Annotated in this window: 55 protein-coding genes, 1 tRNA gene and 1 pseudogene; 33 read left to right on the top strand and 24 right to left on the bottom strand. The window is 62.3% G+C overall.

All coding sequences use genetic code 11. The features are described from left to right. Window positions 1–159 precede the first annotated feature (159 nt). A complete protein-coding gene (locus tag BM045_RS16735) occupies window positions 160–351 on the bottom strand; it encodes a hypothetical protein (RefSeq protein ID WP_092185315.1) in 192 nt (63 codons plus the stop codon). Window positions 352–478: 127 nt separating this feature from the next. After that, entirely contained in the window at window positions 479–1,447 is a 969-nt protein-coding gene (locus BM045_RS16730; protein WP_092185314.1) for an NAD-dependent epimerase/dehydratase family protein, read from the bottom strand. 101 nt (window positions 1,448–1,548) lie between these two features. Between BM045_RS16730 and BM045_RS16725 the strand changes: the two genes are divergently transcribed. From BM045_RS16725 to BM045_RS16710, 4 genes are all read left to right on the top strand, one after another. Further along, window positions 1,549–2,442, top strand: coding sequence for a LysR family transcriptional regulator (locus tag BM045_RS16725; protein ID WP_092185309.1), 894 nt, complete (start codon window positions 1,549–1,551; stop codon window positions 2,440–2,442). A gap of 398 nt (window positions 2,443–2,840) precedes the next feature. Beyond that, the gene (locus tag BM045_RS16720) at window positions 2,841–3,293 is read left to right on the top strand and encodes a MarR family winged helix-turn-helix transcriptional regulator (RefSeq protein ID WP_092185308.1); all 453 of its coding nucleotides are present in this window, start codon (window positions 2,841–2,843) and stop codon (window positions 3,291–3,293) included. Continuing rightward, the gene (locus BM045_RS16715) at window positions 3,293–4,423 is read left to right on the top strand and encodes an HlyD family secretion protein (protein ID WP_092185307.1); all 1,131 of its coding nucleotides are present in this window, start codon (window positions 3,293–3,295) and stop codon (window positions 4,421–4,423) included. Before BM045_RS16720 ends, BM045_RS16715 begins: the two co-directional genes overlap by 1 nt. A 66-nt stretch (window positions 4,424–4,489) precedes the next feature. Beyond that, window positions 4,490–6,058, top strand: coding sequence for a DHA2 family efflux MFS transporter permease subunit (locus BM045_RS16710; protein ID WP_092185306.1), 1,569 nt, complete (start codon window positions 4,490–4,492; stop codon window positions 6,056–6,058). A 52-nt stretch (window positions 6,059–6,110) separates the two neighbouring features. Here the strand turns inward: BM045_RS16710 and hemA are convergent, their stop codons facing one another. Continuing rightward, entirely contained in the window at window positions 6,111–7,391 is a 1,281-nt protein-coding gene (gene hemA, locus BM045_RS16705; protein ID WP_092185305.1) for a 5-aminolevulinate synthase, read from the bottom strand. A 401-nt stretch (window positions 7,392–7,792) separates the two neighbouring features. Between hemA and BM045_RS16700 the strand changes: the two genes are divergently transcribed. Then, the gene (locus BM045_RS16700; RefSeq protein WP_092185304.1) at window positions 7,793–8,458 is read left to right on the top strand and encodes a YiaD family glycine zipper/OmpA-like lipoprotein; all 666 of its coding nucleotides are present in this window, start codon (window positions 7,793–7,795) and stop codon (window positions 8,456–8,458) included. Window positions 8,459–8,709: 251 nt separating this feature from the next. On the opposite strand, the gene BM045_RS16695 is transcribed toward BM045_RS16700, so the two are convergent. Both BM045_RS16695 and BM045_RS16690 read right to left on the bottom strand, forming a co-directional pair. Beyond that, window positions 8,710–9,042, bottom strand: a complete 333-nt coding sequence (locus BM045_RS16695; RefSeq protein ID WP_092185303.1) for a hypothetical protein — start codon at window positions 9,040–9,042, stop codon at window positions 8,710–8,712. Then, window positions 9,042–9,290, bottom strand: a complete 249-nt coding sequence (locus tag BM045_RS16690) for a hypothetical protein (protein ID WP_092185296.1) — start codon at window positions 9,288–9,290, stop codon at window positions 9,042–9,044. The genes BM045_RS16695 and BM045_RS16690 overlap by 1 nt, the downstream gene beginning before the upstream one ends. Before the next feature lie 168 nt (window positions 9,291–9,458). On the opposite strand from BM045_RS16690, the gene BM045_RS16685 reads away from it, so the two are divergent. After that, window positions 9,459–9,848 (top strand): PRC-barrel domain-containing protein, encoded by a 390-nt coding sequence (locus BM045_RS16685; protein WP_092185295.1) that lies wholly within the window; start codon window positions 9,459–9,461, stop codon window positions 9,846–9,848. A gap of 62 nt (window positions 9,849–9,910) precedes the next feature. On the opposite strand, the gene BM045_RS16680 is transcribed toward BM045_RS16685, so the two are convergent. The 7 genes from BM045_RS16680 to BM045_RS16650 all read right to left on the bottom strand — a co-directional run bounded on the left by BM045_RS16680 (window position 9,911) and on the right by BM045_RS16650 (window position 18,288). Then, entirely contained in the window at window positions 9,911–11,830 is a 1,920-nt protein-coding gene (locus BM045_RS16680) for a glycoside hydrolase family 127 protein (RefSeq protein WP_092185294.1), read from the bottom strand. A gap of 22 nt (window positions 11,831–11,852) precedes the next feature. Continuing rightward, window positions 11,853–12,896: a LacI family DNA-binding transcriptional regulator gene (locus BM045_RS16675; protein WP_092185293.1), complete on the bottom strand. Its 1,044-nt coding sequence runs from the start codon at window positions 12,894–12,896 to the stop codon at window positions 11,853–11,855. 12 nt (window positions 12,897–12,908) lie between these two features. After that, on the bottom strand, window positions 12,909–13,769 hold the full coding sequence (locus BM045_RS16670; protein WP_092185292.1) for a carbohydrate ABC transporter permease: 861 nt from the start codon (window positions 13,767–13,769) through the stop codon (window positions 12,909–12,911). Further along, complete coding sequence (locus BM045_RS16665; protein WP_092185291.1) at window positions 13,766–14,641, bottom strand: carbohydrate ABC transporter permease; 876 nt, start codon at window positions 14,639–14,641, stop codon at window positions 13,766–13,768. Before BM045_RS16665 ends, BM045_RS16670 begins: the two co-directional genes overlap by 4 nt. A gap of 191 nt (window positions 14,642–14,832) precedes the next feature. After that, window positions 14,833–16,086: an ABC transporter substrate-binding protein gene (locus tag BM045_RS16660; RefSeq protein WP_092185290.1), complete on the bottom strand. Its 1,254-nt coding sequence runs from the start codon at window positions 16,084–16,086 to the stop codon at window positions 14,833–14,835. Window positions 16,087–16,306: 220 nt separating this feature from the next. Beyond that, complete coding sequence (locus BM045_RS16655) at window positions 16,307–17,566, bottom strand: HAMP domain-containing sensor histidine kinase (protein ID WP_092185279.1); 1,260 nt, start codon at window positions 17,564–17,566, stop codon at window positions 16,307–16,309. Continuing rightward, complete coding sequence (locus BM045_RS16650) at window positions 17,563–18,288, bottom strand: response regulator (RefSeq protein ID WP_092185275.1); 726 nt, start codon at window positions 18,286–18,288, stop codon at window positions 17,563–17,565. Before BM045_RS16650 ends, BM045_RS16655 begins: the two co-directional genes overlap by 4 nt. A 194-nt stretch (window positions 18,289–18,482) precedes the next feature. Between BM045_RS16650 and BM045_RS16645 the strand changes: the two genes are divergently transcribed. The 16 genes and pseudogenes from BM045_RS16645 to BM045_RS16575 all read left to right on the top strand — a co-directional run bounded on the left by BM045_RS16645 (window position 18,483) and on the right by BM045_RS16575 (window position 34,184). Beyond that, a complete protein-coding gene (locus tag BM045_RS16645) occupies window positions 18,483–19,859 on the top strand; it encodes an efflux transporter outer membrane subunit (protein WP_092185264.1) in 1,377 nt (458 codons plus the stop codon). Continuing rightward, window positions 19,856–21,067, top strand: coding sequence for an efflux RND transporter periplasmic adaptor subunit (locus BM045_RS16640; protein WP_092185263.1), 1,212 nt, complete (start codon window positions 19,856–19,858; stop codon window positions 21,065–21,067). Before BM045_RS16645 ends, BM045_RS16640 begins: the two co-directional genes overlap by 4 nt. A gap of 50 nt (window positions 21,068–21,117) precedes the next feature. After that, window positions 21,118–24,213, top strand: a complete 3,096-nt coding sequence (locus tag BM045_RS16635) for an efflux RND transporter permease subunit (RefSeq protein WP_092185537.1) — start codon at window positions 21,118–21,120, stop codon at window positions 24,211–24,213. Between the two features lie 205 nt (window positions 24,214–24,418). After that, window positions 24,419–25,078 carry an RNA polymerase sigma factor gene (locus BM045_RS16630; RefSeq protein ID WP_092185262.1) on the top strand — a complete coding sequence of 220 codons (660 nt, stop codon included), beginning with the start codon at window positions 24,419–24,421 and terminating at the stop codon, window positions 25,076–25,078. 131 nt (window positions 25,079–25,209) lie between these two features. Then, window positions 25,210–25,755: pseudogene (locus BM045_RS19380) on the top strand (flagellin); the annotation flags it as partial. A gap of 123 nt (window positions 25,756–25,878) precedes the next feature. Then, window positions 25,879–26,379, top strand: a complete 501-nt coding sequence (locus BM045_RS19375; RefSeq protein WP_348271259.1) for a flagellin — start codon at window positions 25,879–25,881, stop codon at window positions 26,377–26,379. Window positions 26,380–26,432: 53 nt separating this feature from the next. Beyond that, window positions 26,433–28,133 (top strand): flagellar filament capping protein FliD, encoded by a 1,701-nt coding sequence (gene fliD / locus BM045_RS16620; RefSeq protein ID WP_092185259.1) that lies wholly within the window; start codon window positions 26,433–26,435, stop codon window positions 28,131–28,133. Next, a complete protein-coding gene (locus BM045_RS16615; RefSeq protein ID WP_092185254.1) occupies window positions 28,130–28,564 on the top strand; it encodes a flagellar export chaperone FliS in 435 nt (144 codons plus the stop codon). Before fliD ends, BM045_RS16615 begins: the two co-directional genes overlap by 4 nt. Window positions 28,565–28,600: 36 nt before the next feature. Continuing rightward, entirely contained in the window at window positions 28,601–29,059 is a 459-nt protein-coding gene (locus tag BM045_RS16610) for a hypothetical protein (protein ID WP_092185253.1), read from the top strand. Between the two features lie 27 nt (window positions 29,060–29,086). Next, entirely contained in the window at window positions 29,087–29,566 is a 480-nt protein-coding gene (locus BM045_RS16605) for a periplasmic heavy metal sensor (RefSeq protein WP_092185251.1), read from the top strand. A 133-nt stretch (window positions 29,567–29,699) separates the two neighbouring features. Further along, window positions 29,700–29,975: a flagellar hook capping FlgD N-terminal domain-containing protein gene (locus BM045_RS16600; protein ID WP_092185250.1), complete on the top strand. Its 276-nt coding sequence runs from the start codon at window positions 29,700–29,702 to the stop codon at window positions 29,973–29,975. An 8-nt stretch (window positions 29,976–29,983) separates the two neighbouring features. Next, the gene (gene flgE / locus BM045_RS16595; RefSeq protein WP_092185249.1) at window positions 29,984–31,246 is read left to right on the top strand and encodes a flagellar hook protein FlgE; all 1,263 of its coding nucleotides are present in this window, start codon (window positions 29,984–29,986) and stop codon (window positions 31,244–31,246) included. Continuing rightward, on the top strand, window positions 31,243–31,488 hold the full coding sequence (locus BM045_RS16590; RefSeq protein WP_092185248.1) for a hypothetical protein: 246 nt from the start codon (window positions 31,243–31,245) through the stop codon (window positions 31,486–31,488). Before flgE ends, BM045_RS16590 begins: the two co-directional genes overlap by 4 nt. A gap of 4 nt (window positions 31,489–31,492) precedes the next feature. Further along, window positions 31,493–31,927: a hypothetical protein gene (locus tag BM045_RS16585; RefSeq protein WP_092185247.1), complete on the top strand. Its 435-nt coding sequence runs from the start codon at window positions 31,493–31,495 to the stop codon at window positions 31,925–31,927. A gap of 2 nt (window positions 31,928–31,929) precedes the next feature. Beyond that, entirely contained in the window at window positions 31,930–33,282 is a 1,353-nt protein-coding gene (gene flgK, locus BM045_RS16580) for a flagellar hook-associated protein FlgK (protein WP_092185246.1), read from the top strand. Next, window positions 33,279–34,184 carry a flagellin gene (locus BM045_RS16575; RefSeq protein WP_092185245.1) on the top strand — a complete coding sequence of 302 codons (906 nt, stop codon included), beginning with the start codon at window positions 33,279–33,281 and terminating at the stop codon, window positions 34,182–34,184. The genes flgK and BM045_RS16575 overlap by 4 nt, the downstream gene beginning before the upstream one ends. Before the next feature lie 267 nt (window positions 34,185–34,451). On the opposite strand, the gene BM045_RS16570 is transcribed toward BM045_RS16575, so the two are convergent. The 7 genes from BM045_RS16570 to BM045_RS16540 form a co-directional block, all read right to left on the bottom strand. After that, a complete protein-coding gene (locus BM045_RS16570) occupies window positions 34,452–37,577 on the bottom strand; it encodes a type I restriction endonuclease subunit R (RefSeq protein ID WP_092185243.1) in 3,126 nt (1,041 codons plus the stop codon). After that, on the bottom strand, window positions 37,574–38,473 hold the full coding sequence (locus BM045_RS16565; protein ID WP_092185242.1) for a GIY-YIG nuclease family protein: 900 nt from the start codon (window positions 38,471–38,473) through the stop codon (window positions 37,574–37,576). Before BM045_RS16565 ends, BM045_RS16570 begins: the two co-directional genes overlap by 4 nt. Next, the gene (locus BM045_RS16560; RefSeq protein ID WP_092185241.1) at window positions 38,470–39,798 is read right to left on the bottom strand and encodes a restriction endonuclease subunit S; all 1,329 of its coding nucleotides are present in this window, start codon (window positions 39,796–39,798) and stop codon (window positions 38,470–38,472) included. Before BM045_RS16560 ends, BM045_RS16565 begins: the two co-directional genes overlap by 4 nt. Then, complete coding sequence (locus BM045_RS18775; protein WP_139198824.1) at window positions 39,795–40,169, bottom strand: hypothetical protein; 375 nt, start codon at window positions 40,167–40,169, stop codon at window positions 39,795–39,797. The genes BM045_RS16560 and BM045_RS18775 overlap by 4 nt, the downstream gene beginning before the upstream one ends. Then, a complete protein-coding gene (locus BM045_RS16550; RefSeq protein WP_092185239.1) occupies window positions 40,166–42,001 on the bottom strand; it encodes a type I restriction-modification system subunit M in 1,836 nt (611 codons plus the stop codon). Before BM045_RS16550 ends, BM045_RS18775 begins: the two co-directional genes overlap by 4 nt. Before the next feature lie 132 nt (window positions 42,002–42,133). Next, window positions 42,134–42,715 carry a hypothetical protein gene (locus BM045_RS16545; protein ID WP_092185238.1) on the bottom strand — a complete coding sequence of 194 codons (582 nt, stop codon included), beginning with the start codon at window positions 42,713–42,715 and terminating at the stop codon, window positions 42,134–42,136. 150 nt (window positions 42,716–42,865) lie between these two features. After that, complete coding sequence (locus BM045_RS16540; protein ID WP_092185535.1) at window positions 42,866–43,468, bottom strand: recombinase family protein; 603 nt, start codon at window positions 43,466–43,468, stop codon at window positions 42,866–42,868. 134 nt (window positions 43,469–43,602) lie between these two features. Between BM045_RS16540 and BM045_RS16535 the strand changes: the two genes are divergently transcribed. After that, window positions 43,603–44,352 carry a hypothetical protein gene (locus tag BM045_RS16535; RefSeq protein WP_092185237.1) on the top strand — a complete coding sequence of 250 codons (750 nt, stop codon included), beginning with the start codon at window positions 43,603–43,605 and terminating at the stop codon, window positions 44,350–44,352. A gap of 205 nt (window positions 44,353–44,557) precedes the next feature. Here the strand turns inward: BM045_RS16535 and BM045_RS16530 are convergent, their stop codons facing one another. From BM045_RS16530 to BM045_RS16515, 4 genes are all read right to left on the bottom strand, one after another. Further along, entirely contained in the window at window positions 44,558–45,187 is a 630-nt protein-coding gene (locus tag BM045_RS16530; protein ID WP_092185235.1) for a hypothetical protein, read from the bottom strand. Between the two features lie 82 nt (window positions 45,188–45,269). After that, window positions 45,270–45,785 carry a ribonuclease HI gene (rnhA, locus tag BM045_RS16525; protein ID WP_170848554.1) on the bottom strand — a complete coding sequence of 172 codons (516 nt, stop codon included), beginning with the start codon at window positions 45,783–45,785 and terminating at the stop codon, window positions 45,270–45,272. A 380-nt stretch (window positions 45,786–46,165) separates the two neighbouring features. Next, window positions 46,166–47,890: a site-specific integrase gene (locus tag BM045_RS16520; protein WP_210185036.1), complete on the bottom strand. Its 1,725-nt coding sequence runs from the start codon at window positions 47,888–47,890 to the stop codon at window positions 46,166–46,168. A gap of 80 nt (window positions 47,891–47,970) precedes the next feature. Further along, window positions 47,971–48,045 (bottom strand) — tRNA-Thr (locus tag BM045_RS16515). A gap of 137 nt (window positions 48,046–48,182) precedes the next feature. Between BM045_RS16515 and BM045_RS18985 the strand changes: the two genes are divergently transcribed. The 10 genes from BM045_RS18985 (at window position 48,183) to BM045_RS16470 (ending at window position 55,026) form a co-directional block, all read left to right on the top strand. Further along, entirely contained in the window at window positions 48,183–48,347 is a 165-nt protein-coding gene (locus tag BM045_RS18985) for a hypothetical protein (protein ID WP_170848553.1), read from the top strand. Between the two features lie 156 nt (window positions 48,348–48,503). Then, a complete protein-coding gene (murA, locus tag BM045_RS16510) occupies window positions 48,504–49,796 on the top strand; it encodes a UDP-N-acetylglucosamine 1-carboxyvinyltransferase (protein ID WP_092185234.1) in 1,293 nt (430 codons plus the stop codon). A gap of 385 nt (window positions 49,797–50,181) precedes the next feature. Continuing rightward, on the top strand, window positions 50,182–50,616 hold the full coding sequence (locus tag BM045_RS16505; protein ID WP_092185233.1) for a DUF2948 family protein: 435 nt from the start codon (window positions 50,182–50,184) through the stop codon (window positions 50,614–50,616). 9 nt (window positions 50,617–50,625) lie between these two features. Further along, window positions 50,626–51,921: a histidinol dehydrogenase gene (hisD, locus tag BM045_RS16500; RefSeq protein WP_092185232.1), complete on the top strand. Its 1,296-nt coding sequence runs from the start codon at window positions 50,626–50,628 to the stop codon at window positions 51,919–51,921. After that, entirely contained in the window at window positions 51,918–52,889 is a 972-nt protein-coding gene (locus BM045_RS19370) for a UPF0262 family protein (RefSeq protein WP_092185231.1), read from the top strand. The genes hisD and BM045_RS19370 overlap by 4 nt, the downstream gene beginning before the upstream one ends. 75 nt (window positions 52,890–52,964) lie before the next feature. Further along, on the top strand, window positions 52,965–53,183 hold the full coding sequence (infA, locus tag BM045_RS16490) for a translation initiation factor IF-1 (RefSeq protein WP_046138947.1): 219 nt from the start codon (window positions 52,965–52,967) through the stop codon (window positions 53,181–53,183). 10 nt (window positions 53,184–53,193) lie between these two features. Next, a complete protein-coding gene (locus BM045_RS16485) occupies window positions 53,194–53,832 on the top strand; it encodes a Maf-like protein (RefSeq protein ID WP_092185230.1) in 639 nt (212 codons plus the stop codon). Next, window positions 53,832–54,029: a DNA gyrase inhibitor YacG gene (yacG, locus tag BM045_RS16480; protein WP_092185531.1), complete on the top strand. Its 198-nt coding sequence runs from the start codon at window positions 53,832–53,834 to the stop codon at window positions 54,027–54,029. Before BM045_RS16485 ends, yacG begins: the two co-directional genes overlap by 1 nt. A gap of 50 nt (window positions 54,030–54,079) precedes the next feature. After that, window positions 54,080–54,718 (top strand): hypothetical protein, encoded by a 639-nt coding sequence (locus BM045_RS16475; protein WP_092185529.1) that lies wholly within the window; start codon window positions 54,080–54,082, stop codon window positions 54,716–54,718. A 56-nt stretch (window positions 54,719–54,774) separates the two neighbouring features. Continuing rightward, a complete protein-coding gene (locus tag BM045_RS16470) occupies window positions 54,775–55,026 on the top strand; it encodes a GlsB/YeaQ/YmgE family stress response membrane protein (RefSeq protein WP_092185229.1) in 252 nt (83 codons plus the stop codon). Between the two features lie 61 nt (window positions 55,027–55,087). Here BM045_RS16470 and BM045_RS16465 read toward each other — a convergent pair whose 3' ends face one another. Continuing rightward, window positions 55,088–55,444, bottom strand: coding sequence for a DUF2200 domain-containing protein (locus tag BM045_RS16465; protein ID WP_092185228.1), 357 nt, complete (start codon window positions 55,442–55,444; stop codon window positions 55,088–55,090). Window positions 55,445–55,675: the final 231 nt, after the last annotated feature.

Below are 55,675 nucleotides of genomic sequence, written 5' to 3'. Positions count from 1 at the left end.
GAAGGCGGCGCCCTGACGATGCTCCCGATCTGGAATTGGGACTTCGGATCACTTCTGAGCGGCGTCTTTGGGGTGGGAAGAGGACTGGCAGGTTTCAGGTGTTGTCCAATCAGAAGCTGCCTCCTAGCCTTCAACTTCAGACAATGAGAGGGGTAGACATCAGCGCGGGCGTTGTAAGATATCGCGGATGTCTTCTTCCGGCCTTTGCCCAAGCCCAAGCCGCAGGCTCTTTGGCACCTCTGGATCGATGCCGATGTCGCGCAAGGATGCTTTGTCCAGGCACGACAGTTTGGACTTGGTGGCCCAGTCTGCCACCCATTTGACGATAGAAAACCGAAAGCGGTTCAGCATTTGGACCTCCTTTGTTATCGGGACAACGGCGAACGGAAGCGATCACGACCCGAGTGGGGTCGTGTCGGGTCGCGTGGTCGCAGCGATGTTGTACGGCGGCAGGCCGACTGAGCCCCGGATCTGGCGCCTACACGGGGTCTGGGATGATCACCTTGCCTGCCTCGATCAGCGCAAGCATGGATTCTTGGACGGCCTCCAGGCTGGTGTAGCGCGGCGAGTATCCGATGCGCCTGCGGCTCTTTTCGATGGAATGGCATGAACTGCGGATGACATGACCGCGCGAATTCTCACGGAATTCCTCATCGAGCGTAGCCAACCAAGCGTCCATCGGGACGAAGGACAAACGCGGCTCCTTGCCGAACCATCGGTACACCGCCTCCGCGTAGCCCTTTAGCGTGACGGCTTGGTCGGAAACGGTGTTGAAGACCTCGCCGATAGTGGCCGCCCTGTTTTCAATGGCGCGGATGATCCATTGAGCGACATCATCGGCATGGACATGGTGAACCATTTCCAGTCCAAGATTGGGAAGGAGCAGTTCCTCTCCTCGAGCGATAAGAGAGAATACGCTGGGATCCGAGTTGCCGCGAGGAGATGTCGGGTACCAGCCTTCGCCGACGATGTGTCCGGGACGGAATGCCGTCGCCGGAAAACCGTGAACGCGCGCCTGCTCCATGAGCCAAGCTTCGCTTTCGGCCTTTCCACGACCATAGTCGTCAATGGGACTTACCGGTTCTGTTTCGGCAGAAGGAACAGTGGTCAGGCCACCATAGACCCAGATCGTGCTGCAAAAGATGTAGTGCCCGATTTTTCCCTGTAGAGCCTCGACCACATGCTGGGTGCTGACCAGATCGAAGGAGATCATGTCGACGACAATATCGGCACCGAGATCGGCAATTTTCGATCCGAAAGTTCCAGCCTCCTCCTCGGCCGAGCGGTCCATCGTAACATTCTGGATGTGGTTCCACGCGTAGTGAGAGCGATAGGGCCTAGCCGCTCCGCGGCTTACGTTTAGTACCTGATGGCCGAGCTGAACCAGCCGCGGCAACAGGTAGCTCCCAACATGTCCACTCCCGCCAATGACCACGATCCGAGACATTGGAACTCCCTTCCCTCGCATATTTGAATGAGACGCTATCACGACTTGTCTGGATGCATTAGTGCGTCTAGACCTTCTGTGTCTGTGAAATAAGCTCATCAATGCCTCGCGATCACATCAACGAAATCTACGCATTCCTGGCGGTAGCACGCACGCATAGCTTCACTAGAGCGGCAGCCGAGCTGGGCGTTACCCCATCCGCGCTAAGCCACAGCTTGAAAGGGCTTGAGGAGAAACTTGGCGTTCGACTGCTCACGCGCACGACGCGAAATGTGGCCACGACCGAAGCAGGCGAGCGTCTCAAGCGCCAGATCGGTCCATTGTTCGATCAGATCGACGAGGAACTAGAGGCCATCTCCTCGCTGGGCGGCAGCCCAGCGGGCTCTCTTCGCATAACGTGCACGGATCACCACATCGAATCCATCTTCCGGCCCAAACTGGGCGCCTTCTTGCGAAGGTACCCCGATATTCGAGTTGAGCTAGACATGAACTATGCCTTCGTAGACATCGTTGGGGAGCGCTTCGATGCCGGGGTCCGGATCGGAGAATCCCTTGAGCGAGACATGATCGCCACGCGCATAGGTCCAGATTGGCGGTTCAGTATTGTTGGCTCGCCGATGTACTTTGCCGAAAACGACAGGCCAAAAACGCCGTTCGACCTCGACCAGCACAACTGCATCACCTTGCGGATGGCCAGCGCGGGCGGCTTTCTGAGGTGGGAATTTCGGTCTCCGGAAGGCAAGGACCTGCGTCTGCGCGTCGAGGGTCAGGCATCCTACAACACGATTGGACATGTTCTCGAAGGTGCCGTGGATGGGCTGGGCCTAGCATTCGTTCCGCAAGAACTGACAGCACCGTATCTAGATAGCGGTCAACTGATCGAAGTGCTGGTGGACTGGTGTCCACGCTATGATGGTTGCTATCTCTACTACCCCAGTCGCAAGCAGAACTCACCTGCATTCTCGGCCTTCGTAGATTTCATGAGATATCGCTGACCACAGGTTCACCTTCGTTTCGCTAAACCGCGTCTGCTTACAGGGAACATGACCACTGAGCCAATGTCCGATTTGGGGTCGGTTGCAGACGATCGTTGAGCAATGGCAATGCTTGCGGAGCATCCTTCAGCTCAGCACGTCAAAGCACCCATAGCTTCACCTAGGTAGATGAAGTCCACAGCGTCGGCCTCAAGCCCCGATCGTCGGTGGCGTCATTTCGCCCCTGTACCGAAGGCAATGCTGCGTTGATCCGGGCTTTTACCCAGCGGCCCCGCGTTGCGCGGCGTCGCCCCCGAACCCGCGGCATGCGCGGCCGGCATGGCGGATGTGTTGGAATATGTGTACATATTATAAGCTCACATATTATATGTGCACTTTGAAAGTGACACCGATCCATCATGCAGCCCAGCGATCCACCCATCGGCTACCTCATTCATGAGGTGTCCAAAGCTTTTCGCCGCCGCTTCGAAGAGGTGGCGCGCCAGCATGACCTGACGCTGCCGCAATGGCGCGTTCTGGCCGAGCTGACCCGGCAGGGTGGGCTGTCGCAGACCCGGCTGGCCGGTGCGGTCGATGCTGATCCGATGACCATGAGTGGCATCCTCGACCGGCTTGACAAACGTGGCCTCGTCGATCGGCAGCAGGATCCGGCCGACAGCCGCGCCAAGATCGTGCGGCTAACCCCGGAAGGCGAGGCCCTGTTCAAGACGGCCAAGGCGCTGGGTACCGAGCTTTCGATGTCTGCCGTGGACGGCATGAGCGCCGCGGAATTGACGGCCCTTGCCGATGGCCTGACCAGAATTCGTAACAATCTCAGCGGTATGGCCGCAGAGCAGAAGGATAGTGTGTGATGAGTGCCCAAGTGTCCAAAGCCGAAATTGGGCAGGCCAAGCCCGTGACCCAGGCCGCCAATGACGCAGTCGCTGCGCCGCAGGCCGCTGCGCCCGAGGCCAGGAAGCGCCGGCCGGGCCGGCTCGTGCTGATGGTGGCCGTGCCCCTGCTGATCGCCGGTGCCGGCGGCTATTTCTACCTGACCGGTGGCCGCTTCGAAGAAACCGACAATGCCTATGTGCAGCAGGCCAAGGTCGCCGTGTCCTCGGACATTGCCGGCCGCATCGTTGCCGTCAACATCTCGGAAAACCAGATGGTGCATGCCGGCGACGTGCTGTTCAGCATCGATGCGGCACCCTATGAAATCGCGCTGAACCAGGCCAATGCCGCCCTCGGCTCGGCACGGGTCAATGTCGAGCAGCTCAAGGTCAGCTACCGCACGGCCCAGACCGCGCTCAAGGCCGCCACCGGGACACTGGCCATCCAGCAGGCGAGCTATGATCGCCAGGATTCCCTGGTCGCTCAGGGCGTCTCGTCGGCTTCGGCACTCGATCAACCGAAACTGTCGCTGCAGACGGCACAGAATGCCGTGGCCTCGGCCGAGCAGCAGGTGGCCAGCGCCACTGCGGCCCTGGCCGGCAATCCCGATATTGCCACCGACGAGCATCCGGCGGTGCTGGCCGCCTTGAGCCAGGTCGAACTGGCCGAGCGCAATCTCGGCAAGACCGAAGTGGTCGCGGCTGCCGATGGCGTGATCAGCCAGATCGCCAGCCTCAATGTCGGGCAGTTCCTGCCGATGGGCACCACCATTGCCAGCCTTGTCGAGACCAAGGGCACCTGGGTCGAAGCCAATTTCAAGGAAACCCAGCTGGCCGCCATCCATATCGGCATGCGGGCGGAAGTTGCCGTCGACGCCAGCCCCGGCGCGCCGCTCGAAGGCACGGTGACCAGCATTGGCGCGGCGACCGGTTCGGAATTTTCGCTGATCCCGGCGCAGAATGCCACCGGCAACTGGGTCAAGGTGGTGCAGCGCATCCCCGTGCGCGTGGATTTCGACGCGCCGAGCGACGTGCAACTCCGCTCCGGCATGAGTGCACTGGTCAGCGTCGATACCGGCAAGTCGACGCTCGACAAGCTGCAGAGCCACTAGGCCGACAGCCAGGCCGAAAAGGGATGCCGCCGCGCGCGGCATCCACCCCATTTTCTGGAGGCCGCCATGGCCGACGTTGCATCCCAACCCGCCGTCATAGTCAAGAACAAGGGCATGCTCACCGTGGCCCTGATGCTGGGCACCATCATGCAGGTGCTCGACACCACGATTGCCAATGTGGCGCTGCCGCATATGGCCTCGGCACTGGGCGCGGCGCAGAATGAAATCACCTGGGTGCTGACCTCCTATATCGTTGCGGCGGCCATCGCCACACCACTGACCGGCTGGATGGCCGACCGGCTCGGGCAGCGGCAATTGTTCATCTTTGCCGTGATCGGCTTTACCGTGGCCTCGGCACTGTGCGGCATTGCCACCAGCCTGCCGGAAATGGTGATTTTCCGTATTTTGCAGGGCCTGTGTGGCGCGATGATCGCGCCATTGGCGCAGACCGTGCTGCTCAATATCAATCCCAAGGAACGCATCGGCCAGGCCATGGCCATCTATGGCATGGGCATCATGGTGGCGCCGATCATCGGGCCGACGCTGGGCGGCTGGCTGACCGAGAGCTTCGACTGGCGCTGGGTGTTCCTGGTCAACGTGCCGGTGGGCGTGGTCTGCGTCGCCATGCTGCTGCTCTACATGCCCCAGACTGAGATCAAGGTCCGGCGCTTCGACTTCTTCGGCTTCGGCATGCTGGCCCTGTCGGTCGGCGCGCTGCAGCTGATGCTCGACCGCGGCGCCGAAAACAGCTGGTTCCAGTCGACCGAGACCTGGATCGAGCTTGGCCTGGTTATTTCGGGCCTCTGGGTGTTCATCGTCCATTCGCTGACGGCCAAACAGCCCTTCGTCGACCTGCGCATGTTCAAGGATTTCAACTTCTCGCTGGCCTCGGTGATGATGCTGGTGATGGGCATTACCCTGTTCTCGGGCCTGGCCTTGCTGCCGCCCCTGCTGCAGAACCTGATGGGCTATTCGGTGGTGTTCACCGGCCTGCTGATGGCGCCGCGCGGCGTCGCCACCATGGTGTCGATGATGATCGTCGGCCGGCTCAGCGGCAAGGTGGATGCGCGCATCCTGATGCTGTTCGGCGCTATCCTGATGAGCGTGTCGCTGTGGCAGATGACCAGCTTCAACCTGCAGATGGACTATTGGCCGGTGATCACCACCGGGGCCATGCAGGGCTTTGGCATGGGGTTCCTCTTCGTGCCGCTGTCGACCATGGCCTTTGCCACCATCCTGCCCAAGGTGCGCGCCGATGCGACGGCCATGTTCAGCCTGGTGCGCAACATGGGGCAGGGCATCGGCATCTCGCTGGTCTCGGCCGTGCTGACCATGATGATGCAGGTCAACCACGCCGAACTGGCCGAGCGGCTGACGTTTTCCTCGACGGCGGTGCAGACCCAGATGCCGAGCCTGCTGTCCGGCAGCGCCCAGGTCATCGCCCAGGTCAATGGCCTCGTGCAGCAGCAGTCGGCCATCCTCGCCTATCTCGACGACTTCTGGCTGATGATGCTGCTCAGCATCGGCTCCATCCCGCTGATCCTGATGCTGCGCGGCCCCAAGAAGGACAAGCTGGCACCGCCCAAGAGCAAGGAAGAGCTGGCCATCGAACGCGCCCATGCGATGGGGGAATAGCAGTCGGGTTGCTGGAAAGCAGTGAAGCCAAGCGCCCGTCGGGCGCTTGGAATTACCCGCCGATGGTCGGCAGGGTCAGGTCACCCGATGTCAGCTTGCGGGCCGTGATCTTGGCGTCGGCGGCTTCGCGCGGCAGCTCGAGGCTGGTCCAGACGCTGACCAGGGCGTGGCGCAGGGCGAAGATCATTTCGTCGGTGTGCAGCGGCGTCGGGGTGATGCGCAGGCGCTCGGTGCCTTTGGGGACGGTCGGGTAATTGATCGGCTGGATGTAGATATTGTGCTTGTCGAGCAGCATGTCGCTGGCGGCCTTGACCGCGCGGGCATCGCCGACGATCAGCGGCACGATATGGGTATCGGTCTCCATCACCGGCAGGCCGGCATCGGCGAGGATCGCCTTGGTCAGGCGCGCCTGGCGCTGGTGCATGATGCGCTCATGGCTCGAGCCCTTGAGATGCTCGATCGAGGCGCGGGCGGCGGCGCAGAGGGCGGGGGGCAGCGAGGTGGTGAAGATGAATTCGGGGGCATAGGAGCGGACCGCATCAATGATGGCGCGGTTGGCCGCGATATAACCGCCCATGGTGCCGAAGCCCTTGGCCAAAGTGCCTTCGACGATATCGATGCGATCCATCAGGCCGTCGCGCTCGGCAATGCCGCCGCCGCGCGGGCCGTACATGCCGACGGCATGGACTTCGTCGATATAGGTCAGCGCGCCGAATTCCTCGGCCAGGTCGCAGATTTCCTTGATGGGGGCGATATCGCCATCCATTGAATAGACCGATTCAAAGCAGATCAGCTTGGGCCGCTTGCGGTCCACTGCCGCCAGAAGATCGCGCAGGTGGGCGACGTCATTGTGGCGGAAAATCTTCTTTTCCATGCCGGACTGGCGCACGCCCTGGATCATCGAAGCGTGGTTGAGCTGGTCGGAGAAAATCACGCAATCGGGCAGCAGCCGCGCGATGGTGGCGATGGCGGCTTCATTGGAGACAAAGCCCGAGGTGAAGACCAGGGCGCCTTCCTTGCGGTGCAGGTCGGCGAGCGAGCGTTCCAGTTCAACAAGAGGCCGGTTTGTGCCGGAAATATTGCGCGTGCCGCCCGAGCCGACGCCGAGCTTGCCGGCGGTTTCCTGCATGGCGCCGATCACCTTGGCGTGCTGGCCCATGCCGAGATAGTCATTGGAGCACCAGATGGTGATTTCGCGCTGGTTGTCGGCGTCGTCGCGATAGATGGCGCGCGGAAACTGGCCGGCGATGCGTTCGAGATCGGCAAAGACGCGGTAGCGCTTTTCGGCCCGCAGCGTGTCCACTGCATCTTCGAATATGCCGCGATAGTCCATCGAAACGTCCTTCTGTGCCCGGCGTCGGCGCTTAAGGGTGCCGGCGAACGAGCCATAGCTAGATCCGCAGCAGACGCATTGACAGAGGTCAATGTGACGCGCGGTTGCGGGGCGGAGAGGCGTTTTCGCGACGGGCGGCGACGGCTCAACATGAGAAGCATTCTAAAGTCTGGCGACCAGCCTGCCAATGCGTCAATGCGCGCCTTTGGGGGCAATTTCCGGATTTTCGCCACTTCGTGATCGCGGCGCCACGCGGACAATCGAAGTCAGCATTCCTCGCCGCGGCAAAACTCCGCTTTGTCCAGTATTCATCTGCCGTTCAGGCACTATGCTTCACCACCATCCTGCCGTATTCACTATGCACCAACGGGCCACAGTCCGAATCCTTCAGGGGGATAGTCATGAAGTTCAAGATCTTGGTCGCGCTTGCCGCGACGCTGGCGCTCACCGCCTGCACCACCACCAATCCCTATACCGGCCAGTCGCAGCTTTCCAACACCGCAGGCGGCACGCTGATCGGCGCCGGCGGCGGCGCCTTGGCTGGCGCGCTCATCGGCTCGGCCACCGGCGGTGATGCCGGCGTCGGCGCGCTGATCGGCGCGGGTGTCGGCGGTCTCGCCGGTGCCGGCATTGGCAGCTATATGGACCAGCAGGAAGCCGAACTGCGCGCCCAGCTGCAGGGGACCGGTGTTTCGGTGACCCGCGTCGGCCAGCAGATCATCCTCAACATGCCGTCCAACATCACCTTCGCCACCGACCAGTCGACGGTGAACCCCGCTTTCAACTCGACGCTCGTTTCGGTCGCCCTGGTGCTCAAGAAGTTCGACCAGACCTCGGTCAATGTCTATGGCCACACCGACAATGTCGGCGGGGCAAGCTACAATCTGTCACTCAGCCAGCGCCGCGCCGTCTCGGTGGCGACAATCCTGGCCAACCAGGGCATCAACCAGCAGCGCTTCTACATCGAAGGCAAGGGCGACACCTCGCCGATCGCTTCGAATGCCACGGAGGCCGGCCGCGCCCAGAACCGTCGCGTCGAAATCCAGCTGTCGCCGATCAACGGGTAAGTTGGGTGGTCGTAAGAATATGGAAGGCGGGCTTTGGCCCGCCTTTTTTTGTTTTGCACCAGAGTTGACCCAAAACGCGATGTCACCCCGGCCTTGAGCCGGGGCCCAACTTGAGTGCGGACCACCGCCGCAAGGTGGGTGGAACAAGCCCAACGACCTGGCGGCCGCAAAGCCATTTCAGGATGGGCCCCGGCTCAAGGCCGGGGTGACACTGTGGGTGGGGGGCGACCTGAGCTCCCTTGAGCCGTCTGTTAAGGCGTCGGAACGACCGGCTCGGCCACTGGCACGGCCGGATCGGCTGCAGGCGCCACGACGCTTTCCGATGTCGGCGTGCCCGGCTGAACATCGGTTGCTGGCGCCCCCTGGAACATCTGCATCACGAAGAGCACGGCGATGACGATGCCGAGGCCGAGGATGCCATAGAGCCACCAATTGGTTGGGCCGGTGGCGGCGACGCTGTCTTCGTGCTCGCCGGCCACCTTGATCGGCGAGGCGTCGGGCACATCAATGCGGGCGCCGTTTTCGTCGATCAGATTGTCGACGCTGGCGACGGTCGGTGTGGGCTGCTTGGGTGCGGTTGCCATCAGAAATCTCCCTTGATCACGGTTTGCGGGCCAACGCCGTCCTGCACGCTCTTGTGCACTTCGGCGATAGCGCGGTCGATCTCCTCGGCGTCAAAGCCGAGTTCATGGCCTTCTTCACCGGCGGCCGCGGCATCGGACTTGAGCTGGGTGAGCAGCTCGAGCTTTTCCTTGGCGGTGAACAGGCTGTTATGGGCAATAGCCATGGGCGTGACGTCGGTGTCGTCCATGCGGAGGCTGTCAATGATCATGGCGCGTCTCCTTGCTGGGTCGGATGACCCTCGGACAGAGCAATGCGCCGCCGGGGCAAGGGGTTCCGGATCGACGCCAGCGGTTCCCCAGATCACGGTTTTTTCAGGCGGAACTCATCGCCCGCTGCACCCGTTGACCTGTCACACCCACCAAAGAGGAGCTCGAAAATGGCTTACGATGACATTCGCAAAACCGATGCAGACGTCAAGGAAACCCACGATCTGATCGCTTCCGACAAGGTCGAGGGCACCAAGGTCTACGACCCCAATGGCGAGCACATCGGTTCCATTGAACGCATTTTGGTCGAAAAGCGCAGCGGCAAGGTTTCCTATGCCGTGCTGAGCTTCGGCGGCTTCCTGGGCATTGGCCACGACCACTATCCGCTGCCCTGGACCAAGCTGAACTATGACGAAAGCCTCGGCGGCTATCGCGTCGATGTGACCAAGGACCAGCTCGAAGGCGCGCCGAAGTATCGTGACGAAGACGATGGCTTCTGGTCGGCCGAGAATGGTCGCCGCGTCTACGACTATTACGGCGTGGCGCCTTACTGGATCTAGTCTCCAGGCTAGCGCTTAGACAAAGCCGGCGTCCCGCAAGGGACGCCGGTTTTTGTTTGCGCTCAGTTCGCCTCAGGGACCCAAACAACCATCGAGCCCTGGCCGCGATTGGCCCAGAGGTAATAGGGCAGGGCGGTGAGGGTGGCCGTGCCCTGGCTTGGGGGCGTGGTGCGGTAGAGGGTATTCCAGTCGCTCTCGTCGATTGCCAAAGCGTCGGCCTTGAGCGTCACCACGCCATCGAACAGGTCGGCCCGGGTCTCGGCCTTGAGCGTGGCTTCGCGAGGCAGTTTCAGCCGCTGCACGCGGCCGCCGGGGTTGTCCACTTCTTCGAGACAATAGACTAATGGCCCGCGCTTCAGCGCCACACGGCCGACGTCCATCAGCACGCCCGGATTGGCATAGAGGCGGACGGGTGGCATAGGCAGGTCGAGGGAGACGACATCACCCTTGGCCCAGGTGCGGTTGATGGTCAGATAGCCGCTGATAGCTTTCGACACATCGACCGCCTCGCCATTGACCGAAACTTTCGCGCCGGATGACCAGCCAGGGATGCGCAGCTTGACGTCGAACTGGGCCGGGCTTTCCGGGTCGACATGGATCTTGATGTCGCCATTCCATGGATAAGTCGAGACTTCGCGCAGGCCCACCTTGGTGCCAGCAATTTTCACTTCAGTGGCAATGCCGCCATAGAGGTGGAAGGCCACGCCATCCTTGGCGGTCGAAACGAAATAGCCGCCCACCGAAGCCACGAGGCGACTGACATTCATCGTGCAGCAGGGGCAGGTGTGCCAGTCCCAGCGTGTCGGCGTGCCGTCGCTTTCCAGCGGATTGGCATAGAAATAATGCTCGCCGTCGCGGCTGAGGCCGGACAGCGCGCCGTTGAACATAGCAAGTTCGAGAATGTCGGCATATTTGCCGTCGAGATCGAGATGCAGCATGCGCTGCGCCCAGAAAATCAGCGCCACGGAAGCGCAGGTTTCCGCATAGGCGGTCTGGTTGGGCAGGTCGAAATCATGGGTGAAACCCTCGTTCTGCGCCGAGGGGCCAAGGCCCGCCGTCACATACATCTTGGTTTCCATCACATCGTCCCACAGTGTCTCGCAGGCCTTTTTCAGGGCCGGATCATTCAGCTCGGCGGCGAGGTCCGCCATGGCGGTATAGAGATACATGGCGCGCACGGCGTGTCCGACCACCTTGTCCTGCTCGCGCACCGGCACATGGCTCTGGCTATATTCGTAATTGCCGAAAACATAGCGCTGGTTGAGCGCCTTGCCCTCCTTGCCTTCGCGTTCCTCGCGCTCGATATCGAAATAATGCGGATGCTGGTTGCCGCGCTCGTTGATCAAATAGGTGGCGAAGTCGAGATGCTTCTTCTCGCCGGTCAGGTAATAGAGCTTGATCAGCGCCAGCTCGATTTCCTCATGCCCGTCATAGCCGCGCTTTTGCCCCGGCCCGGTGCCGAAACGGGCATAGATATGGTCGAGATAGCGCTCCATCACATCGAGCCAGCGACGTCGTCCGGTGACGCGGAAATAGGCGATCGCGCCTTCCAGCATATGGCCGGCATTATACATTTCGTGATTGTCGCGCAGATTGGTCCAGCGCTTGTCCGGTTCATGGCCGAGATACCAGCAGTTGAGATAGCCATCCGGCGCCTGGGCCTTTTCGAAGTCGTCCACAATCGCCTCGATCTTGGCTTCGATATCGGCGTCGCGGCGATGGGCCAGCGCATAGCTGGCCGCCTCGATCCACTTGCCGACATCGGAATCCCAGAACACCTGCACGGTAAAACCATTGGCATGGCGCGGAAAGCGCAGCGGCGGTGGTGGGTTGGGGAGCTTGAGCGAGTCGAGAATGGTATATTCGGCGAGCTTCTTATGCTGGCTCGGAATGGTCCGTGTGAGCACGGTCTCAAGCCTCTCGTGCCAGAATTTTCCCTCCAGCTTGACGTCCGGGAAATTGACGGGGGCGTAGCGGCTCATAACTTCTCCTCCAAGAATAGTCTTAGTTTTGCGACGGGTCGGACGATTGCCGCACGACCAGCGAACAGTTCAGCCGCTCGACGCCCTTGAGGCGTTCGCCGGCAATCATGGCGATCAGGCGATCCCCGGCCACCCGGCCGAGTTCACGCAGGTTCATATCGACCGAGGTCAGCGGCGGCCGCGCCGCCAGCGCCATCACGTCCCAATTATCGAAGCCGACGACGGCAACATCATTGGGCACAGAGAGACCGAGCTCACGCAGCGCGTCGGTTGCGCCGCGGGCGATCTGGTCATTGTCGCAGAATAGCGCATCGGGCTTTTCGGCCTTGCCGTCGAACAGCGTGGCGACGGCGTCGCGGCCCCAGAGTTCAGACCATTGGCCGTTGAGTGTGTGGCTCGCTACCGGCTTGAGGCCCGCCTTGGAGAGGGTGTCGAGATAGCCTTGCTGGCGCAGCGTCACCGCCTCAAAGCGGGTTGGCCCGGCAATGTGGGCGATGCGCTGGCGCCCGATATCGACCAGATGCTGCACGCCGAGCACCGCGCCACCGTAGTCGTCGGGAATGAGGCAGAGCGCATCGGGGTCCTCGGCCTGCGAGAAGACATAGATCACCGGCATGCTCTTGCCGGGCACGGCGATGGGCGGCCGCATGTCCATGCGGCGGGCGGTGACGAGCAGGCCATCGATGCGCTTGCCGAGCAACTGGTCGAGATGCTGCTTTTCGCGCGCCGGATCGTCGGTGGCATTACACATGAAGATGGCAATGCCATGCTCGGCCAGCCGCTCCTCCAGCGCCTCGACGATGGGGAAGGTGAAGCGGCCAAAACTGTCGGTCGAGAGAATGCCCACCGTCATCGACTTGGCACGATGGAGGCTCTGCGCCATGGCATTGGGCCGGAAACCCAGCGCATCGGCGGCGGCGACCACCTTGTCGCGCGTTTCCTGCTTTAGCCGCCCGTTGCCATTGAGCGCCTTGGAGGCGGTGCCGATCGACACGCCGGCCTGCGCCGCCACGTCTCGGATCGTAGCGCGCTCGGGATAGCGCTCTGGGGTTTGCTCGTCATTCATCTGGGGGGCGCTCTATTTCACGGCGCCGTTGAGGAAGCCGGAGACGTAATATTTCTGCAGCAGCACATAGATCAGGATGCAGGGCAGAATCGAGACGATAACGCCGGCCTGCAGCGCGCCCCAGTCGACGGCGCCCAGCCGCCCGGTGCGCACGGAGACCAGCATGATCGGCACGGTGAAGGAGCTTTCCTTGTTCATGAAGATCAGGGCCGCGAGGAACTCGTTCCAGGAGTTGATGAAGGTGAACAGCATCACCGTCACCACGCCTGGGATGACCAGTGGCAGGAAGATGCGGCGCAGCACCTGCAGCGAGGTCGCGCCATCGATCAGCGCCGCTTCCTCGATTTCGCGCGGTATCGCTTCGAACGCATTGCGCATCAGGTAGATCGAGAACGGCAATTGCAGCACGGCATGCACGATGGCGAGGCCCAGATGGGAATTGGCCAGCCCGATCTTGGAGAAGTTGAGATAGATCGGCGTCAGGATCGCCTGATAAGGGATCATCAACGGCGCCAGTAGCAGGACGAAAATCACCTCCTTACCCGGCAGGCGGAAGCGCGCCAGCCCATAGCCGGCCGGCACCGCCAGCACGAGGCAGAGCACGATGGCCATGCCGGCGACGAGGAAGGAATTGCTGGCATAGGTGAAGAGGCCAGCCTGGTAGTCGATGACCTTTTGATAGTTCTCGGTGCTCAGCGACTGTGGCAGATAGTTGGGCGGCGACGCCGAGGCTTCGGCCGGCGTCTTGATCGAAGCAAAGAAACTCAGCGCAATCGGCCCCAGCATCAGGGTGATGACCAGCACGCAGACGGCGCCGATCAGATAGCGCTGGGCGCGGGCCATGGGCGCAGATTTCTGGCTGATGGCGCTCATTCCGTGCCGCTCCGGTTGCTGAGAAAGACCTGGATGGCCGAGAAGAACAGGATGATGGCGGTCAGAATGATCGACAGCGCCGCGCCATAGCCCAGTTTAAAGCTGATGAAGCTGTTCTGGTAGATCCAGTAGACCGAGGTGAAGGTCTGGCCGCGCGGATTGCCGCCGGTCATGATGTAGAACTGGTCGAAGGCCAGCATGGAGCCGATGGCCGAGATCAGCGTCGCCAGCAACAGCGTGCGCATCGACAGCGGAATAATGATCTTCCACACCCGCTGCCAGTAATTGGCGCCATCGATGATGGCAGCTTCCAGCACTTCCGAATTGATCGACTGGATGGCGGCAACGAACAGGATCATGCCGAAGCCGATCACCTTCCAGGTGACGGAGATGATGACGGCAGCCAGCGCCGGATCGGCCTTGGTGAACCAGACCGGCATTTCCTCGACCAGATGCAGATCGAGCAGGATCTTGTTGAACAGGCCGACCTGCTGGTCGAGCAGCCAGTACCAGAGCAGGCTCGAAGTGCCGAGGCCGATCACCACCGGCAGAAAAATCGTCGCGCGGGTGAACAGCCGCAGCGGCGAATTATTGCTGGTCAGCAGGGCCAGGGCAAAGCCGAGACCCATCAGGATCGGGGTAATGACCACGGTATATTTCACCGTGAACCACAGCGCCCGCCAGAAGGACTTATCGGCAAAGGCCTTTTCGTAATTTTCCAAGCCCACCCATTCGCCGCCGCCGAGCAGGGAGGTGTCGGTAAGGGACAGGTAAACCAGCTGGCCCAGCGGATAGAGCACGAAGGCGATGACGAAAATCAGCGCGGGAGCGACATAGATGAGCCCGAGATGTCGATTGCGGATGGAGGCCACGGGAAAGCTTTCAGTTGTCTTCGGGTGTCGCAGTCGTCCCCTCTCCCCCGAGGGGAGAGGGTCTGGGTGAGGGGTTCAGACTCTCGGCACGACACCGGCGCTGAACCCCTCACCCGACCCTCGGGCCCACCTCTCCCGTCAGGGGAGGGGTGGTCTGGTGCCCAGCCTGGGCGACGAGCACCAACCTGCAGTCAGTCCGCAGCAATCTCGAGCATGGTCTCGCGGGCGCCTTCGATCGCGCCCTCGACATCGCCGTCGAACACTGCCGTCTGGATCATGGTCAGCCAGGGTGACTGGTCGGCGTTGACCATATCGTTGAAGTGGAAGGCATAGGGCGTCTGCCCGATGGCGACCGCTTCGGCGGTGGTGATGTAGCGCGGCTCGGCCTGGAAATACTGGTTGTCGGCGAGATCGGTTCGAACCGGCAGGATCAGGTTTTTTGCCAGGCCCTCGAGCTGCGCCTCATCGGTCAGCGACCAGGTGATGAAGCTCGTCGCCAAGTCCGGGTTCTTCGCACCGGTCGGGATGGCGATGACGTCGCCGCCGACGAAGGAGGACTGGTCGCCGTCCTTGATGCCGGGGAGCGGCGCAATGCCGAAATTCATCTCCGGATGATTGGCCTTGAGCGAGGAGATGGCAAAGCCGCCCGAGCCCTGCATGCCCACCGTGCCGGTTTCGAAAGTGGCGGTAAAATTGGCGCCGGTATCGCTTTCGGCGCTCTCTGGAATGATCCCGGCGTCCCACATGTCCTTGAGCATGGTCAGCACTTCCACCACGCCCGGGCCTTCCATCACCGGCGTATCCGGCCCGGCCGGCAGCAGCGTCGCGCCGCTGCCCCACATCATCGGCGCCTGGGTAAAGATATTGCAGCCGCCGCAGGAGCCCGAGAAATAGTAGCCCGAGATGTTGTCCGGATCGGTCGCATGGATCTTGGCCGCATAATCTTGCAGCTCGGCAATCGTGGTCGGCGGCTTTTCCGGATCGAGCCCGGCCGCGGTGAACAGGTCCTTGTTATAGAGCAGGATGGAAACGTCGGGCGTAAAGCCGGTGCCGAACAGCTTGCCGTCATAGGTGGCAAGGTCCTTGAAGGCCTGCGCGACCTTCTCCTGGTTGGGATCGGCGCCAAGCGTCGCGGTGAGATCGGTCAGGAAACCCGCCTTCATGAAATCGGGCATGAAGATCAGGTCGAACGAGATCAGGTCGGGCACGTCGCCGGCCTGCACCGAGGTGGCGAGCTTGGTCACCATCTGGTTGTCGGGAATGGTGGTCAGTTCCACCTTGTCGTCGTGGCTCTCGTTCCACAGATCGACCATGTGTTGCGCAGCATTCGAACTCGAGGCGCGCGCCCACAGGCTCAGCGTGGCGGCAGAGGCGGAGACCGGTGCGAAAGCAGCGGCCGAAAGCGACAGCGCAAGCGCCATCCTGCCCAGAAGTGGCATGGTCATGAAAATCCTCCCTGTATGATCGGCCGGCGAAAGCTCCTCCCTCCGCCGTCCTCGCCCTATCCGGGCATCTCTGGAAAAGCTTTTCCGCTTGATCTTGCGCCAGTGCTGAAGTCAGGCCTGGCAATTTAGGAAAAGGTTTTCGCAAACGGAAAATTGCACGGCGATTTCTGAATCGCAAGGGGCAAAATCAGATGAAGCGCGGCGCGTGTGCGCGCCAGCCTCAGGCGCTGCCTGCCGCCTGAAACCGCTGCCGGTCGTAGCGGATGGTCTGGACCAGGCCGCCTTGGGCGCCATTTTCGATCGTCAGCCTGCCATCGGCGCGTTCGACAATTTCGCGGGCGATGGCGAGGCCGAGGCCGGCGCCGGGCGTCGTCTGAATACGGCCGGGTTGGGCGCGGAAGAAGGGCTCGAACACCTGCGATAGCAGGTCGGACGGGATGCCCGGGCCCCGGTCGGCAATGGTGATCACGACCTGTGTCGCGTCGGCAGTCAGGCTGGCCGTTCCGCCATGGCCATGCGTGGCGGCGTTGATCAGGAGGTTGCGCAAGGCTCGCTTGGTGGCGAGCGGTGGCAGGCTGAGTTCGACGGGATCAACGGGGCCAAGCTGGATGGCCAGTTTTTGCGCCCGCAGTTCCTCGACAGTGTCGGTGAGCAGACGGTCCAGCGCCAGGGGTGCGCTGGCGTCGCGGCTGACTTCTTCCTTGACCAGGCGGATGGCGCTGTCGGCGATCAGTTCGAGTTCGTCGATGTCTTTCGACCAGCCAATACGATCCTCGTCATTGAGGAATTCGGCGCGGATGCGCATGCGGGTCATCGGTGTGCGCAGGTCATGTCCCGCCGCCGCCACCAGCCGCATGCGACTTTCCATGGCATGGCGCAGCCGTTCGGACAGGCGGTTGATCACCGAGGCGGTCTGGCGCGCCTCGCCCGAGCCGCGCTCGGGAATGTGCGGCAGCAGGCCGTCGCTGCCGACCGAATTGACCGCATCCTCCAGCATGGCGAAGGGCTGGGTAACGCGATAGGCCATGAACAGCGAAACGGCGATGACGCCGAGCACGACCAGGCCAAGCCAGCTGCCGAGCAGGAACCAGACCTCGCGGGGCAGGGGCATATTGGTGGGGAATTCGATGCCGAGCTGTTCGCCGGCCAGTTCGACGACGGCGATCTGGGTATCGTCATGCGCCTTGTCATAAACCGAGACTGGGTAGTCGATGCCCGCCTGCGCCAGACGCTGGCGCAAAGCCATGGTGAGATCGTCCCGTTGCGGCCCGAGACTGTCGAGTTCGGGCGGCGTGTCGCCACCCAGCGGCTGCTGGCTGTAGAATTTGTCGATGGCGATGATCTGGCTGGCCACCGGCCAAATCATGCGGCCGGGGTCAGGCTGATTGGTAATCAGCAACACCGCCGAGGTGGCGACCAGAACCACCACCACGATGGCGCCGATCAGGATGGCGGCGATGCGCAGGCGCAGGGATCTCATGACGTGGCTTCGCTGGTTTCGACGCGGGCAGCCAGTTGGTAGCCGCCGTTGCGGATAGTCTTGAGCAGATTGTCGGCGCCGGCGTCGCGGAATTTGCGGCGCAAGCGGCTGACCAGCACGTCGATCGAGCGATCGAAGGGGCCGGCCTCGCGGCCTTGCGTCAGGTCGAGCAACTGGTCACGCGACAGCACGCGGCCGGGGCGATCGAGGAACACCTGCAACAGCTGGAATTCAGCGCCGCTGAGATCAACCACATGGCCATCTCCGTCCGTTACCGAACGGATGGCCGGATCGGCCAGAAAGCCTTCGAAGCGATAATGCATGCCGCTTTCGGCCCGCGCTGCCGGCGTGGTCAGGGGCGTGCGCCGGAGTACCGCCCTCATGCGCGCCACCAATTCGCGCGGGCTGAACGGCTTGCCGAGATAGTCATCGGCGCCCAGTTCGAGGCCGACGATGCGGTCGACTTCTTCTTTGAGCGCGGTGACCAGGATGATGGCGATATTGGGCAGCCGGGCCCGCAGCGAGCGGCAGATATCGAGGCCGGAGCCATCGGGCAGCATGACGTCGAGCACGACGAGATCGACCGCTTCCTTGTCTAGCCGCGCCTCGCATTCGACGCGATTGCCCGCGAGCGAGACGCGAAAGCCCTGCTCGCCGAGATAGCGGGCGAGCAGACGGCGAATTTCGGCGTCATCATCGACAACCAGAATGTGAGCGGACATGGCGAACCTCCGGGTTCCTCCATAGCGCAGGTCGAGCCTGTGCCAAGGGCTGTTTTGTAATCATGAATTGCCGCTACCGGGCCAGCAAAATCCAGAAACAAATTGGCTCTGGCCAGCAACATTGCGTCACGCCGCGACGATTCCCAGCAAACTAGCTGGGTCATCAAGGCGCTCCTATCGTCACGGAGTGCCTCATGTTTCGCGTCACCACGGCCCTGGCCACCACACTCGTGCTCGCCGGCTGCACCACGCTCGGCTCATCCTTCACGGCGCCAAAGATCGACAGCAACGCCCGCTATGGCGCCGCAACGGCCGCCGGCAGCAAGTCGGTCACAGCGAGTACGCAATGGTGGCTCGCCTTCAATGACAGCCAGCTCAACGGCCTGATTGAAGCCGGTCTAAAACAGAACCTGACCGTGGCCCAGGCGGTGGAACGGGTCGTGGCGGCGCGCGAGACGGTGGCGGCCAGCGCCATCGGCCTGCCGAGCGGCAGCACGGCCGGCCAGTCCTCGGTCAGCGGCAGCAGCAATACGTCTACGACCGAAGTCAGCAGCTCCACCAGCGCATCGCTCAGCTGGGAGATCGACCTGTTCGGCGGGCTCGCCAAGAAGCGCGAGGCGGCGGCAGCCTCGATCGATGCGGCCACCGAAGAGGCCAATGGCGCGCGGCTGACGCTGATCGGCGATATCGCCACGGCCTATGTCGAGGCGCGCGGCTATCAGGATCGCATCCATATTGCCCAGACCACGCTGACCAGCCAGAACCAGACGCTGCAGCTGACCCGGCAGCAGCAGGAGCTGGGCGTCGCGACGCGGCTCGACCTGGCGCAATTGACCGGCGACGTGGCCAGCACGGCCGCCAGCATTCCATCGCTCGAAATATCGCTGGCGGCATCCATCCATCGCCTCGGCGTGCTGCTGGGCCAGGAGCCCTCGGCGCTGAAATCCATGTTTGCCACCGGCGCGCAGATTCCGCGCCTCTCGGGCACGGTGATTGCCGGCATTCCCTCGGACCTGATGCGCGATCGGCCCGATATCCGCCAGGCCGAACGGACGCTAGCCCAGGCCGCTTCCAATGTCGGCGTGGCAGAGGCCGATCTTTATCCCAGCCTGACGCTGTCGGGAAATCTCTCGGTCAGTTCGGCCGCCGCCTGGTCTCTGGGGCCGACGCTCAGCCTGCCGATCTTCAATCGCGGGGCGCTGGAAGCCATGGTGCGGCTCGAAGAGTCCGATGCCAAGACGGCCTATCTCGCCTATCGACAGACCGTGCTCGAAGCGGTGGAAGAGATCGAAAATGCCCTGGTGGCTTTTTCCAAACAGCAGACGCGCCGCTCGGAACTGGCCAAAAGCTATACCAGCTATACAGAGGCCACGGACATTGCCGACGAGCTCTATCGCGCCGGCTCCTCGACGCTGCTCAACGTCCTGACGGCGCAGCGCTCGCTTTACTCCTCGCGTGACGCGCTGGCCCAGAGTTCGGTCGCGGTCGCCATTCAATACATCACGCTTTGCAAGGCCCTCGGTGGCGGCTGGGACATTTCCGGCACCACCACGGCGGAGACACGTTCATGACAATTCAGCTTTCGCGCCGCGCCCTCATGCTTGCGGTCACTCTTGTGTTGACCGGCGCCGCCAGCGCCCAGCCGATGGGCGGCGGCGGACCTCCGGGAATGGGCGGGAACAGCGGGCCGGCCGATGTCGGCACGGTAACGCTATCGGCCCAGTCGGTGCCGATGACCACCACCCTGCCGGGTCGCATCGTGGCCTCTGCAACGGCCGAGATCCGGCCACAGGTTGGCGGCATGGTCACCGTGGTCAATGTCAGCGAAGGCCAGCAGGTCGCAGCCGGCGATGTGCTCTTCACCATCGATGCCGCCAGCTATGAGGCTGAAGTGGCAGTCGCCGAGGCCAATGTCGCCAGTGCCGAGGCGCAATTGCCGGCCGCTGAAGCGACTGTCCAGCGCTATACCGCGCTGGTCGGTTCGGGCGGCGTCGCGCAGACCGAACTCGATACCGCCCAGGCCACCCTGGCCCAGGCCAAGGCAAGCCTGATCTCGGCCGAGGCGTCGCTGCGCGTGGCGCAGTTGACGCTGGAGCGTGCCAGCGTCACGGCACCCATCGCCGGCACGGTCGGCGTCATCACGGCGCAGATCGGCGCGCTGGTCACGGCCAACCAAGCCGATGCGCTGACCACCATCCGCCAGCTCGATCCGGTCGATATCGAACTGGCCGAGAGCAGTTCCAACCTTCTGGCCCTGCGCAAGGCCCTGGCCTCGGGCGAGCTGGAGCGCGGCGGGTCGGCGCCCAGCGTCACCCTCGTGCTCGAAGACGGCTCTGCCTATGACCAGACCGGCACGGTATCGGCGGCCGATGTGGTGATCAGCCAGACCACGGGCAGCTTCACCATCCGCGCCAGCATGCCCAATCCAGACCGGACGCTGCTGCCCGGCATGTTCGTTCGCGCCACGGTCAGCGTCGGCAACCAGCCCAATGCCTTCCTCGTGCCGCAGCGCGCCGTGACCTTCAATGACGACGGCAATCCGACCGCCTATTTCGTCGGCGTGGATGGCACGGCCGAGCGGCGTGTGCTGACTGCCAGCCGTGAGGTGGACAATGCCTGGGTGGTGACATCAGGCGTCAACGCCGGCGACGAGTTGATCGTCGATGGCTTGCAGAAGGTCTCCGACGGCGGCGCGATCAATCCAGTCGCCGTAGTGATCGAGGATAATGGCGTGATTTACCAGCAGGCGCCGCGCGACGTTGCCGAGGTTACGCCATGAGCGCCCTCATCGTGACCGCCCCCGAGCCGATGCGCGGGCCGCGCAAGTCGATTGCCAGCTTCTTCATCGCCCGACCGATCTTTGCCATGGTGCTGGCGATTGTAGTATCGCTGGCCGGAGTGGTCGGCGTCTATACGCTGCCCATTTCGCAATATCCCGAAATCGCCCCCACCACGGTGCGCATCAGCGCCACCTATGCGGGCGCCAGTGCCGAGGCGGTGGAGAATTCGGTGACCACGGTCATCGAGGCCGCCATGACCGGATTCACCGACCTGCTCTACATGCAGTCGAGCTCGTCGACCGGCTCGTCCAGCGTCACCCTGACCTTCGGCACCTCGATCGATCCCGACATTGCCCAGGTGCAGGTGCAGAACAAGCTGGCGCTGGTGGAGAGCCAGCTCCCCGAATCCGTCCAGGACTCGGGCCTCAGGGTAAACCGCTCGGGCGACAGCATCCTGATGATCGGCAATATCATCTCGACGGACGGCACCTATACCTCCGACCAGCTCTCCGACATCATGTCGTCGACCATCGAACCGCGCATCGAGCAGGTCGAGGGCGTTGGCGGCATCCAGTCCTTCGGCTCGGGCTATGCCATGCGCATCTGGCTCGATCCGCTGTCGCTGGCCGAATATGGCCTGACGCCAGCCGATGTTTCGTCCGCCATTCAGCAACAGAATACCCAGGTCTCTGTCGGCACGATCGGCGCGTCGCCCACCGTCGACGGCCAGCAATTGCGCGTCACCGTGACGGCGCAGAGCCTTCTGCAGACCACCGAGGAATTCCAGAATATCATCATCGTCTCGGGCGAAGATGGCGCAACGGTTCGGCTCAAGGATGTCGCCAAGGTCGAGCTGGGGCTCGAATCCTACGGCATGAGCGCCACCTTCAACGGCATGCCGGCCGCCGGTTTTGGTGTGCAGCTGTCGAGCGGCGCCAATGCCATCACCACGGCAGAAAACGTCCACGCAACGCTTGATAGCCTCGAGAGCGCGTTGCCCGATGGCGTCGAGATCGCCTACTCCTACGAGACGACGCCCTTTGTCGAACTGTCGATCGAAAAGGTCGTGCATACGCTGATCGAGGCCATCGTGCTGGTCTTCATCGTGCTCTTCGTCTTCCTGCAGAATTTCCGTGCCACGCTGATCCCGATGATCGCCGTGCCGGTGGTGCTTCTGGGGACATTCGGCGTGCTGGCAGTGCTGGGCTATTCGATCAATACGCTGACCATGTTCGCCATGGTGCTGGCTATCGGCCTGCTCGTCGACGACGCCATCGTGGTGGTGGAAAATGTCGAGCGCATCATGAGCGAGGAGCATCTTTCGGCCCGCGAGGCGACCGAGAAGTCTATGGCCGAAATCACCGGCGCGCTGATCGGTATCGCTCTGGTGCTGACCGCCGTGTTCATCCCGATGGCCTTCATGTCCGGCTCGGTCGGGGTGATCTACCGCCAGTTCTCCATCACCATTGCCACCGCCATGGTGCTCTCGGTGCTGGTCGCCATCATCCTGACGCCGGCGCTCTGCGCCATGATGCTGAAGCCGCATGACCCTACGAAGAAGAAGCGCTTCCAGCTCTTCGGCTGGTTCAACCGCGGCTTTGCCAGGCTGACCGGCGGCTATGTCGGCACGGTGGGCTATCTGGTGCGGCGGCCACTGCGCATGCTGATTGTGTTCTTCGCCATCTCGGGCGGCGCCTATTATGTCTACACGCAGATGCCGACCTCCTTCATTCCCGAGGAAGATCAGGGCGTGCTGATGACCATGATCAACCTGCCCACGGGCGCCAATGCGGCCCGCACGCAGGCGGTGGTGGATCTGGTGGAAGACTATTATCTCAATGTCGAATCCGCGGCGGTGCAGAGCGTCTTCATGACGGTCGGCTCCGGCTTCGGCAGCGCCGGCGAGAATGCGGCCAGCGGCTTTATCCGGCTCAAGGATTTCTCCGAGCGGACCGATCCAGAGCTGTCGGCCTCGGCCGTCTCGGCCCGGGCCTCGGCCTATTTCGCCAGGATTCGCGACGCCAATATCTTCGCATTGGCCCCACCGGCCATCCAGGGCCTCGGCCAGTCGAACGGCTTTTCCATGATGCTGCTCGACAATGCCAATTCCGGCACCACGGCCCTGGGCGAAGCCGCCAACCAGATCGCTACCAATACCCAAGGCAGCACGCTGGTCAGCAATATCCGCGGCAACACCCGCGAACTGGATAGCCAGCTCAAGGTGACGATCGACCAGGAAAAGGCCGGGGCGCTCGGCGTCGATCTTGCATCGGCCAATGCCCTGTTGCGGGCGGCCTTCTCGGGATCGACCGTCAATGACTTCGTCTATGACGGCGAAATCAAGCCGGTGATCATGACGGCCGCTGCCGACTACCGGATGCAGCCCGACGACATCAAGAGCTGGTTCGTGCGCAACAATAGCGGCGAGATGGTGCCCTTCTCGGCCTTTGCCACGACGTCCTGGGAAAAGGGTTCGGCCTCGCTGAGCCGCTTCAACGGCACGCCGGCAATCTCGATTAGCGGCGCACCGGCCACCGGCGTGAGCTCGGGTGTCGCGATGGACGAGATGGAGGCGCAGGCCGCGGCACTCGATGGCGGCTATGGCGCGGCCTGGTCGGGTCTCTCCTATCAGGAGCGGCTCTCCGGCTCGCAGGCGACCATGCTCTATGCCGTGTCGATCCTCGTAGTCTTCCTCTGCCTCGCCGCGCTCTACGAGAGCTGGTCGATCCCGTTCTCCGTCATCCTGGCCGTCCCGGTCGGGGTCTTCGGCGCCGTTGTCGCCGCCCATACGTTCGGTCAGTCCAACGACGTCTATTTCAAGGTGGGCCTCCTCACCACGATCGGCCTTGCCGCCAAGAATGCCATCCTGATCGTCGAATTCGCCAAGGATCTGGCGGGGCAAGGCCGGAGTACCATCGAGGCTGTGCTGGAGGCGGCGCGCCTGCGCCTGCGTCCCATTATCATGACCTCGGTGGCCTTCATTCTCGGTGTGCTGCCGCTTGCGACGGCCACCGGCGCCGGCTCGGGCGCCCAGAACGCCATCGGTATCGGCGTCTTGGGCGGCATGCTGGCGGCGACAGCGCTGGGGATATTCCTCGTCCCGGTGTTCTTCGTGCTGATCCGCCGCGAGCGCAAACGCGCCTGAGGCGGCTGGGGCCGGAGCGGGATGCACCCCGCTCCGGCCCTCCTCGCCCAGAATACCGGGCAAAAATTGCCGCTTACTCGGCAATTAATTCCTACTAAATACTTGAAAATACTACGTTTTTCTCCGCCTGATTTCTCTTCCTGGTCCGTTTCAACCTCAAGGTCCGAATTGTCATCCGACACATGCGTCATCTTGAGGAACAGTCATGGCTCTGGCACTGCAACAGCCCCCGGCGAATTCGACACGTCATGCGGCGCGGGGTTCGGCCATGACTAATCCGGCCCTGGCGCCCGAGCGTCCGCTCGATGCCGATGACCTGTTGCTGGCGCGGATCGCCAATAATGACGAAGTGGCGTTTCGCGCTCTAGTCGAACGCCATGTCGACCGCGCCTATGCGCTGGCCCTGCGCATCCTGCGCAATGCCGCCGATGCGGAAGATGTCGCGCAGGACGTCATGCTCAAGGTGTGGACCCATCGCGGCAACTGGCAGGCCGGCCGGGCGCGCTTCTCGACCTGGCTCTATCGCGTCGTCACCAACCGCTGCCTCGACCTGCATCGCCGCCCGCGCACCGAGGATATCGAACAGGTTCCCGAAAGCGCCGACGGCCGCTCCGATGCAGTCGACGATATTCACCGCACCGAAGTCACCAGCCTGCTCGACCGGGCCATGGGTCGGCTGCCCGAGCAGCAGCGCATTGCGCTGATCCTGAGCTATACGGACGACCTGCGGAATGCCGAAATCGCCGAGATCATGGAAACCACAGTGATGGCCGTGGAGAGCCTGCTCAAGCGCGGACGCCAGCAATTGCGACACTTCCTGGCCAATGCCGAAGGCGACATCCGCGACTCGTTTACCCGCGATTAACCATAAATTCGCGGTCGATCACGCGGCTTGCCTGCTCGCCCCGGCTGGCCCGTTGAACACTGTGCGCATGATCGCGCAGGGCGTCCCCAGAATGAAGGGACGCGTGCCAACCATCCCCAGGAGTAAGGCTGATGCCCGTCATCTCGACCAATATCGCCGCCAATTCGGCGATCCGTTACCTCAATATCAACTCGGCCGAGCAGACCTCCTCGCTGAGCAAGCTGGCATCCGGTTCGCGCATTTCGCAGGCCTCCGATGACGCGGCCGGCCTTGCCATCTCCACCCGCATTTCCTCCGACGTCACCGCGCTGACCCAGGCCGCCACCAATGCCTCGCACGGTATTGCTGTGCTGCAGACCGCCGATGGCGGCGCCGCCAATATCACCGACATCCTGCAGCGCATGAAGTCGCTGGCTTCGCAGTCGGCGTCGGGCACGGTCACCGATACCGAGCGCGTCTATATCGATGCCGAATTCTCGCAGCTGATCGACGAAGTCGACGGCATCGCGACCTCGACCCGCTACAATGGTTCGAGCCTGCTCGACGGCTCCAGCGACTTCTCCGGCGCCGGTGTTTCAGTGGTCGTCGGTTCCGACGCTGCGGACACTATCCAAGTCTCGATCGCCACGCTCAATGCCTCGGGTCTTGGCCTCTCGACCGATACTGCAACCGCCGCCAAGTTGACCGGCACCTCCAGCACTGCCGTGACCCTCGCAGCCGGCGCCGAAGCGACCTTCGAGGTCAATGGCGTCTCGGTCTCGATCGGTGATGACACCAGCACCGGCTCGCAGTCGATCAGCATGCAGGACATTGCCGACGCCATCAACGCCGCCAGCGGCGTCGGCGCGACCGCCTCGCTCAGCGACACCGGCACCCTGGTGCTGACCAATGACGCGACCGGCGCCGATGAGGCCTTGACCGTCGACACCTTCGCCGGGATCACGGCGGCACAGCTCGGCCTTGCCGATGGTGCCACTGCGTCGGGTGCGGATGCCGGCAATCTGTCGGTCAGCACGCAGGCCGGCGCCACCGCCGTCATTGAAGCCATCGACGTGGCCATCGACAAGGTCTCGCAGGCCCGCGCCAATATCGGCGCCATGGAGTCGCGCTTCTCGTTCCGCTCCGACTCGATTGCCACCAGCATCGAAAACCTGAGCGCCGCCAATTCGGCCATCATGGATACTGACGTGGCTTCGGAATCAGCCAAGCTGGCCGCCGCCAAGGTCATGACCCAGGCCGCCGTGGCCGCCGCCGCGCAGGCCAGCCAGATGCCGCAGGATCTGCTCAAGCTGCTGCAGTAATCCATCCCATACGGCAGGCCGGTCTTCGGCCTGCCGACAGGAGTTGAGCCAGAATGGCGACCGTCAGCAGCACCACCAGCACCACCGCCCTGATCTCCAGCTCGCTCTCCAGCAGCACGGCGGCAGCGACAAGCTCGACATCCGATATCGACTGGAATGCGCTGATCACCCTGGCCGTCGACGCCAAGCTGACCAAGGCCGACAGCGTCGATCTCAAGATCACCGCCAACGAAACCAAGATCGCTGCTTATACCGAGATGCAGACGCTGCTGACCGGTGTCACGACGGCTGCACAGAAGCTGCGGGCAGCCTCGGGCACCTCGCTGGCCTCGAGCAATGTGTTTCTCGGCCGCGCGGCATATCTGACCGCCAATGGCAGTGTCGATGCGGCCAGCAGCCTGGCCGTGACCGTCGAGACCGGCGCCGAGCTTGGCAATCACGACGTCACCATCAGCCAGCTCGCCAAGGCGCATAAGCTGGCCGGCACCGCCCAGACCAGCAAGACCACTGACCTGGCGCTGGATGGCGTGTTGTCGATCGGTACCGGCGCAAACCTCGCCTCGGTCACCATCACCGCAGACATGTCGCTGGCCGAAATCGCCGAAGCGGTCAACGCCGTCTCCGGGACCAGCGGCGTGCAGGCCAGCGTGCTAGGCGTTTCCAGCTCGGACTACCGGCTGGTCCTCACCGCAACCGAGACCGGCCTGCCGATCACTGCGGCCAGCACTTATGGCGACGATGTCCTGCAGACACTGGGGCTCACCGATGCCGATGGCGGTTTCGCCAATGTGCTGCAGGTGGCTCAGGCCGCGATCTTTACCGTCGACGGCATCACGCTGACCCGCACCAGCAATGATGTGAGCGATGTGCTCTCGGGCGTGACGCTGCATCTGTACCAGACCACGGCAGCCGACACCTCCATTGGCGTCGAGGTCGGCACCGATCTCGGCGCCGTCAAGGAGGCGGTGGTCGCGGTGGTCGATGCCTATAACGCCTACCGCGATTTCGCCTACGCCCAGCAGCAGATCCCGACCAGCGACAATACCGACACCACCTCGCTGTTCGGTGATGGCACGCTGCGCAATGTCAACGCCGCCATGGCCCAGGCCATCACCACCAGCATCGGCGCAGCAGGGATGGCGCTGTTGGGGCTAAGCCTTGATTCAACCAATCGGCTCGAGCTCGACGAGACCGTGCTCGACAGCGCGCTCCTCACGGACCTCGACGCCATCAAGGACCTGCTGACCTTCCAGATGACATCCTCGAGCACCAGCCTGATGCTGCTGGCGCGTGGCACCAAGGATATCGGTGATTTTGACCTCAACGTGGTCACCGATAGCAGCGGCGCCCTGGTGTCGGCCGATATCGGCGGCGACGCTTCGCTGTTCACCATCAGCGGCACGCGTATCATCGGTGCGGCCGGCAGCAAATACGAGGGCTTCAGCTTCGTCTATGCCGGCTCGACCAGCCAGACCATCAGCGTCAGCACGCAGACCGGCATCGCCGAACTGCTCTACAACACCGCCAATGGCGCGGCCAATGCCAGCAGCGGCACGCTGGCCACGCTGATCACCGAGCTGGGCGATTACAACAACACGCTGCAGGCCAAGTCGGACACCATCCGCGAACAGGCCGAGACCTATCAGACCAATCTGACCAACCGCTACGCGCAATATCAGGCAGCGATCGAGGCCGCCGAGGCTTCGCTCGACTACCTGACGACCCTTATCGACACCTGGAACAGTTCATCATGAGTTTTGCCCACAACCAGGCCATGTCTGCCTATCGCACGGCCGCCGCGCAGGTGCCGCCCAATGTCGCGGTGGTCAAGCTATACGACCTGGCGATCCGCTCGATCCGGCTGGCCATCGTCAGCCTGGGCGAAGGCAAGGTGGAAGACACCTATATCGCCGTCAACAAGGCCTGCCAGGTGTTGCGGGGCCTGACCAGCAACCTGCGCTTTTCGCCCGACAATGACATGGCCGATACGCTCAAGAGCACCTATGTCGCCAATATGATCGCGCTGCACACCGCTTTCGGCAAACCCGACGCCGCCCGCCGCTACGCCCAGATCGCCGAGGGCCTCCTTGAACTGCGCAATGCCTGGGCCGATATCGCCGGCATGCCGCGGGCAAAATCGCTGCTGCAACGCTCGACTTCAAATGCGGTGCGAACACCGCTATGAACAGGGCTTAGCCGGTCAGGACGCGAGGAGGGCGCCATGACGTTGCAAGACTTCCAGGACGCGCTCGACAGCTTTGGGCCACGGCTTGAACTATGGCCGGAAGACCAGGCCGAAGCGGGCTATGGCATGCTGGATCGCTCGGCCGAGGCGCGCGCTGCGCTCGCTGAGGCCAAGACGCTCGACCAGCGTCTCGACAGTCTTTTGGCCTCTCCTATCCGCGCGCCGTCGGGCATGGCCGACCGGTTGATGGCCAAGGTCATGGTTGATCTGCCGACTGCCGAGATCGTGCCGTTTCCAGCGCGCGTTGCCGTCCCTGCCCAACCGGCGAAACCCGCATGGACGATCTGGCCACCGGCACGTGGCTCGATGATTGCAGCCGCCGCCATGGTGGTCTGCTTTGTCGGGGGAATACTGGCGGTACAGACGGTTTTCCCTGGCGGGTCCGACAGCGAATCTCTTTATGTTTCCGCCATCTACAGCGACCTTGCCTGGTAGAGGCAGCGGTCTTTTTCAGGGGAACGGATGTCTCCGCTCCGCATCGCGCTTTATGTCTCGCTCGGCGTCAATCTGTTCATCGTCGGCTGGTGGGTCGGCGATGTCTGGCGCCGTCCGCCGCCGATGGAGCCCCGTCCGTTCAACGTCGCCGGCATCGCCCAGCAGCGGCTTGATCCCGCCACCATGGATACGATCGGGCCGGCGCTGGCCGCGATCGACACCGCCCTGCGCTCGGGTTTCGAGGAACGCGACGCGATCTTCGCCGAGCTGCGCGAGGCCGTTACCGCCGAGCCCTATGATGCTGATCGCGTCGAGACCCTGCTGAGCCAATTGGTCGTGCAACGCACCGCCACCGAAGAGGCGCAATGGGACCTCGTGGGGGATACATTGGCCAAGCTGTCGCCGGCCGATCGAATTGCTCTGGCCGACATTATTTTCCTCCGTCCGGGCGGCAACCGGCCCCCCAAGCCGGGCGACATGCCGCCCCCGCCGATGGGCAATCGTTAACCTCTCGTTTACCTTGATTAACAGGCGGTAACTGCTTCCAGCAGAAGCATTTTTACCGCCTGATTTCTCGACCCCGCCCGTTTCATCACTAGTCGGCACCACGCGTGCCGGATGAACCAAATGCGGGGCCATCATGAGCATTTCTGCGGTTTCGTCGACCACGACGGCCACCACCACTGCGAGCACGTCGAGCAGCAGTTCGACCAGCTTTTCATCGCAGGATTTTCTCTCGCTGCTGGTTGAACAGCTGCAGAACCAGAACCCGCTCGAGCCGACGAGCACCGACAAGGTGCTCGAGCAGATGATGAGCTATGCCAGCTATGGCCAGCAGTCCGACACCAATGCGACGCTCGAAAGCATTGCCACCAAGCTGGACAGCATTGCCAGCGCGCTCGACATTTCGGTCTGAGCCGCGCCATGAGCCTCTCCGGTGCCATCAGTTCCGCCGTCTCCGCCCTCAACGCCCAGAGCGCGGCGCTGGCCAGCGTCTCCAACAATCTCGCCAACTCCTCGACCATCGGCTACAAGGCAGGCAATACAAGCTTTGCCAGCCTGGTGACCGGCGACTCCAAGGTCCAGTCCGCCACCGGCGGCGTGACCTATTCGCCCCAGGCCAATGTCGGCCTGCAGGGCCTGCTGACCAGCTCCACCGTCTCGACCAATATGGCGATCTCGGGCGATGGCATGTTTGCCGTCTCGTCCGACCCCGACTCCGGCGATCTGCTCTATACTCGCAATGGCGAGTTCACTACCGACAGCGACGGCTATCTGGTCAGCAATGGCCAGTATCTCCAAGGTTGGAAGACCGATGCTGCCGGCAATATCATTGGCGGCACCACGGCCGGCAGCCTGACCGCCATCGATACGGATTCGATCTCGACCATCGCTGCGGCGACCTCGTCCGCCTCGATGATCGCCAACCTGCCCGCCGAGGCGGAAATTGGCGCCACCTTCACCAGCTCGATGGAAGTCTTCGACTCGCTGGGCACGGCCGCGATCACCACGATCAGCTGGACCAAGGCCGCCGAAAATGAGTGGACCGCCACCTTCAGCAATCCGGTGCTGTCCTCGGACGCCACGCAATCCGTCGGCACGGTGACCAGCAGCCCGATCACCCTGTCGTTCAACGAGGACGGTACCCTCGCCGGCACCAGCCCCGCCGTGGCCTCGCTCAGCATTGCCGGCTGGAGCACCGGTGCAGCCGACAGCGCCATCACGCTGAACATGGGCACCGCCGGCACCGCCAGCGGCCTCAGCCAATATTCGACCGGCGCCTCGTCGCTGACCGTCTCGTTGGAATCCAGCCAGGATGGCGTCAGCTATGGCAGCCTGTCGGGCGTCAGCATCGGCGACGATGGCTCGGTCTATGCCAGCTATTCCAACGGCATGCAGATTTCCATCTACAAGGTGGCCGTCACCACCTTCAACAATCTGAATGGGCTGACGGCGCTGAGCGGCGGGCTCTATGCCCAGAGCTCGGCCTCGGGCACGCCGGCCTATCACGTCTCGGGCCAGGGTGGCGCCGGCACGGTGTTCGGCAGCCAGCTCGAGGCCAGCACCACCGATACCAATCTCGAATTCTCCCGCATGATGGCGGCCCAGCAGGCCTATTCCGGCGCGGCCCAGGCCATTACCGCGGCCAATGCCATGTTCGACACGCTGATCAGTGCCGTCCGATGATCGAAGTCAAACTGACAGACGCTGATCGCGCCCAGTTCCGGCGCGTCGACCGCCTCGCTCGCGAGGCGCGGGAGACGGTTTTAACCGACACGCCGCAGGACCGCTGGCTGGCGCTGTCGCTGCAGCAGCAATTGCGCGCGGTGATCGACGAGATGAACCAGATCAGCGGCGCCATCCGCTTCGAACTTTCTGCCTCCCGCCTGCGCTCCAAGGCCGCACAAGCCTATTGCAAACGGAACTGACCGCATGACCACGCAAGATGCCGCGCACATGACGACGGAGCAGCTGATTGACCTGGTGTCGGCGCTGACCCAGCTGATCCGCGAGGAAAACCTGCAGCTGCGTCAGGGTGCGCCCGGCTCGCTGGCCGCCACGCTGGCCCTCAAGATCAAGCTCGGCAATGAACTGTCCAAGCTGCGCCATGCCAGGCCCGCAGGTCCATTTGGCATTGGCGGCGATGCCGAGCAGAAGCGCCTGCTGGCCGAGCATAGCGCGGCCCTGCGCGACGTAATGAACGAGAACAGCGCCAACCTGCGCAGCGCCATGGTCTCGACCCGCCGCCGGGTCGACGCCATCATGCGCGCCCTGCGCGAGCAGGAAATGCGCCCCGGCCGATATGACAATTCGGGCCGCCGTACCGCATCGCTGCAGCCTGTGCCGCGCAGCGGACGCGTGGTCTGACCATGTCCTTCGCGGCGATCCGCAGCACCGCCTATAGCGCGCTTTCGGCGTCGCAGGTGCGCACGCAGATTGCCGCGAACAATATCGCCAATGCCGATACTGCCGGCTATTCGACCAAGTCTGCCAGCCAGAGTGCGCTGCTCTCCGGCACGCTGGGCACCGGCGTTGCCATCACCGCCATCACCAGCGCCGTCAGCAAGTTCCTGCTCAGCGATCTGGTCTCGGCCACCAGCACTGCCGGCGCCAGTGACATTGCGCAGAGCTTTGCCCAGTCGATCGCCGACCTGATGGGCTCCACCTCGAGCAGCACCGGCAACGGCACCTCGCTGGCGCAAAGCCTCGCCGATCTCGAAACTGCCGCAAGTGCGCTGGTCAGCGATCCCAATTCAGATACCGCCAAGGCGCAATTGGTCAGCGCCCTCGACACTGTCGCCAGCCAATTGCGCAGCACCGGCTCGGCGGTGCAGACGTTGCGCGGCCAGGCCGACCAGGCAATTGCCGATGGCGTCGAGACCGTCAACCAGGCGCTCGAAACCATTGCCGGCCTGAATAGCGAGATCGTCGCTGCCAAGGCGACGGGCCAATCCACTGCCGACCTCGAGGACAAGCGCAACCAGGCGCTGCAGGTGGTGGCCGGACAGCTCGACGTCGATTATTCCATCACTGCCAATGGCGCGATGCGGCTCACCACCGGCTCGGGCACCGCGCTGGTCGATTCCACAGTGCATCTGCTCAGCTATGCGCCGGCAGCCCTCGCCACCGCCGACACGGTGTTTTCCGCCATTACTGTTGGTGGTGCAGCCACCAACATTTCCGGCGGCGCGATTGGTGGCCTGCTGGTCGCCCGGGACAAGACCTTGCCTTCCATTCAGTCCGAGCTCGATACGCTGGCCGCTGGTCTCATCGCCAGCATCAATGCCGGCTATGGCGCGACGCTGCTGACCGGCACGGGCGCCAATTCCATCGCCGTCGCTGCCGATATCCTGGCCACGCCGACCGCCCTCGTCGTAACTGACAGCATCGCCGCATCTGCGCTCGAAAGCGCCATCACAAGCAAATGGACTTTCTCCCAGGCCGGCTCGATCTCGTCCGGCGCGCGCAGTTTCGCCGACTATGCCGCCACCATTGTCGGCAATGCGGCCACCGTCTCCAGCGTCGCCAGCGCCCGCAACGAGGTGGCGCAGGCCAGCCTCAGCACGGCGCAATCGGCCATCAGCTCGAGTACCGGCGTCAACCTCGACGAGGAAACCGCCAAACTGTCCGAACTCGAACAATATTACTCGGTGGCGGCGCAGATCCTGTCGACGCTCAACGCCATGTTCGACAGCCTGCTGCAGGCAGCACAATCGGCATGACCATGCGTGTCGCAACCTTCGCCATGAACCGCCAGATGCTTGCGGCCTCGCTCAACACGCAGGCCAAGATGGCCGGCATGCAGCTGCAGGAAGCCTCAGGCCTCGCCTCGACCGATTACACCGGCCTCGGCACCGACGCCCGCAAGCTGGTCAATCTCGAAGTCAGCGCCGCCCGCTCCAGCCGCTACGAGGCTGCTGCGAGCAATGCCTCTACCACCATTGAGGCCACCTACAATGCGCTGGGATCGATCGCCGATCTGCTCAGCAGCTTCCGCAGCCAGGTGACCGCGGCGCAGGGCATCAATGACAGCGCCGCGACGCGCGCCACCCTGGTCGCCAGCGCCACGGCCAGCCTTGCCGAACTCGGCAGCCTGCTCAACACGCAATATGGCGACCGTTCCATTTTTGCCGGCAGCGACGGGAACGGCGCTGCCGTCGACATCAGCGCCATTAGCTTTGACCTCGATACGGTCGACACCAGCTATTACCAGGGTAGCGCCGGCCGGCTGACGGCGCAGATTTCCGAAAACCAGACGCTGACCTATGGCATCAATGCCGATGCCATAGGGATCGAACAGGCGCTGCGCGCTATCGGCAGCGTGGCGCAATCCGGGGATGGCGCAGACCTCGACCTCAGCGCCGTGCTGGAGCTCTTGGTGCAGGCCACTGACGGCGTCGCGACGCTGCAAGGCACCACGTCGATCGCCGCCGCCAGTGCCGAGCGCGCCATCGCCACGCAGCAGGACCTGCAGGACTTTTACAACAATTCGATCAGCTCCCTACGCGACGTCGACGTCACCGCCATCGCCGCCCAACTCACCGCCTACGAGACCCAACTCCAGGCCTCCTATGCAGCTTTGGCAAAGCTCCAATCGCTGTCCATCCTCGATTACCTGCGCTAGCTAACGGCGCCACAGCCCCGCGCGACATCTGCCAGCGTCATCGGACGCGAGGTGATGGGCATTACCGGCTAGACGATGCCGTTTGCCGAACTGTTCGAGATATCAATGAGTTGGACTGGTGCTGCCGGACAGGATTGAATTTCGTCACGGTAGCCAGAAAAGCCCGGTTTTGCTGGGATATGAGAAGGCCGAATTGGCTGCTTGTGTATCACTCCTGAGCAGCAATGAGAAGATGCGGCGAGAGTGGGGCCGCGCGTCGGTCTCGGGTCACCCTCGCTGCAGTTCATCAACAGAGGCCTGCCGGGCCCGCAACGCCTCATAGAGCTGCCCTGGACCCAGCAGCACATCCCTCAGCCCGTCCTGCACCCGCTTTGAGCCAAGGGCCTGCTGGCTCATGGCCTGGTGAGCGTCCATGGCGTCAATCACGGCATCAACGATTGCTTTGGCGAGGTCAGGGGAGTTGGAGAACTGCTGCTTGGTGTTGTTCGCCGCCTGTTGCGTCAGGGTCTCGGACTGCAGCAGCTTCCCCTTGAGCACGTTGTTGACGTAGATGAGCTGGTCGTCGTCGGTCGTGCCCTGGAAGAGGTCGTTGACCTTGGCGATGATCTCCGCCAGCAACGCCTTTTCCTTCTCCTGGACGCTGCCTGAGCCTGCCTCGTAGATCGCCTGCAGCTTCTCTCCCATGCCCCCCAGGACCAGCGGCGTCTTGCCTAGGCTGGAGAGCTTGTGGTGGGTCAGGACGATCTTGGAGGTGTCCACGGTCTCGCGCTGACGGCCGAACTCCAGCAAAGGGATGAGGCGGCGGAAGAAGATCGATCGAGCCTCGATGTCGGTGTTGCCGTAGTCAAAAATCTGGGACAGGAAGGTGTAGAGCCGGACATAGGCCCCCATGTCGGCGCGGAACAGCAGGAGGGCGTTGAGTTCGTCCTGAGCGTCCTTGGCCGCCTTCTTGTCCTCCCGTGCCATTGCATCGGCCTGCCGCTTCTGGGCATCCCGGTAGCTTCGCAGCAGGCGGTCTGCCACCGGCATGATGGCAGCCACCAGCTCGCTCTGCTTGGCATTCGGATTGAGCTCGGCGGTCACCACCCGGTTGACCTCATGGTCGTCGTAGTAGCCCAAGGCGTCGAGCTTGGCCCTGAGGTTGAAGACCAGGTTCGGGTCGGTGACGTCCTCCAGCTCGGCGGTCTCGTGGTACGTCTTGAAGGCTGCAAGGATGTCTTCGCCGCTGTTGACGAAGTCGAGCACGAAGGTGGTGTCCTTGCCGGGGTGCGCGCGGTTCAGCCGCGACAGGGTCTGGACGGCCTGAATGCCTGCGAGGCGCTTGTCCACGTACATGCCGCAGAGCAGGGGCTGGTCGAACCCCGTCTGGAACTTATTGGCCACCAGCAGGATGTGGTAGTCGGGCAGCTTGAAGGCCTCGCGGATGTCTCGCCCCTTGAGGTCCGGGTTCAGCTCCTTGCTGGCCTCGGAGAAGGGCTCGTCACCGCTTTCAGGGTCAGTCACATCGCCTGAGAAGGCCACCAGCGTCCCGAGCTTGTAGCCTTGCTCGTTGATGTACTTCTGGATGGCGAGCTGCCAGCGGACGGCCTCTACACGGCTGCCGACCACCACCATCGCCTTGGCCCTGCCGTCGAGCAGCGGCTGGACGTTGGCGCGGTAGTGCTCAACGACGATCTGGACCTTTTGGGCAATGTTGTAGGGATGTAGTCGGACCCAGCGCATAAGCGTCTTGACGGCTTCGGAGCGTTCAACCTCGGTGTCGTCCAGCTCCACACCATCGTTGGCCAGCTTGAAGGCCAGGCCATAGGGCGTGTAGTTCTGCAGCACGTCGAGAATGAAGCCCTCTTCGATGGCCTGCCGCATGGAATAGACGTGGAAAGCCGTTGGCAGGTTCGTGGCGCTGGCGGGTTGGGTTGGGTGAGGTCGTCGCCCGAACAGCTCCAGGGTCTTGCCCTTTGGCGTTGCGGTGAAGGCGACGTAAGTCACCCCGGTCTCGGCAGCACGGGCGGCCATCTGGGCAGCCATGATGTCTTCGGTACTGACTTCGCCGCCATCCCCCAGGGTTGCGAGCTCCTCTGGGGAGAGCACGGCCTTGAGCTGGGCTGCGGTCGCGCCGGTCTGGCTGGAATGCGCCTCGTCCGCAATGACCGCGAACCGCTTGCCCTGGGTTGCGGTGAGCTCTTGGACCTCCTTCAGGGCGAAAGGGAAGGTCTGGATGGTGCAGACCACGATCTTCTTGCCGTCAGCCAGGGCCTGGGCCAGCTGCCCGCTCTTGGCGCCTGCATCGCTCTTGATGGTCGCTACCACCCCAGCATTTCGCTCGAAGCTGAAGATGGCCTCCTGGAGCTGGCTGTCGATGACGTTGCGGTCGGACACCACCAGCACGCTGTCGAACACCTTGCGGTCCTGGTCGTCATGCAGATCAGCGAGGAAGTGGGCAGACCAAGCGATGGAGTTAGTTTTGCCCGAGCCTGCCGAGTGCTGGATGAGGTACTTGCCCCCGGCGCCTTCGGCGAGGACGGCTGCCCGGAGCTTGCGGGTGGCATCGAGCTGGTGGTAACGCGGGAAGATGTAGCCGCTGAGGGCCTTCTTGGCATCGCGGACGCCAACGGTGTAGCGCCCAAGGATTTCAAGCCAGCTGTCGCGCTGCCACACCTCTTCCCAGAGGTAGGCCGTGGGGTGCCCGCTCGGGTTGGGCGGGTTACCCTTGCCCCCGGCATTGCCCTTGTTGAAGGGTAGGAAGGTGGTGAGCGGACCGATGAGCTTGGTCGCCATCATCACTTCGGCGTTGCTCGCCGCGAAGTGCACCAGCGCGCCACCGGGGAAGGCCAGCAGCGGCTCTGGAACCTGCCCCTTAGGGTTTGGGTTCCGGTCATGCCTGTACTGGTCCACGGCGTCCTGAACGGACTGGGTGAAGTCTGTCTTGAGCTCGACAGTGGCCATCGGCAGGCCATTGAGGAACAGCACAAGATCGATGCTGTTTTCGTTGGCCAGCGAGTAGCGAACCTGGCGCACCACGCGGAGGCGGTTTGCGGCATATCGGGCCAGGATGTCGCCGTTCATGCCCAGCGCGGGCTTGAACTGGGCAAGGCTCAGCGGCGCGCGGAGACCAATCATCTCGACACCATGCCGCAACACATCAAGCGTCCCCCGCTCATTAAGCTGCTTGCGCACCCGGTCCTGCAGCATCACCTCGGTCGCTGTGCCATGGTTCTTGGAAAGCGTTGCCCAGGCCTGCGGCTGGGTGGCCTGGACCCAGGCAACCAGATCGGCGGGGTAGAGGGCGCGGGCACGGTCGTAGCCAGCAGCATCGCCTTGGGCATGGAGCCAGCCATGGGCGGCGAGGTGGTCGCAGACCTCGGTCTCGAAGCTGATCTCTTTGTGCAGGCTCACGATGGCGCCCCCAGTTGTTCGGCCTCCCAGGCCTTGTAAGTCTGCCCGCTGCCGACCACGCGCCATTCCAGGGTGCCGTTGGCCGGTCTGCCATTGACCACCGCTGCAGCGCCGCTCGTGCTCTTGAAGGCATAGGACTTGCTAAAAACCGCGTGGTCGCCCTGCGGCACCAGCACGCCCATCCGCAGCAACTCGGCATGCAATTGGGCGTAGCCACTGTCCTCGCTGCCCTGCCCAGACCACTGGGCACGCGCCAGTGACCCGGCATCCACGATGAAGTCCCCCTCTACCAGGCGAGCCTTAGCCTCAAGGCCGTGGCGCCTGTTGACCAACTCGAATACTGGCGAAGCCGCCATGACTGGGGTCGTTGTCACGAGGTCCGGACGCGTGCTGGCCAGGAACATGTCGATGCGCAGCGCTGGCAACACCATGAACAGGTAGTCGAGGAATGTCTCCATGTTCGACTGTGCTGCCTCGGACAGCGTGGGACGCCCAGGAGCGGTGGCATTATCCAGCACCACGCGGCCAACCGATTTCGCGACCTCGATCAGACGGGCCTCAAGGTACTGGACATGGGCCTTGTGCAGGTTGTTCGCGGCGGAGGTGACCAGCACCACGGTGGTCCACCAGTCCTTGTTGATGTCGTGGTTCTTGATGCGGTGGCTGATGTCGTCACCTTCACCTAGATAGGCCACCGGCTGGCCATCGCGCTCACCCATCAGCAGGTAAACCCCGGTATGGCGGGCTTCCTTCCGGGCCAGTGCAGCGCTGATCTGGGTGCGAGGGGCCATGAGGATGTGGCCTGTCCAGTTGAACACCTCCGCCGTCAACATCCCATCCGGGCGGCCATCAATGAAGTAGAGCTCCAGGGAGCGACCTTCTGGTCTGCCGGTCATGCGGCTTCCTCCTGGTCGGTCGTGGCCCGCCGCACGTCGATCTTGCCAGTAACGGCAGCGGAGACGAGAGCGGCGCGGCGTTCGGTCAGCAGATCGATTGCTGCATAGGCTTGCTCGCGGAGGGTCGAGAGCTTGGCCAGTTCTCTTCCGAGGAGCTCAAGAAGGACCGATTGTTCGCCAGAAGGCGGCACAACAACCGGCAGTTCCATGACGTTGGTCGAGGAGATCGACGCCAAGTTGGTGCTCTGCTTGGAACGGCTCATGAAGTAGAACTGAGCGTAAGCGGAGCCGGTTATGGTGCTGAGCCACTCGGGTGAGACACCCACCGGCCTGACAGCGAACACGTGGTTTTGGTGGATACACGGGTCGATCTGGCCATCCCAGATGCAGCCCCGCCCCAACTTGTCGAAATCGCCCCCCTCGTTCATCAGTACATCTCCTTTGCGGAGCCTGTAGCGATCAAGGTCTGAGGCTGGTATCTCGATTAAGGCCACGTCCGCCAAGTCGAGGTAGCCATCTTGGACGTTGGCCACCCGTAGGTATGGAACCATCGTTGTCTCCCGCCCGGAGATGTCTTTGCCTTTCGCGGTTCCCGTCTGAACAGCAGCAAGGAACTTCAGGCGCGACACGTCCCAGTGCTCCGGCACCTCACCCAGCCACTCGACCCCAGACGGCTTCATCTTTGCATTCGGGTCGAAGCCCTTGGTCACTGTCCGGGAGATGAAGGCTTGGCGCTTCTCCTTGAGCAGTTCGATCAGTTGCCGCTGCTCCTCCACCAGTGCGTCGATCTTGCTCGTCTCGCGGTCGAGGAACGATGTGATCGACGTCTGCTCGGTGAGCGGTGGAAGCGCCAGCCTGAAGTCTCTGACGAAGTCATCAGGCACACGCTTTTGTCCCCCAGCGCCGTACATGAAGCCCTCCCCGAGCTTGCGGAACTCCGACGACTGGAAAACCCACTGCAGGTACTCGCTGCAGAGCCGATCACGCAATGGCCGGGCAACAATGAGTTCCGTCGTCCCAAAGCCTATGCCGCCGTGCAGCCCGCGCACCAGGGCGCCCTTGCCGTTCTCAAAGCAGGGCGTGATCTTTGCCACAACCACGTCTTCGTCGCGGAAGTAGCTGTAGCCCGACTGGACCTCGGACAGCGGGCGAGTGGCGTCGAGACGAGTAGAGCCGTCCTCGCCGATAGCCTCCATGGGAAGGAACGAAACCTCCCGGTCAGGCTCCAGGTCCTCGATCTCGGATTTGCTGGGGTTCAGGCGAACGACGTGGCGAAGCCTCGTTCGTGTCCAGTGGGCCGGTGCATCTGGCGTCAGCCGCTTCACTTGGCATGCCCTAGGCCAGCGACTTCTGCGATGACCCGAACGGCCTGCCAGAGGTCAGTTACGTGGAAGCAGATCAGGTCAGTGTCCTTAAAGGCGGTCTCGCCGAAAAGGTTATGGTTGGGCTTGCTCACGTCGAAAGTGAGGTGGTCGTAGTCGGTGCTGGAGAGGTCCTTGAGCACGCCGGCCCGAACGCTGTCCGCACGCACCCAGATGTTCTGGAACCTCACCCGGGCTGGCTCAAAACCAAGTGGTGCGCCGTTGCTGGCAACATATCGCTCAGCATGGGTGGCATGGCCAGAGGAGGAAACGGTAACGTGTGGATGACTTGCCAGCAATGACCTAATGGCTTCGCGGAGCTCTTCTGCACTCATGCCGACAACTCCTTAATCATGCCCAGGATGCGGTCCGTAACCTTCCTGAGGTCAATGTCGATCTCGTCAAGCGCTCGTGGCGGCTCGAACACATAGAAGTGCCTGTTGAACGGGATTTCGTAGCCCATCTTGGTCTTCTCGTGATCTATCCAGGCGTCAGGCGCATGGGGCAGTACCTCGCGGGCGAAGTAGGCTTCCACCTCCTCACCAATCGGCACGTTCTCGGTGTCCCTAAGCCCGCTGTCTGCCTGGGGCTTGCCCTTGGCCTTGCCGCGCTCACCCAGCACCACCTTGGCGTTCTCGTCTCGCAGGGGACGCTCCACGGTGATGGTGCGATAGCCAAAGGCCTCGTTGAGGAAAATGCGCGACAGGGGTGCCAGCTTGACCTTGCCGTCCCCGGGCGCTGCTGGAGGCTGTTCACCGGCCCGGACAACAACTCGGTCAACCTCCTTACCAGCCGCGTCCAGCACGGTGGCGACCTGGGCCTCCGCAAAGTCCCCGAAAAGCCTCGTCACTGTCTCGATGTCGGCCTGCCCCATCTCCTTGCGCTTGGAACCGAGGCTCTTGCGCATCTTCTGCCAGAAGCTGGAGGCGTCGATGAGCTGCACCTTGCCCTTGCGATGGGCTGGCTTGCGGTTGGTCAGGACCCAGACATAGGTGGAGATGCCGGTGTTGTAGAACATGTCGGTGGGGAGGGCGATGATAGCCTCTACCAGGTCGTTCTCCAGCACGTAGCGCCTGATCTCGCTCTCCCCGCTCCCTGCCCCGCCCGTGAACAGCGGCGAGCCATTGAGCACGATGCCGAAGCGGCTGCCGCCATCCTTGGCCGCGCGCATCTTGGAGATGAGGTGCATCAAAAACAACAGGGAGCCATCCGACACCCTGGGCAGCCCGGGGCCAAACCTGCCGTTATAGCCCTGCTGCTCCGCTTCGCGCCGAACTTCCTTCTCGACCTTCTTCCACTCCACCCCGAAGGGCGGGTTTGACAGCATGTAGTCGAACTTGCTGTCCGCATGCCTATCGTCGGACAGCGTGTTCCCGAAGGTTATGTTGGTCACGTCCTGCCCCTTGATCAGCATGTCCGCCTTGCAGATGGCGTAGCTTTCGGGGTTCAGCTCCTGCCCATGCATCACCAGCCGGGCCTGGTCGTTGTGCTCGATGAGGTACTCACCAGCAACCGACAGCATGCCGCCCGTGCCCGCTGTGGGGTCATAAATGGAGCGCACCACCCCTGGCTTGGTCAGGACATTGTCGTCCTCCACGAACAGCAGATTGACCATGAGGCTGATGACCTCACGCGGGGTGAAGTGCTCACCGGCCGTCTCGTTGCTGAGTTCGGCAAACTTGCGGATGAGCTCCTCGAAGATCAGCCCCATCTGGTGGTTGTCCACCTTGTCCGGATGCAGATCGACGCGGGCGAACTTCTCGGTCACCTGGTAGAGCAGCCCGGCCTTGGCCAGCCGGTCCACCTGAGCCGCAAACTCGAAGCGCTCGAAAATGTCCCGAACTTCCGGAGAGAAGGCCTGGACATAGGCGTAGAGGTTCGGGGCGATGTTGTCCTGGTCGCCGATCAACCGCTTCATGTCGAGCTTGGCGATGTTGTAGAAGGTCTGCCCGGCCCTGCGCAGCAGGAACGGCTCGACATTCACGCCCTTGCCATCCCGCGCCGCGAACTCGTCCAGCACGGCCTGCTTGGTCGGCTCCAGCACGCAATCGAGGCGCCGCAGCACGGTGAACGGCAGGATGATCTTGCCGTAGTCTGCCTGCTTAAAGTCCCCCCGCAGCAGGTCCGCAACCGACCAGATGAGCGATGATAGTGCCTGCTGGTTCACCCGCAGCGTCCCCCTTGAAGTCTTTCGGGGACTTGAGCCTATCGCGGCATGATCTGGCAAGCGCTAATGCTGGGGTGTTTTGGCAGAAAAATGAGAGGCTGGAAGATAAGGAGCGATCACAGGAGTTACCCTTTACCTCCACTCGTAGCATCTGGTTTCAGACAAGAAATGGCCGAGGAGGTTGCGAGACAGATCAATCAACTCCCTATCGCTTTCGCTTTGGGTTGATTTATGACCGTGCATTAAGTTGCATCTTACTTGATAGATTACCGATACGAGATCGGACCATCTGACATCTTGCCCAGCCACCCAATTCGTAGGTTTCCTACTGATTTTGGCGTTGTCGATGATTGCCGCATTGAAGGCCGCTCGGTTGTCGAACCGATAGGCAAAGTCTCGGCCTAGGCGCTGCACAACGTCCTGAGCCTTGAACACCGGCCACATCGGTTCAAATCTTCGGAGTTGAGTTGCGAAATGTGGGTCGCGCTGCTTTAATTCACGGAACGCTACGCTCAGCCGGTTGTCATTGCCGATGTCCCTAATCATCTCAGCGTCACGCTCCAGACCCGTTACGCAGGCAACCCAGATATTGAATGAGACCCAAAGATCGAAGAATGCATGGTGGTCGTGCCCACCTCGCTGCCAGCGAGTGAAATACTCGAAGCAGAGTTCCTGGGTTTTTGGGGCTTCTTCAAAAGCTCGGTAGTTGATCACGGCAATAGGCCTCCTCAGTCTTATCACGTTTATCCGTCTTCAAGTGATCGAACGATTAACAGTGCTTTTGAGATGCTCATGGCTTCGTAGGTATCACCCTGCGAACCTCTGAACTGCGAGCAACCCTACAAAACAAACAGACACCCCGGCTCAGGCAGAGGTGCTCGGCGGGAGCGCGTCGATGCGCTGAACCGCTGAAACCCCGATACCCAGCGACTTTGCAACCTTGACCACGCCCATCCCCTCGGCACGAAGTGCCCTGACCTTGGCCTCCATGTCAGCCGAAAGGGTTGGCCTCCCCAGCTTCTTGCCTTGAGCCTTGGCGCGCGAGAGACCAGCATGCACCCGCTCCTGGATCATCGCCCGCTCGAACTCCGCGAAGACAGCCATCATGCCGAACAGGGCACGACCAGAGGGCGTGGTGGTGTCGAGTGCCTGCTGGTGCAGGTAGAGATCGGCGCCATGGCCCTTAAGGTCCTCTAGGAAGCTCACTAGGTCCTGCATCGATCTGCCAAGGCGGTCCACTGACCAAGCTGCGACAAGGTCCACCTCACGCCTCGCTACGGCTTTGAGCAGGGCGTCATAGGCAGGGCGCTTCTCACGGCCTTTCGCACCTGAGACCCCAGCGTCCTCGAACACCCTCACCACGTCCCAGCCAGCCCGTTCCGCGACCACCTCAAGCTCGCGGCGCTGGTTCTCGGTCGTCTGCTCCTTGGTGGAGACGCGGAGGTAGATGGCGACCCGCTTGGTCATGATGAGGCTCCCGTGTTTAGCAGTGTACCGAATAAAAGTGATTTCGGTATAGGTCAAGCTACGCTGGAGAACCCCGCAATTCTGGACGTCAGAAGCCCGCCTTGTGGTAGGGTTTTCGGTATGGGGGCAAAGACATGCAAGATGACGACCGTGTCGACAACCTAAACAGGGAGCGACCCGATGGGTGGAAGGACGGCGGCCTCTTTCCGTTTATCGAGGAAGGCTGGGGCAACTCCCTTGCCACCTTCGCCAACAAGAACATCCTATGTCGCAGACTGACAGAGGTGGATACCCTATTCATGGATATCCAGTCTGACCTCAAAGTACTTCGGACAACGCAGCTTGTGCCCTCGCTACTCTTCATGCGCGCCTTCGGTGCCTTCCGTTCGACGGTAGCGGTCAGTTTGGCGATGCCTACCGATGCTTTTGCACTGATGAGGTCGAGCTTGGAGAGCGCAGGTTACGCCCTCTACATTTATGGCGATGAGACACTGGCGGAGGCATGGCTTCGGAGAGACGAAAGCAAAAAGACACGCCAGACGGTAAGAGACCGCGTCACGCAGGGTCTGGTAAAGGATGCAATCAAGGCGGTTGATGTGCAGCTACTGGGCACCTACAGCACGCTGTACGAGCGGGCCATAGACTTCGGAGCCCATCCGAACGAGAAGGCAGTTCTCACCAATCTTGCATCAGCCTCCATCCGCGATGCCTCCTCAATCCAGTACAAGCTACTTGGTGGAGATGGACCACTGCTTGATGGAGCCTTGCGAAGCTCAGTTCAGGCAGGCATTTGCGTTCTGCGCATCTTCCAATATGTGTTCCCGGAGCGATATGCGTCCATCGACATGACCAGCCGCATCCATCGAGTATCGCAGGGCTTCTAGCACCCGAAGTGAACGGTCCTGCAGACTTTGGCTTTCGTGCTCCTGACGCCCTAGGCTAGAGGGGGCCACGGGGGTAAATTCCTCGCAGCGTCCTCGATCTTGCCGCCTCGGATTTTTGCAGCAAAACCATCCCGACTGCCCAGCTGCGGGAGCGTGGCCGGTCATTCCTGACCGGGTTGTAGGCTTGGGTAATATATCCCGGCAACTAAACTGCGGCTGCTTGCTCGTCCAGAACATTGACCCAAAGATCGCGACGCTGAGCCTGCCGAACATCAAGGTCCAGCTTTAGCAGAGCCCGAGCCTCTCTAAGCTGGGTAGACCGGAAGTTCAGGTACTTCGCCACAAGCTGCTGGGTGACATCAAGCACTGCTGCCATTTCCATCTGCGTGAGGTGGGGATGATGGCAAGCCAGCCACGAGATCGCAGGCTGAGTATCCAGATCACCAGAAAGTCTGGTCTTCTTGAACGCTTTCAAGTCAGCAAGAGCCTCTGTGGATGCTGCCGAGGTCTCCAGGTCAATATCGGCCACCATCCCGTCCCAACGAGACGCTGCCCAGTCTTGAAGTTCCGGACCCACCACATCGAAGGGTACGGTACCCCGCTTTTCGATCCTCTTTCCCCATCCCTTCTGCAGCACCCAAGCTGCGAGGCGATGGCGATGATGGGACGCAGCCCCTTCGACCACCAACACCCCCATCTTGCGGAGGATGGTTCTTACCCGCCTTGGTCCCATCCCGCGAAGCTGGCCCAACTCGGTGATGGTGATCCAGTCTCCTTTGGAGACCTTGTGGAGTTCGCCCGTCTTGCGGTCGAATACTTCGTCAAAATATTCCATGTCGTTTCCTGCGGTGTTCGCATACGAAAAGACCCCCGGATTGCTCCGAGGGCCTGCGTTGGCGGTGGTGTTCAAGCTGGTTTCAGGCCCGCTTGCGGGTCAGCATCCGTTCGATTGCGTTGTTGGCGAGCTGGTCGGCGGCCTCGTTGTCTTGATGCCCGGAATGCCCCCTGACCCACTCCCAGACCACCTCGCGGTCACCCATGGCGGCGATCAGGGCTTCCCATAGCTCGCGGTTCTTCACCGGCTTGCCTGCGGAGGTGCGCCAGTTGTTGGCCACCCAGCCGTGTCGCCACTCGTTCATGCCGTTGATGACGTACTGGCTGTCCGACCGGACCAATGCAGGCACATCATTCGCGGGAAGCCAGCTCAGCGCCTTGATGGCAGCTGTCAGTTCCATCTCATTGTTGGTCGCGTGCCGCTTCGCCCCGGACAGGGTCTTGGTGTCGCGAACTGTGTCCCCGTCAAAGGAGGTGAGCACTGCGCCCCAACCTCCTGGTCCAGGATTGCTGCGGCAGGCCCCGTCAGTGGCCACCACGTAGCGGCGGGTGGGGGCGATGTTGGTGGGGGCGGGGGATATGTCGATAATGTCGGTCATGATGTTCCTGCGGATGTCGCAATGCAAAAAGGCCCCCGGTGGTGTGCCGGGAGCCCTTGCGGTGGATTGATGTTGGATGAAGCCTTCTGGCCCTTACTGTGAGGGGTATTCGACTGCCACTCCTACTGTGGGTGGCAATTGAGCCATTCAGTGGCTCCTATAGTGAGGGGTAATCGGCCAGGCTCTCCTAGGGTGAGAGGAGATCGATCACAGTCTCCTATAGTGGGTGGTGATCGACTAGGTTCTCCTAGGGTGGGTGGTATTGATGGCTTGGCTCAGCTCAGCATGTGCAACCCTGTCATTCCCATCCAGCCGCACCTAGCCAACAGCCACCTTGATGAGCCACGCCCGGCACGAGCATGCGTCGGACAATGGGCCCTTTAGGCTTGCTTTGCTCTTGGCTTCCGTTGCCGGATAGGTGGACGGGGTGGCAGTGCGCTTTTGAGAGCCTGAGGACGAACCGGTTCGAGGGTTGGCCTCCAGTCACTCGCCTTCACGTCGAAGCGCGGGAGCTTGTTGATCTCCGCGTCCAATACCTCGGGAGACCAGTCGCCATAGCCCTCCCGGGCATCTGTTTGGGACCGGCTGCCCATCATGTAGTCGCGGGCTTCCTTATCCATACGGTGGGTACGGCTCAGGGTCGTAAAAGAATGCCGCCAAGCATGGCTAGGTCTATTCCCTGGGGCAGCTATGCCTACTTCATCCCTGACCCATTCGGCTATCTTGTCGCCCGCGCTCTTTGCCCGGTGATCAGACAGGGACTTAAGGTCGGTTCCCTCGGGGTACGGCGTGTAGAAGGCTGACCCATCGCCGATGGCCCGAAACATGTCGAGCAAGCCCAACTCAATGAGATGCGAGTGGATGCCGGTGGTCCAGGCATTCTTGCCCTTGGTGCTGCCGTCGTCAGGCGTGATCAACAAGTAGGGAATGCCGTTCTCTTCACGCAGGTGCCTGCCTTGAAACTGCGTGACCTCGGTCACTCGAAGGCCTGTGTACGCGCAAATCCACGGCACCCAGAAGATGGCTCGTTGGTATGGGATGGCGAGGTCTTTCGAGGAACCACGGAACGTCGCCATCAGGATGGTCTGGGCTTGTTCAGCGCTGTAACCCTTTGAGCCAGACGGCGCAGGGGCATCGCGTTCGTCTCGTATGTTGGCCGCGACGTTCAGCGCGAGATCAAATTCCTTGACGCCGTGGTTCAGCGCGACCTTGAGGCTAGTGAGGTACTGATCGTTGATAGTCTTTTTAGCCAGGCCTCGCCCTATCAGCGCATCACGCCAGCGCCGTGCGTCGTCCTTTGTGATGCGTCTGACGTCCTCGTGCCCAATGAAAGCGATGAAGTCCTTCAGGCAGCCACGGTACTTGTCGAAGGTGTCGTCCTTCTTGGTTTGCGTCCGCTGCTTGTGAGCCAACAGACCGGTCAGGGTATTAGGGTCGTCGCTACTGCTCAGCGCGACCTTGGTTTTCGCTCCCAGAGGTTTCAAGACTTCAACTGGAGGGAACCGCTGCACTACGGTGTCAGGGCCGTAGTCGCCGTTCGCACGGCGCAGAAGAAGCGCGGCAGCTTCCTGCATAGCAATCGCTGTCTGCTCGATCAGCTTTCTGCGGCTATCATCATCAATCTGGAGGTGATGGTTGGCCAGTACAAGATCGACAAACGGGCCAAAGCGGTTCTCCATCCCATGCTCGCGACCGATGTAGAGGGTTTTCCCAGCCATCGTCCGAGCGTTTTCCTGGGTGACCTTCGACCAGATGGCAGCGTCGCCTGGGTCATCCTCTGCCCCCTTGAAAATCCCATAGGCCTCACCCGCCAACGCCACGACCTGCCGCTGGGTCAGCCGCGTCTGGCCGTCAATCAGACTTTGCCAGATGAGATCGAACTGGAACTGAACGTCTCCGCTTCTGATCTTCGCCTTCGAGACCTCTTTTGTGTCGAGCGAGACGGTGAGGTGCGAGCCGATCTTTGGGCGAGAGGTTCTGCCCTCGATCGTCACTGAAACGACTTTTCCCTTCGCCCGGACGCCGAGCGAACTCGGGACACGCTGGCGGTACCAGTAGACGCCGGTCTTGGGGTGCTTGTAGGGACGAGGCATAGAAAGGACCATGAGGACCACCTGTGTGTATCACTGGCGGCTTCTGAAACCCTAGCAAAACCAGATACTTCTGGCAAATCAACGGGATGGGCTGGTGCTGCCGGACAGGATTGAACTGTCGGCCTCCCCCTTACCAAGGGGGTGCTCTACCACTGAGCTACGGCAGCATCTTTTTTGCCGCGGAGCATTGCCCGGCGCGACGGGGGCTCCTTTGCCATAGGCCAAACCTCGACGCAAGGCTAAAAAGCGCCTATCAACCGCCAGACGCAAAACACGATTCCCCAAGCAGCTTTCTGACAGGCCGATGAGCAAAACCGAACAGGCCGCTTCGCGTGAGCAAAGATTGGCCGCAAAGCTCCGCGAGAACCTCAAGCGCCGCAAGGGGCAGGCCAAGGCGCGCGCCGATTCGGAGCGACAATCACCTGAGCCGCAACCCGGTCCCGAAGCCGATACGGTCAATAAACCGTAAACCAGTTTCGGGTGAATATGACGTGACGACGGAAAGGCCTCCCGGCCTCTCCGGAGAATTTTCGGAACGGCGAGTCTGGCTTACGTGGCAACTAGGACTTGGCCTACCTCCATCCCCAGGTAGATGGGCATTATGCCCGCCATATAGGACAAGACTATGGACCGTATCCGTTTGATCGGTGGCAACGAGCTCAATGGTGAGATCACCATTTCCGGCGCCAAGAATGCCGCCCTGCCGCTGATGATCGCCTCGCTACTCACCGACGAGCCCCTGGTGCTGCAGAATGTGCCGCGCCTCGCCGACGTCAAGCAGCTCGAGCGTATCCTCGAAAACCATGGCGTCGATATTGCCGTGCATGGCCGCCGCCGTGGGGAGGACGAGGGCGTCGGCCAGCGCATGACCTTCCATGCCGCCGATATCGTCGACACCACGGCCCCATATGAGTTGGTCTCCAAGATGCGCGCCAGCTTCTGGGTCATCGGGCCTCTCTTGGCCCGCTGCCACGAAGCCCGCGTCTCGCTGCCCGGCGGTTGCGCCATCGGCACGCGGCCGGTTGATCTCTTCCTCTATGGCCTCAAGGAACTGGGCGCCGAAATCGATATCGACGACGGCTATGTCGTCGCCAAGGCGCCCAAGGGTGGCCTCGTCGGCGCGCATATCAAGTTCCCGAAAGTGTCAGTTGGCGCCACGCATACGCTGCTGATGGCGGCCAGCCTGGCGCGCGGCACTACGGTGCTGGAAAATGCGGCCCAGGAACCCGAAATCACCAATGTCGCCGAATGCCTCGTTGCCATGGGCGCCAAGATCACTGGCATCGGCACACGCACCCTCACCATCGAGGGTGTTGAGCGTCTGCATGGCGCGACGGTGGACGTGATTCCCGATCGCATCGAGACCGGCACCTTTGCCATGGCGGCAGCGATGACCGGCGGCAATGTGCTGCTCAAGGGCGCGCGGCCCGAGCATCTGCAGGCGGCGCTGGATATTCTGGGGCGCACCGGCGTCAACCTGACAGTGGAATCCAATGGCTTGCGCGTGCAGCGCAATGGCAATGGCATTCAGGCCGTCGATGCCGAGACTGATCCCTTCCCCGGCTTCCCGACCGATCTCCAGGCCCAGTTCATGGCGCTTATGACCATGTCCTCGGGCACCAGCCATATTCGCGAAACCATCTTCGAGAACCGCTACATGCATGTGGCCGAACTCGCCCGCTTCGGCGCCGATATTTCGGTAGATGGGCAATTGGCGACCATTCGCGGCAAGACCCAGCTCAAGGGTGCGCAAGTGATGGCGACGGACCTGCGTGCCTCGGTATCGCTGGTCATCGCCGGTCTTGCGGCCAAGGGCGAGACGGTGGTTAACCGGATCTATCATCTGGATCGCGGGTTCGAGCGGCTGGAAGAGAAGCTGGGTCGGTGCGGAGCAGAGATCGAACGGCTGGCTGGCTAGCGAGCGGCGGAACGCAAAATCGCGCCTATGGCGCGATTTTAGCTCGCTAGGCCATGAGGCCTATAGCCGAATGGCGGGCTGGTGCCGCACACACTGAGCCCTTTCCTACCCCGCTCGCGGGGGAGGGGGACCGCCACTAGGCGGTGGAGGGGGTGAGCCGCTTGCGCAATAGCGTGAATGACCACCACCTGACCATCCGTGCCGGTGCTCCCCTCTCCACCACGCTTCGCATGGTCCCCCTCTCCCGCAAGGGAGAGGACGCCAACCCCGCATTCATGCGTCTTTTGCACGGCCCTCACATTGCTCCATCGCCTGCAAACTTGTAGATCGAATGTGACGTGACCAGATCAGGGCTTTCACGTCCACTTCAGGGGCCGACCACATCATGACCGACCTCAAGCTGATTGCGCTTGATACCGAAGATCTCGAAGTCCTGTCCACCCATGTGCAGGACGCCGTAGTCCGCGTGGCCGACATGGGCTATGCCCGCGGCGACCGGCGCTTTGCCCTGCTGATGAACCGCTTCGATTGGGAATCGGGGCTGGGGCGGCGCGACAAGGGGTTGCGCAAGCGCGCGGCGCTGCATTTTGATGGCGTGCAGTCAGTGGTCTCCAATGGCTTCGATCCGGCAGCACCCGAGGGCGTGCTCAATCTTCTCGCCATCAGCTTCATCTCCATCGACGGCCCGGCGGGCATCGTCGAACTCAGCTTTGCCGGCGGCGGCACCGTGCGCCTTGGCGTCGAATGCCTCGAGGCGCGCCTCTCCGATCTCGGCGCCGCCTGGGCGGCTGCGGCCAAGCCGGCCCATTCTCTCGACTGAGGACTTCGCATGACCCTTCGCCTCGATAGCGCCGATACCGACTTCGAACCGCTGTTCCAGCAGCTGCTCGATGGCAAGCGCGAGTCCAGCCAGGATGTCAGCGATATTGTCGCCGGCATCATTGCGGATGTGCGCCAGCGCGGCGACACGGCGGTGCTGGAGCTGACCAACAGGTTCGATCGCACCCATTTTGCCAGTGCCGCAGAGCTGCGAATTTCGGAAGCCGAGATCGACGCCGCTGCCGCCCGGGTGACGCCCGACGTGCGGGCGGCGCTGCAGACGGCGCATGATCGCATCAAGAGCCATCACGAAAAGCAGAGGCCGGAAAACCACATCTATACCGATGCCCTTGGCGTGACCCTGGGCACGGTGTGGACGGCGGTCGATGCCGTCGGCATCTATGTGCCGGGCGGGCTGGCCAATTACCCGTCGTCGGTCCTGATGAATGCCGTGCCGGCCAAGGTGGCGGGTGTGGCGCGCATCGCCATGGTGGTGCCGACACCCGATGGCCAGATTGCGGCGCCCATCTTGCTGGCGGCGAAAATTGCCGGCGTCACCGAAATCTACCGCATCGGCGGTGCCCAGGCGGTTGCGGCGCTGGCCTATGGCACTGAAACCATTGCGCCGGTCGACAAGGTGGTCGGCCCCGGCAATGCCTTTGTCGCGGCCGCCAAGCGGCAGGTGTTCGGCAAGGTCGGCATCGACATGATCGCCGGCCCGTCGGAAGTTCTGGTCATTGCCGACGGTTCGGCCAATCCGGCCTGGGTCGCGGCCGACCTGATCGCCCAGGCGGAACACGGGGCAGGGGCACGCTCGATTCTCGTCACCACCGAGAAGGGCCTGGCTGACGCGGTGGCCGCCGAAGTCACCCGCCAGATCGAGACGCTGCCCAATCCGGCTCATGCCCGCGAAGGCTGGGAAGAGCATAGCGCCGTCATCACCGTGGCTTCGCTCTCCGAAGCGGTGGTCCTCGCTAATCGCATCGCCTCCGAACATGTCGAGCTGGCGCTGGATGATCCGCAGTCTATCCTCGGCGCGATCCGCCATGCGGGCGCGATCTTTTTGGGCCACCACACGCCCGAAGCCATTGGCGATTATGTCGGCGGCTCCAACCATGTCCTGCCCACGGCGGGCACGGCGCGCTTTGCCTCGGGGCTTGGCGTACTCGACTTCGTCAAGCGCACCTCGATCCTCGGCTGTGATCCGACCTCGCTGGCGGCGCTCAGCACGGCGGCGGTAACGCTGGCGGAAGTGGAAGGTCTCGACGGCCATGGCCGCTCGGTTTCGATAAGGCTCAACCATTGAGCATCACGATGGACAGCCAGGCCAAGCCCAAGGACACGGACCGCCTAGTCACCGTCACGCTCGACCCCAATACCATCACCTCGATCAATCCCGACGAGGTGCATGAATGGCGCATCGCCATCTATGACCTGCTAGAAGACAATCGCTTCCGCCCGGCCCGGGTGACCGCCAAGGGCCCATTCGCGCTGCATATGTCGATCGTCGGCAATTTCATCGTGCTCGACGTGCGCCATCCGGAAACCTTCCAGCCGATTGCGGCGCATTACCTCTCGCTGACCCCGTTCCGTCGGCTGATCCGCGATTATTTCCGCATCCGCGACGCCTATTACGAAGCCATCCGCTCGGCCCAGCCATTCCAGATCGAAACCGTCGACATGGCGCGGCGCGGCATGCACAACGAGGCCGCCGAGCTGCTGCGCACCCGGCTCGACAACAAGATCATCATCGATCTCAACACCGCCCGGCGGCTGTTTACCCTGATCTGCGCCGTGCAGCCCTATGCCAGCCGCATCGACGAGGCGACCAGCCAATTGCCGAGCGTGCTCTTCGTCTGCTCGATGAATTCGGTGCGCTCGCCGATCGCCGCGGCGCTGGCGCGCCAGGCCTTTCCCGGCCGGGTGATCGCCCGGTCGGTGGGCGTCAATGGTGGCAAGGCCGACCAGTTCGTGCATGAGGTGATGGAAGAGATCGGCATTGATATGAGCGTCCACACCCCCCATATCCTCGATGAGCTGGTGGCCAACCGCTTCGATCTCGTCATCACTCTGTCCGACGACGCGCTAGAGGCCGTGGGTCGCAAGGGCCTCGAGGCCGGCGCGGTGGAATCCTGGCATGTCGTCGACCCGTCCCTCGTGGAAGGCAATCGCGAGCTGGTCTTGGGCGCCTATCGCGATCTGCGCGATAGCTTGCGCAAGCGCGTCAGAGACCGTTTGGAACCATTGGTTTCCGGTGGTTCACAAAACCTTTGAATTGAAGTAGGTAGAGGCCACTTTCCGACCCGTGGCCGGCAAGCTATGCCCCTATGGGTGTTATCAGGAGACAGAATGGCGAAGGAAGAAGTGCTCGAATTTCCGGGCGTGGTGGTTGAATTGCTCCCCAATGCGACGTTCCGCGTCAAGTTGGAAAACGAACATGAGATCATTGCACACACCGCAGGCCGCATGCGCAAGAACCGTATCCGCGTGCTCGCTGGCGACAAGGTCCTGTGCGAAATGACGCCCTATGACCTGACCAAGGGTCGCATTACTTATCGCTTCAAATAGGGCTTGAGTCATGGCCAGTCGTCCGGATCTGATCCTGGCCTCCGCCTCGCCGCGCCGGCTGGCGCTGCTCAACCAGATCGGCATCGAGCCCGAGCATCTGGTGCCGGCCCATGTCGACGAGACGCCCGAAAAGGGTGAATTGCCGCGCAAGCTGGCCGCCCGCCTCGCCGATCTCAAGGCCCTGACTGCCCAGCACAAGGCCCGCTCGGCCGGCTTTGGCCAGGGCGCATTGGTGCTGGCTGCCGATACGGTAGTGGCGGTGGGGCGCCGCGTCTTGCCCAAGGCCGAAACCATGGAAGAGGCGACGGAATGCCTCCGCCTGCTCTCGGGCCGGGCGCATCGCGTCTATACCGCGCTGACCGTGTTGACGCCCTCCGGCGCCAAGCGCCAGCGCCTGGTGGAAACCCGCGTCCGCTTCAAGCGCCTCTCGACCCGTGAAATGGAAGCCTATCTGGCCAGCGCCGAATGGCGCGACAAGGCCGGTGGCTATGCCATCCAGGGCATTGCCGGCGCCTTTGTGGTCAAGCTCTCCGGCTCCTATACCGGCGTCGTCGGCCTGCCGCTGATGGAAACCGCCCAGCTGCTGGCCGGCGAAGGCTATCCGGTGCATTTCAACTGGCTCAACCAGTCCACGCTGTCGGGCGTTTGATGACCGCCGAGCGCAAATGTCCGATCTGCGGCAAGGCCATGGTAGAGGCCTTCAAGCCCTTCTGCTCGAAGCGCTGCGCCGATGTCGACCTCAACCGCTGGCTCACCGGCAGCTATGTCATCCCCGCCCGCGACGACGAGCCGATGAGCGAAGACGGCAATGCCGTGCCGGACTACAACGAAGACGACAATATCTGACGTCGGCGTTGGCGGTTGCAGCTTGGGGCGGGACGCCCTATCTGATGGTCATGCCAGTCAAACGCAAGATCGTTGAAGTCCCCACGCTGATCGCGGAATGGACCTTGCCGGCTGCGGCGACGCTGGGCTCATCGGTGCGGGCCAAGGGCATTCTGCTCGAATTGCGCGCCAAGCTGCCGGCGACCGCCAAGAAATCGCTCGATATCATTGGCGCCGTGCTCGCCCTGCGCATGCTGGAGGGTGAACATGCCGCCTTCCTGTCGGCATCGGCCACGATTTCCAAGACGCTCGACGGCATCGAAAGCCTGCCGGTGATCCCGCGGGAAATTCAGGATATCCTGACCATCACCACCACCGAGCGGCATCGCTGGCTCAAGGATGGCCGACTGCCCAGCGCCGGCACGCGCACGGTCAAGCTGCGCGGTCGCGCCAGGAAGATTACCTTCCATGTCTTTGATCCGCGTCGCGTCGAGGAAATCCTCAACCAGGATCTGGTGACGATCTGGCGCGAGAATGATGCCGAGACAGCCGCCGAAAACCGCCGCCGCGCCGCTTGGAAAGCCAAGCTGGCACGCTCGGAAAAGAAGGCCGCACAATCGGCGCCAATTGTCGATGCCACGCCCGAAGACGCCGCGCGGCATAAGCTCAAGGGCTGGGAAGAGTTCGAGCGCGACGGCCTGTTGCGCTAGCTTTGGAACCGGAGTGCCGATTGAACGTTGCAGGTCACCAACACCTGGAGAGCGTCATGGGCATTATCTGGACCATCATCATCGGTTTCGTCGCCGGCGTCATTGCCAAGTTCATTATGCCGGGCAGCAATGAGCCGTCCGGCTTCATCCTGACCACCATTCTCGGCATCGTCGGCGCCTTCGTCGCGTCCTATCTCGGACAGGCCCTCGGCTGGTACGCGCCCGGCGAAGGCGCTGGCCTGATCGGCGCCGTGGTCGGCTCGATCATCGTGCTTTTCGTCTGGGGCCTGATCGCCCGCCGCCGCTAATCAAATCCGGCAAACACCATTAAGCCGTCGACCGCAGCCCGGTCGGCGGCTTTTCCGCGCCCTACTGCCGCAGGATTTTCGCCATCGGCTTGCCCTTGGCCAACTCATCCACCAGCTTGTCGAGATAGCGGATTTCCCGCATCAGCGGGTCTTCGATCTCTTCCACCCGAACGCCGCAGATCACGCCAGTGATCAGCGATCGCGCCGGGTTCATCGCCGGCGCCTTGGCGAAGAAATCCTCGAAGGATGTCTTGTCAGTCAGTTCGGCATCGAGGCTTGCCTGGCTATGTCCGGTCAGCCAGCGGAAGACCTCGTCAACCTCTGCCTTGCTGCGCCCCTTCTTTTCGACCTTGGTCAGGTAGAGCGGGTAAACGCTGGCGACGCTCATGCCATAGATGCGGTGTTTCTTGGCGTCCATGTGACCACCTCCTCAGTCGGTCTCGTCACAAGGATAGCCGCGGCACGCCATTTGGTCGATGCCCGACCAGCGGCCACACGGCGCACAAACAAAAACGGCTGCCCGAAGGCAGCCGTTTCGCAAGATCGATAAATCGAATCTTAGAAGTGGTAGTAGACGCCGACGGTTGCCTTGGCGGACTCGAAGAACGAGTCAGCAGCGCCGTCAAAGTCGCCCTGGCCAACAACTTCA

The organism is Devosia sp. YR412, from assembly GCF_900110945.1.
Lineage (GTDB): Bacteria > Pseudomonadota > Alphaproteobacteria > Rhizobiales > Devosiaceae > Devosia.
Note: the sequence above shows the minus strand (reverse complement) of the source record. Positions and strands in the feature narration are given on the sequence as shown.

Excerpts from the sequence above, each read along its gene's own strand:
- flgK (WP_092185246.1), top strand. The coding sequence starts at position 31,930 with ATGTCCTTCGCGGCGATCCGCAGCACCGCCTATAGCGCGCTTTCGGCG.
- BM045_RS16695 (WP_092185303.1), bottom strand. The coding sequence starts at position 9,042 with ATGGCAACCGCACCCAAGCAGCCCACACCGACCGTCGCCAGCGTCGAC.
- BM045_RS19375 (WP_348271259.1), top strand. The coding sequence starts at position 25,879 with ATGCAGGACATTGCCGACGCCATCAACGCCGCCAGCGGCGTCGGCGCG.
- fliD (WP_092185259.1), top strand. The coding sequence starts at position 26,433 with ATGGCGACCGTCAGCAGCACCACCAGCACCACCGCCCTGATCTCCAGC.
- BM045_RS16725 (WP_092185309.1), top strand. The coding sequence starts at position 1,549 with ATGCCTCGCGATCACATCAACGAAATCTACGCATTCCTGGCGGTAGCA.
- murA (WP_092185234.1), top strand. The coding sequence starts at position 48,504 with ATGGACCGTATCCGTTTGATCGGTGGCAACGAGCTCAATGGTGAGATC.
- infA (WP_046138947.1), top strand. The coding sequence starts at position 52,965 with ATGGCGAAGGAAGAAGTGCTCGAATTTCCGGGCGTGGTGGTTGAATTG.
- BM045_RS18775 (WP_139198824.1), bottom strand. The coding sequence starts at position 40,169 with ATGAGTGCAGAAGAGCTCCGCGAAGCCATTAGGTCATTGCTGGCAAGT.
- BM045_RS16650 (WP_092185275.1), bottom strand. The coding sequence starts at position 18,288 with ATGTCCGCTCACATTCTGGTTGTCGATGATGACGCCGAAATTCGCCGT.
- BM045_RS18985 (WP_170848553.1), top strand. The coding sequence starts at position 48,183 with ATGAGCAAAACCGAACAGGCCGCTTCGCGTGAGCAAAGATTGGCCGCA.
- BM045_RS16610 (WP_092185253.1), top strand. The coding sequence starts at position 28,601 with ATGACGTTGCAAGACTTCCAGGACGCGCTCGACAGCTTTGGGCCACGG.
- BM045_RS16700 (WP_092185304.1), top strand. The coding sequence starts at position 7,793 with ATGAAGTTCAAGATCTTGGTCGCGCTTGCCGCGACGCTGGCGCTCACC.
- BM045_RS16470 (WP_092185229.1), top strand. The coding sequence starts at position 54,775 with ATGGGCATTATCTGGACCATCATCATCGGTTTCGTCGCCGGCGTCATT.
- BM045_RS16575 (WP_092185245.1), top strand. The coding sequence starts at position 33,279 with ATGACCATGCGTGTCGCAACCTTCGCCATGAACCGCCAGATGCTTGCG.
- yacG (WP_092185531.1), top strand. The coding sequence starts at position 53,832 with ATGACCGCCGAGCGCAAATGTCCGATCTGCGGCAAGGCCATGGTAGAG.
- BM045_RS16640 (WP_092185263.1), top strand. The coding sequence starts at position 19,856 with ATGACAATTCAGCTTTCGCGCCGCGCCCTCATGCTTGCGGTCACTCTT.
- BM045_RS16720 (WP_092185308.1), top strand. The coding sequence starts at position 2,841 with ATGCAGCCCAGCGATCCACCCATCGGCTACCTCATTCATGAGGTGTCC.
- BM045_RS16520 (WP_210185036.1), bottom strand. The coding sequence starts at position 47,890 with ATGGTCCTTTCTATGCCTCGTCCCTACAAGCACCCCAAGACCGGCGTC.
- BM045_RS16655 (WP_092185279.1), bottom strand. The coding sequence starts at position 17,566 with ATGAGATCCCTGCGCCTGCGCATCGCCGCCATCCTGATCGGCGCCATC.
- BM045_RS16680 (WP_092185294.1), bottom strand. The coding sequence starts at position 11,830 with ATGAGCCGCTACGCCCCCGTCAATTTCCCGGACGTCAAGCTGGAGGGA.
- BM045_RS16600 (WP_092185250.1), top strand. The coding sequence starts at position 29,700 with ATGAGCATTTCTGCGGTTTCGTCGACCACGACGGCCACCACCACTGCG.
- BM045_RS16540 (WP_092185535.1), bottom strand. The coding sequence starts at position 43,468 with ATGACCAAGCGGGTCGCCATCTACCTCCGCGTCTCCACCAAGGAGCAG.
- BM045_RS16690 (WP_092185296.1), bottom strand. The coding sequence starts at position 9,290 with ATGATCATTGACAGCCTCCGCATGGACGACACCGACGTCACGCCCATG.
- flgE (WP_092185249.1), top strand. The coding sequence starts at position 29,984 with ATGAGCCTCTCCGGTGCCATCAGTTCCGCCGTCTCCGCCCTCAACGCC.
- hisD (WP_092185232.1), top strand. The coding sequence starts at position 50,626 with ATGACCCTTCGCCTCGATAGCGCCGATACCGACTTCGAACCGCTGTTC.
- BM045_RS16715 (WP_092185307.1), top strand. The coding sequence starts at position 3,293 with ATGAGTGCCCAAGTGTCCAAAGCCGAAATTGGGCAGGCCAAGCCCGTG.
- BM045_RS16585 (WP_092185247.1), top strand. The coding sequence starts at position 31,493 with ATGACCACGCAAGATGCCGCGCACATGACGACGGAGCAGCTGATTGAC.
- BM045_RS16685 (WP_092185295.1), top strand. The coding sequence starts at position 9,459 with ATGGCTTACGATGACATTCGCAAAACCGATGCAGACGTCAAGGAAACC.
- BM045_RS16615 (WP_092185254.1), top strand. The coding sequence starts at position 28,130 with ATGAGTTTTGCCCACAACCAGGCCATGTCTGCCTATCGCACGGCCGCC.
- BM045_RS16660 (WP_092185290.1), bottom strand. The coding sequence starts at position 16,086 with ATGACCATGCCACTTCTGGGCAGGATGGCGCTTGCGCTGTCGCTTTCG.
- BM045_RS16630 (WP_092185262.1), top strand. The coding sequence starts at position 24,419 with ATGGCTCTGGCACTGCAACAGCCCCCGGCGAATTCGACACGTCATGCG.
- BM045_RS16605 (WP_092185251.1), top strand. The coding sequence starts at position 29,087 with ATGTCTCCGCTCCGCATCGCGCTTTATGTCTCGCTCGGCGTCAATCTG.
- BM045_RS16565 (WP_092185242.1), bottom strand. The coding sequence starts at position 38,473 with ATGACCGGCAGACCAGAAGGTCGCTCCCTGGAGCTCTACTTCATTGAT.
- BM045_RS16505 (WP_092185233.1), top strand. The coding sequence starts at position 50,182 with ATGACCGACCTCAAGCTGATTGCGCTTGATACCGAAGATCTCGAAGTC.
- BM045_RS16485 (WP_092185230.1), top strand. The coding sequence starts at position 53,194 with ATGGCCAGTCGTCCGGATCTGATCCTGGCCTCCGCCTCGCCGCGCCGG.
- hemA (WP_092185305.1), bottom strand. The coding sequence starts at position 7,391 with ATGGACTATCGCGGCATATTCGAAGATGCAGTGGACACGCTGCGGGCC.
- BM045_RS16710 (WP_092185306.1), top strand. The coding sequence starts at position 4,490 with ATGGCCGACGTTGCATCCCAACCCGCCGTCATAGTCAAGAACAAGGGC.
- BM045_RS16645 (WP_092185264.1), top strand. The coding sequence starts at position 18,483 with ATGTTTCGCGTCACCACGGCCCTGGCCACCACACTCGTGCTCGCCGGC.
- BM045_RS16730 (WP_092185314.1), bottom strand. The coding sequence starts at position 1,447 with ATGTCTCGGATCGTGGTCATTGGCGGGAGTGGACATGTTGGGAGCTAC.
- BM045_RS16670 (WP_092185292.1), bottom strand. The coding sequence starts at position 13,769 with ATGAGCGCCATCAGCCAGAAATCTGCGCCCATGGCCCGCGCCCAGCGC.
- BM045_RS16465 (WP_092185228.1), bottom strand. The coding sequence starts at position 55,444 with ATGGACGCCAAGAAACACCGCATCTATGGCATGAGCGTCGCCAGCGTT.
- rnhA (WP_170848554.1), bottom strand. The coding sequence starts at position 45,785 with ATGACCGACATTATCGACATATCCCCCGCCCCCACCAACATCGCCCCC.
- BM045_RS16530 (WP_092185235.1), bottom strand. The coding sequence starts at position 45,187 with ATGGAATATTTTGACGAAGTATTCGACCGCAAGACGGGCGAACTCCAC.
- BM045_RS16535 (WP_092185237.1), top strand. The coding sequence starts at position 43,603 with ATGCAAGATGACGACCGTGTCGACAACCTAAACAGGGAGCGACCCGAT.
- BM045_RS16735 (WP_092185315.1), bottom strand. The coding sequence starts at position 351 with ATGCTGAACCGCTTTCGGTTTTCTATCGTCAAATGGGTGGCAGACTGG.
- BM045_RS16475 (WP_092185529.1), top strand. The coding sequence starts at position 54,080 with ATGCCAGTCAAACGCAAGATCGTTGAAGTCCCCACGCTGATCGCGGAA.
- BM045_RS16675 (WP_092185293.1), bottom strand. The coding sequence starts at position 12,896 with ATGAATGACGAGCAAACCCCAGAGCGCTATCCCGAGCGCGCTACGATC.
- BM045_RS16590 (WP_092185248.1), top strand. The coding sequence starts at position 31,243 with ATGATCGAAGTCAAACTGACAGACGCTGATCGCGCCCAGTTCCGGCGC.